General features: G+C 34.5%; 70 protein-coding genes, 1 tRNA gene and 3 pseudogenes (1 of these 74 only partly in view). 63 read left to right on the top strand and 11 right to left on the bottom strand.

What is annotated here, in order from left to right; all coding sequences use genetic code 11:
* Positions 1-248: 248 nt before the first annotated feature.
* The gene (locus ACTYA4_RS18095) at positions 249-1019 is read right to left on the bottom strand and encodes a DUF1189 domain-containing protein (protein ID WP_443480157.1); all 771 of its coding nucleotides are present in this window, start codon (positions 1017-1019) and stop codon (positions 249-251) included.
* Between the two features lie 413 nt (positions 1020-1432).
* On the opposite strand from ACTYA4_RS18095, the gene ACTYA4_RS18100 reads away from it, so the two are divergent.
* On the top strand, positions 1433-1915 hold the full coding sequence (locus ACTYA4_RS18100) for a DUF456 domain-containing protein (RefSeq protein ID WP_443480156.1): 483 nt from the start codon (positions 1433-1435) through the stop codon (positions 1913-1915).
* 204 nt (positions 1916-2119) lie between these two features.
* Here the strand turns inward: ACTYA4_RS18100 and ACTYA4_RS18105 are convergent, their stop codons facing one another.
* Positions 2120-2815: a Crp/Fnr family transcriptional regulator gene (locus ACTYA4_RS18105; protein ID WP_443480155.1), complete on the bottom strand. Its 696-nt coding sequence runs from the start codon at positions 2813-2815 to the stop codon at positions 2120-2122.
* A gap of 649 nt (positions 2816-3464) precedes the next feature.
* Here ACTYA4_RS18105 and ACTYA4_RS18110 point away from each other — a divergent pair.
* The 9 genes from ACTYA4_RS18110 (at position 3465) to phoU (ending at position 14762) form a co-directional block, all read left to right on the top strand.
* Positions 3465-4073: a superoxide dismutase gene (locus tag ACTYA4_RS18110; protein ID WP_443480154.1), complete on the top strand. Its 609-nt coding sequence runs from the start codon at positions 3465-3467 to the stop codon at positions 4071-4073.
* A 155-nt stretch (positions 4074-4228) separates the two neighbouring features.
* The gene (locus tag ACTYA4_RS18115) at positions 4229-5449 is read left to right on the top strand and encodes an MFS transporter (RefSeq protein ID WP_443480153.1); all 1221 of its coding nucleotides are present in this window, start codon (positions 4229-4231) and stop codon (positions 5447-5449) included.
* Positions 5450-5647: 198 nt separating this feature from the next.
* On the top strand, positions 5648-7747 hold the full coding sequence (locus tag ACTYA4_RS18120; RefSeq protein ID WP_443480152.1) for a peptidoglycan D,D-transpeptidase FtsI family protein: 2100 nt from the start codon (positions 5648-5650) through the stop codon (positions 7745-7747).
* 236 nt (positions 7748-7983) lie between these two features.
* Positions 7984-10098, top strand: coding sequence for a peptidoglycan D,D-transpeptidase FtsI family protein (locus tag ACTYA4_RS18125; RefSeq protein ID WP_445505779.1), 2115 nt, complete (start codon positions 7984-7986; stop codon positions 10096-10098).
* Between the two features lie 278 nt (positions 10099-10376).
* Positions 10377-11327, top strand: a complete 951-nt coding sequence (locus tag ACTYA4_RS18130) for a PstS family phosphate ABC transporter substrate-binding protein (RefSeq protein WP_443480150.1) — start codon at positions 10377-10379, stop codon at positions 11325-11327.
* Positions 11328-11398: 71 nt separating this feature from the next.
* Positions 11399-12349: a phosphate ABC transporter permease subunit PstC gene (pstC, locus tag ACTYA4_RS18135; RefSeq protein WP_443480149.1), complete on the top strand. Its 951-nt coding sequence runs from the start codon at positions 11399-11401 to the stop codon at positions 12347-12349.
* On the top strand, positions 12349-13227 hold the full coding sequence (gene pstA, locus ACTYA4_RS18140) for a phosphate ABC transporter permease PstA (protein WP_443480148.1): 879 nt from the start codon (positions 12349-12351) through the stop codon (positions 13225-13227). The genes pstC and pstA overlap by 1 nt, the downstream gene beginning before the upstream one ends.
* 27 nt (positions 13228-13254) lie before the next feature.
* Positions 13255-14073 (top strand): phosphate ABC transporter ATP-binding protein PstB, encoded by an 819-nt coding sequence (pstB, locus tag ACTYA4_RS18145; RefSeq protein ID WP_443480147.1) that lies wholly within the window; start codon positions 13255-13257, stop codon positions 14071-14073.
* A gap of 35 nt (positions 14074-14108) precedes the next feature.
* A complete protein-coding gene (gene phoU / locus ACTYA4_RS18150; protein WP_445505780.1) occupies positions 14109-14762 on the top strand; it encodes a phosphate signaling complex protein PhoU in 654 nt (217 codons plus the stop codon).
* A 194-nt stretch (positions 14763-14956) separates the two neighbouring features.
* Here the strand turns inward: phoU and ACTYA4_RS18155 are convergent, their stop codons facing one another.
* Together ACTYA4_RS18155 and ACTYA4_RS18160 are read right to left on the bottom strand one after the other, a co-directional pair.
* Positions 14957-15427, bottom strand: a complete 471-nt coding sequence (locus tag ACTYA4_RS18155; RefSeq protein ID WP_443480145.1) for an endolytic transglycosylase MltG — start codon at positions 15425-15427, stop codon at positions 14957-14959.
* The gene (locus ACTYA4_RS18160; RefSeq protein ID WP_443480144.1) at positions 15424-15813 is read right to left on the bottom strand and encodes a hypothetical protein; all 390 of its coding nucleotides are present in this window, start codon (positions 15811-15813) and stop codon (positions 15424-15426) included. Before ACTYA4_RS18160 ends, ACTYA4_RS18155 begins: the two co-directional genes overlap by 4 nt.
* A 482-nt stretch (positions 15814-16295) precedes the next feature.
* Here ACTYA4_RS18160 and ACTYA4_RS18165 point away from each other — a divergent pair, with 482 nt between their 5' ends.
* The 8 genes from ACTYA4_RS18165 (at position 16296) to yqgO (ending at position 23085) form a co-directional block, all read left to right on the top strand.
* Entirely contained in the window at positions 16296-16985 is a 690-nt protein-coding gene (locus ACTYA4_RS18165) for a DUF4912 domain-containing protein (protein ID WP_443480143.1), read from the top strand.
* The gene (locus tag ACTYA4_RS18170; protein WP_443480142.1) at positions 16982-19435 is read left to right on the top strand and encodes a glycosyltransferase family 4 protein; all 2454 of its coding nucleotides are present in this window, start codon (positions 16982-16984) and stop codon (positions 19433-19435) included. The genes ACTYA4_RS18165 and ACTYA4_RS18170 overlap by 4 nt, the downstream gene beginning before the upstream one ends.
* Positions 19436-19510: 75 nt before the next feature.
* Positions 19511-20140, top strand: coding sequence for a hypothetical protein (locus tag ACTYA4_RS18175; protein WP_443480141.1), 630 nt, complete (start codon positions 19511-19513; stop codon positions 20138-20140).
* A 237-nt stretch (positions 20141-20377) separates the two neighbouring features.
* Positions 20378-20527: a 50S ribosomal protein L33 gene (gene rpmG / locus ACTYA4_RS18180; RefSeq protein ID WP_101175018.1), complete on the top strand. Its 150-nt coding sequence runs from the start codon at positions 20378-20380 to the stop codon at positions 20525-20527.
* A gap of 379 nt (positions 20528-20906) precedes the next feature.
* Complete coding sequence (locus ACTYA4_RS18185) at positions 20907-21389, top strand: RRXRR domain-containing protein (protein WP_443480140.1); 483 nt, start codon at positions 20907-20909, stop codon at positions 21387-21389.
* Positions 21371-22141 (top strand): HNH endonuclease, encoded by a 771-nt coding sequence (locus ACTYA4_RS18190; RefSeq protein ID WP_443480139.1) that lies wholly within the window; start codon positions 21371-21373, stop codon positions 22139-22141. Before ACTYA4_RS18185 ends, ACTYA4_RS18190 begins: the two co-directional genes overlap by 19 nt.
* 85 nt (positions 22142-22226) lie before the next feature.
* Positions 22227-22793, top strand: a complete 567-nt coding sequence (locus ACTYA4_RS18195) for a 5-formyltetrahydrofolate cyclo-ligase (RefSeq protein WP_443480138.1) — start codon at positions 22227-22229, stop codon at positions 22791-22793.
* 100 nt (positions 22794-22893) lie between these two features.
* Positions 22894-23085, top strand: coding sequence for a protein YqgO (gene yqgO, locus ACTYA4_RS18200; protein WP_443480137.1), 192 nt, complete (start codon positions 22894-22896; stop codon positions 23083-23085).
* Positions 23086-23553: 468 nt separating this feature from the next.
* Here the strand turns inward: yqgO and ACTYA4_RS18205 are convergent, their stop codons facing one another.
* The gene (locus ACTYA4_RS18205) at positions 23554-24426 is read right to left on the bottom strand and encodes a hypothetical protein (RefSeq protein WP_443480136.1); all 873 of its coding nucleotides are present in this window, start codon (positions 24424-24426) and stop codon (positions 23554-23556) included.
* A gap of 223 nt (positions 24427-24649) precedes the next feature.
* Here ACTYA4_RS18205 and ACTYA4_RS18210 point away from each other — a divergent pair, with 223 nt between their 5' ends.
* The 6 genes from ACTYA4_RS18210 to ACTYA4_RS18235 all read left to right on the top strand — a co-directional run bounded on the left by ACTYA4_RS18210 (position 24650) and on the right by ACTYA4_RS18235 (position 30075).
* Entirely contained in the window at positions 24650-24856 is a 207-nt protein-coding gene (locus ACTYA4_RS18210) for a YqgQ family protein (protein ID WP_443480135.1), read from the top strand.
* 14 nt (positions 24857-24870) lie between these two features.
* Positions 24871-25839: an ROK family glucokinase gene (locus ACTYA4_RS18215; protein ID WP_443480134.1), complete on the top strand. Its 969-nt coding sequence runs from the start codon at positions 24871-24873 to the stop codon at positions 25837-25839.
* A gap of 379 nt (positions 25840-26218) precedes the next feature.
* Complete coding sequence (locus tag ACTYA4_RS18220; protein WP_443480173.1) at positions 26219-27406, top strand: M14 family metallopeptidase; 1188 nt, start codon at positions 26219-26221, stop codon at positions 27404-27406.
* A gap of 343 nt (positions 27407-27749) precedes the next feature.
* Positions 27750-28877 carry a YqgU-like beta propeller domain-containing protein gene (locus ACTYA4_RS18225; protein WP_443480133.1) on the top strand — a complete coding sequence of 376 codons (1128 nt, stop codon included), beginning with the start codon at positions 27750-27752 and terminating at the stop codon, positions 28875-28877.
* 208 nt (positions 28878-29085) lie between these two features.
* Positions 29086-29412, top strand: a complete 327-nt coding sequence (locus ACTYA4_RS18230) for an MTH1187 family thiamine-binding protein (RefSeq protein WP_443480132.1) — start codon at positions 29086-29088, stop codon at positions 29410-29412.
* A 27-nt stretch (positions 29413-29439) separates the two neighbouring features.
* Positions 29440-30075 (top strand): MBL fold metallo-hydrolase, encoded by a 636-nt coding sequence (locus ACTYA4_RS18235; RefSeq protein WP_443480131.1) that lies wholly within the window; start codon positions 29440-29442, stop codon positions 30073-30075.
* A 103-nt stretch (positions 30076-30178) separates the two neighbouring features.
* Here ACTYA4_RS18235 and ACTYA4_RS18240 read toward each other — a convergent pair whose 3' ends face one another.
* Positions 30179-30874, bottom strand: a complete 696-nt coding sequence (locus tag ACTYA4_RS18240; protein WP_443480130.1) for a helix-turn-helix transcriptional regulator — start codon at positions 30872-30874, stop codon at positions 30179-30181.
* Positions 30875-31328: 454 nt separating this feature from the next.
* Positions 31329-31400, bottom strand: a tRNA-Gln gene (locus ACTYA4_RS18245).
* 227 nt (positions 31401-31627) lie between these two features.
* On the opposite strand from ACTYA4_RS18245, the pseudogene comGA reads away from it, so the two are divergent.
* Positions 31628-32332: pseudogene (gene comGA / locus ACTYA4_RS18250) on the top strand (competence type IV pilus ATPase ComGA); the annotation flags it as partial.
* 22 nt (positions 32333-32354) lie between these two features.
* Here the strand turns inward: comGA and ACTYA4_RS18255 are convergent.
* Entirely contained in the window at positions 32355-33809 is a 1455-nt protein-coding gene (locus ACTYA4_RS18255; RefSeq protein WP_445505781.1) for a recombinase family protein, read from the bottom strand.
* Between the two features lie 14 nt (positions 33810-33823).
* Positions 33824-34480, bottom strand: a complete 657-nt coding sequence (locus ACTYA4_RS18260; RefSeq protein WP_445505782.1) for a LexA family protein — start codon at positions 34478-34480, stop codon at positions 33824-33826.
* A 197-nt stretch (positions 34481-34677) separates the two neighbouring features.
* On the opposite strand from ACTYA4_RS18260, the gene ACTYA4_RS18265 reads away from it, so the two are divergent.
* From ACTYA4_RS18265 to ACTYA4_RS18360, 20 genes and pseudogenes are all read left to right on the top strand, one after another.
* Positions 34678-34911 (top strand): helix-turn-helix transcriptional regulator, encoded by a 234-nt coding sequence (locus ACTYA4_RS18265; RefSeq protein WP_445505783.1) that lies wholly within the window; start codon positions 34678-34680, stop codon positions 34909-34911.
* A 178-nt stretch (positions 34912-35089) separates the two neighbouring features.
* Complete coding sequence (locus tag ACTYA4_RS18270) at positions 35090-35212, top strand: hypothetical protein (protein WP_445505784.1); 123 nt, start codon at positions 35090-35092, stop codon at positions 35210-35212.
* Positions 35209-35349: a hypothetical protein gene (locus ACTYA4_RS18275; RefSeq protein ID WP_445505785.1), complete on the top strand. Its 141-nt coding sequence runs from the start codon at positions 35209-35211 to the stop codon at positions 35347-35349. The genes ACTYA4_RS18270 and ACTYA4_RS18275 overlap by 4 nt, the downstream gene beginning before the upstream one ends.
* The gene (locus tag ACTYA4_RS18280; protein ID WP_445505786.1) at positions 35350-35526 is read left to right on the top strand and encodes a hypothetical protein; all 177 of its coding nucleotides are present in this window, start codon (positions 35350-35352) and stop codon (positions 35524-35526) included.
* The gene (locus tag ACTYA4_RS18285) at positions 35523-35708 is read left to right on the top strand and encodes a DUF6877 family protein (protein ID WP_445505787.1); all 186 of its coding nucleotides are present in this window, start codon (positions 35523-35525) and stop codon (positions 35706-35708) included. The genes ACTYA4_RS18280 and ACTYA4_RS18285 overlap by 4 nt, the downstream gene beginning before the upstream one ends.
* Positions 35698-35928, top strand: coding sequence for an ASCH/PUA domain-containing protein (locus ACTYA4_RS18290; protein ID WP_445505788.1), 231 nt, complete (start codon positions 35698-35700; stop codon positions 35926-35928). Before ACTYA4_RS18285 ends, ACTYA4_RS18290 begins: the two co-directional genes overlap by 11 nt.
* A 79-nt stretch (positions 35929-36007) precedes the next feature.
* Entirely contained in the window at positions 36008-36211 is a 204-nt protein-coding gene (locus tag ACTYA4_RS18295) for a hypothetical protein (protein WP_445505789.1), read from the top strand.
* Between the two features lie 75 nt (positions 36212-36286).
* Complete coding sequence (locus ACTYA4_RS18300; protein ID WP_445505790.1) at positions 36287-36469, top strand: hypothetical protein; 183 nt, start codon at positions 36287-36289, stop codon at positions 36467-36469.
* Positions 36466-36687, top strand: a complete 222-nt coding sequence (locus ACTYA4_RS18305) for a hypothetical protein (protein WP_445505791.1) — start codon at positions 36466-36468, stop codon at positions 36685-36687. Before ACTYA4_RS18300 ends, ACTYA4_RS18305 begins: the two co-directional genes overlap by 4 nt.
* On the top strand, positions 36678-36869 hold the full coding sequence (locus tag ACTYA4_RS18310) for a hypothetical protein (protein ID WP_445505792.1): 192 nt from the start codon (positions 36678-36680) through the stop codon (positions 36867-36869). The genes ACTYA4_RS18305 and ACTYA4_RS18310 overlap by 10 nt, the downstream gene beginning before the upstream one ends.
* Positions 36866-37230 (top strand): annotated as a pseudogene (locus tag ACTYA4_RS18315) (zinc-finger-containing protein). The gene ACTYA4_RS18310 and the pseudogene ACTYA4_RS18315 overlap by 4 nt, the downstream one beginning before the upstream one ends.
* Before the next feature lie 14 nt (positions 37231-37244).
* A complete protein-coding gene (locus ACTYA4_RS18320; protein ID WP_445505793.1) occupies positions 37245-38180 on the top strand; it encodes an AAA family ATPase in 936 nt (311 codons plus the stop codon).
* A 12-nt stretch (positions 38181-38192) separates the two neighbouring features.
* Positions 38193-38630 (top strand): DUF669 domain-containing protein, encoded by a 438-nt coding sequence (locus ACTYA4_RS18325; protein WP_445505794.1) that lies wholly within the window; start codon positions 38193-38195, stop codon positions 38628-38630.
* Positions 38631-38690: 60 nt separating this feature from the next.
* A complete protein-coding gene (locus ACTYA4_RS18330; RefSeq protein WP_445505795.1) occupies positions 38691-41120 on the top strand; it encodes a phage/plasmid primase, P4 family in 2430 nt (809 codons plus the stop codon).
* Between the two features lie 277 nt (positions 41121-41397).
* Complete coding sequence (locus ACTYA4_RS18335; RefSeq protein WP_445505796.1) at positions 41398-41829, top strand: hypothetical protein; 432 nt, start codon at positions 41398-41400, stop codon at positions 41827-41829.
* Positions 41829-42368, top strand: coding sequence for an ERCC4 domain-containing protein (locus ACTYA4_RS18340; RefSeq protein ID WP_445505797.1), 540 nt, complete (start codon positions 41829-41831; stop codon positions 42366-42368). The genes ACTYA4_RS18335 and ACTYA4_RS18340 overlap by 1 nt, the downstream gene beginning before the upstream one ends.
* On the top strand, positions 42365-42523 hold the full coding sequence (fbpA, locus tag ACTYA4_RS18345) for a Fur-regulated basic protein FbpA (RefSeq protein ID WP_445505798.1): 159 nt from the start codon (positions 42365-42367) through the stop codon (positions 42521-42523). The genes ACTYA4_RS18340 and fbpA overlap by 4 nt, the downstream gene beginning before the upstream one ends.
* Positions 42516-42767 carry a hypothetical protein gene (locus ACTYA4_RS18350; protein WP_445505799.1) on the top strand — a complete coding sequence of 84 codons (252 nt, stop codon included), beginning with the start codon at positions 42516-42518 and terminating at the stop codon, positions 42765-42767. Before fbpA ends, ACTYA4_RS18350 begins: the two co-directional genes overlap by 8 nt.
* Positions 42768-42784: 17 nt before the next feature.
* Entirely contained in the window at positions 42785-43231 is a 447-nt protein-coding gene (locus ACTYA4_RS18355; RefSeq protein ID WP_445505800.1) for an LCP family glycopolymer transferase, read from the top strand.
* Between the two features lie 124 nt (positions 43232-43355).
* Positions 43356-43649, top strand: coding sequence for a MazG nucleotide pyrophosphohydrolase domain-containing protein (locus ACTYA4_RS18360; protein WP_445505801.1), 294 nt, complete (start codon positions 43356-43358; stop codon positions 43647-43649).
* 29 nt (positions 43650-43678) lie between these two features.
* On the opposite strand, the gene ACTYA4_RS18365 is transcribed toward ACTYA4_RS18360, so the two are convergent.
* Positions 43679-44008 (bottom strand): GlpM family protein, encoded by a 330-nt coding sequence (locus tag ACTYA4_RS18365; RefSeq protein ID WP_445505802.1) that lies wholly within the window; start codon positions 44006-44008, stop codon positions 43679-43681.
* 144 nt (positions 44009-44152) lie between these two features.
* On the opposite strand from ACTYA4_RS18365, the gene ACTYA4_RS18370 reads away from it, so the two are divergent.
* From ACTYA4_RS18370 to ACTYA4_RS18390, 5 genes are all read left to right on the top strand, one after another.
* Complete coding sequence (locus ACTYA4_RS18370; RefSeq protein ID WP_445505803.1) at positions 44153-44311, top strand: hypothetical protein; 159 nt, start codon at positions 44153-44155, stop codon at positions 44309-44311.
* A gap of 18 nt (positions 44312-44329) precedes the next feature.
* The gene (locus tag ACTYA4_RS18375) at positions 44330-44572 is read left to right on the top strand and encodes a hypothetical protein (RefSeq protein ID WP_445505804.1); all 243 of its coding nucleotides are present in this window, start codon (positions 44330-44332) and stop codon (positions 44570-44572) included.
* Positions 44573-44622: 50 nt separating this feature from the next.
* A complete protein-coding gene (locus ACTYA4_RS18380; protein WP_445505805.1) occupies positions 44623-45093 on the top strand; it encodes an ArpU family phage packaging/lysis transcriptional regulator in 471 nt (156 codons plus the stop codon).
* Between the two features lie 35 nt (positions 45094-45128).
* Positions 45129-45791, top strand: a complete 663-nt coding sequence (locus tag ACTYA4_RS18385) for a hypothetical protein (protein ID WP_445505806.1) — start codon at positions 45129-45131, stop codon at positions 45789-45791.
* Positions 45792-46006: 215 nt separating this feature from the next.
* Entirely contained in the window at positions 46007-46183 is a 177-nt protein-coding gene (locus tag ACTYA4_RS18390; RefSeq protein ID WP_445505807.1) for a hypothetical protein, read from the top strand.
* A 357-nt stretch (positions 46184-46540) separates the two neighbouring features.
* Here ACTYA4_RS18390 and ACTYA4_RS18395 read toward each other — a convergent pair.
* Positions 46541-46724, bottom strand: a pseudogene (locus ACTYA4_RS18395) (DUF8096 family protein).
* Between the two features lie 176 nt (positions 46725-46900).
* Here ACTYA4_RS18395 and ACTYA4_RS18400 point away from each other — a divergent pair.
* The 13 genes from ACTYA4_RS18400 to ACTYA4_RS18460 form a co-directional block, all read left to right on the top strand.
* Positions 46901-47263: a type II toxin-antitoxin system PemK/MazF family toxin gene (locus tag ACTYA4_RS18400; protein ID WP_445505828.1), complete on the top strand. Its 363-nt coding sequence runs from the start codon at positions 46901-46903 to the stop codon at positions 47261-47263.
* A 57-nt stretch (positions 47264-47320) separates the two neighbouring features.
* Complete coding sequence (locus ACTYA4_RS18405; protein ID WP_445505808.1) at positions 47321-47653, top strand: hypothetical protein; 333 nt, start codon at positions 47321-47323, stop codon at positions 47651-47653.
* Entirely contained in the window at positions 47631-48008 is a 378-nt protein-coding gene (locus ACTYA4_RS18410; RefSeq protein WP_445505809.1) for an HNH endonuclease, read from the top strand. Before ACTYA4_RS18405 ends, ACTYA4_RS18410 begins: the two co-directional genes overlap by 23 nt.
* A gap of 185 nt (positions 48009-48193) precedes the next feature.
* A complete protein-coding gene (locus ACTYA4_RS18415; protein WP_445505810.1) occupies positions 48194-48682 on the top strand; it encodes a phage terminase small subunit P27 family in 489 nt (162 codons plus the stop codon).
* Complete coding sequence (locus tag ACTYA4_RS18420) at positions 48679-50388, top strand: terminase large subunit (protein ID WP_445505811.1); 1710 nt, start codon at positions 48679-48681, stop codon at positions 50386-50388. The genes ACTYA4_RS18415 and ACTYA4_RS18420 overlap by 4 nt, the downstream gene beginning before the upstream one ends.
* A complete protein-coding gene (locus tag ACTYA4_RS18425) occupies positions 50342-50563 on the top strand; it encodes a hypothetical protein (protein ID WP_445505812.1) in 222 nt (73 codons plus the stop codon). Before ACTYA4_RS18420 ends, ACTYA4_RS18425 begins: the two co-directional genes overlap by 47 nt.
* A 15-nt stretch (positions 50564-50578) precedes the next feature.
* Positions 50579-51826 (top strand): phage portal protein, encoded by a 1248-nt coding sequence (locus ACTYA4_RS18430; RefSeq protein WP_445505813.1) that lies wholly within the window; start codon positions 50579-50581, stop codon positions 51824-51826.
* Positions 51780-52400, top strand: a complete 621-nt coding sequence (locus tag ACTYA4_RS18435; protein WP_445505814.1) for an HK97 family phage prohead protease — start codon at positions 51780-51782, stop codon at positions 52398-52400. The genes ACTYA4_RS18430 and ACTYA4_RS18435 overlap by 47 nt, the downstream gene beginning before the upstream one ends.
* A 60-nt stretch (positions 52401-52460) precedes the next feature.
* Positions 52461-53705, top strand: a complete 1245-nt coding sequence (locus ACTYA4_RS18440; RefSeq protein ID WP_445505815.1) for a phage major capsid protein — start codon at positions 52461-52463, stop codon at positions 53703-53705.
* An 18-nt stretch (positions 53706-53723) separates the two neighbouring features.
* Positions 53724-54041 carry a head-tail connector protein gene (locus tag ACTYA4_RS18445; protein WP_445505816.1) on the top strand — a complete coding sequence of 106 codons (318 nt, stop codon included), beginning with the start codon at positions 53724-53726 and terminating at the stop codon, positions 54039-54041.
* Entirely contained in the window at positions 54013-54342 is a 330-nt protein-coding gene (locus ACTYA4_RS18450; RefSeq protein WP_445505817.1) for a phage head closure protein, read from the top strand. The genes ACTYA4_RS18445 and ACTYA4_RS18450 overlap by 29 nt, the downstream gene beginning before the upstream one ends.
* Complete coding sequence (locus ACTYA4_RS18455) at positions 54339-54767, top strand: HK97-gp10 family putative phage morphogenesis protein (RefSeq protein ID WP_445505818.1); 429 nt, start codon at positions 54339-54341, stop codon at positions 54765-54767. Before ACTYA4_RS18450 ends, ACTYA4_RS18455 begins: the two co-directional genes overlap by 4 nt.
* Positions 54764-55137 carry the 5' portion of a hypothetical protein gene (locus ACTYA4_RS18460; protein ID WP_445505819.1) on the top strand. Its footprint extends 16 nt past the window's final position, so only the first 374 of its 390 coding nucleotides appear in the window; the start codon lies at positions 54764-54766; the stop codon falls past the right edge of the window. Before ACTYA4_RS18455 ends, ACTYA4_RS18460 begins: the two co-directional genes overlap by 4 nt.

Here is a 55137-nt window from a genome sequence, read left to right on the forward strand (position 1 = left end):
GGGCTGCGAGTTTAAAAGCAACAATCTATACGAAAACAGCCTTTTGGAAAGACTCTGTTAAATTCCATTGTTGATTTTCAAAAGGTCAGGGAATTCACTCCCTTTCCGCGGACGAACAGGCAAGCCTCCTCGCTCGTACCTCACTGCCAGCCCGTTTTTCCGCAGAAGTCTCGCAGATTCCCTTCCTGTAAACAACATTATCGTTTAACAGAGCCTTTGGAAAAGTAAAAACTCATGCAAGTTTCTTATTAGGCAGCATTAGGTTTATTATCTAACGGAATTTCTTTTATTGATAAAAATACGATAAACAGACCTACAAACCAGTTTAGTAACGCTCCATTAGGTACAATTGTTTGCAAACTATCCATTACAAGGAAAAACATTATAGGCAATGTGATGCTATAAGCTGTAATTTTCCAAACTTGTGCATATGATAAGGAACGTCCTAAAATTCTCGAAAATAATCTTCCAAAAATCGCTAGGATTAATGTTTCAACCACTTTAGAAATTGCCATAACTAGAAAATAAATAATAGCGAACACACTAAGCATGATAGGAAGCGCTGATTTTAACGATTTCAGAGAAGAAAGAATTTCTTCATTTGTTATATTGACATTCCCGAAGTTTCTATACTCAACAGCTTGTGCTTGCCCAGCTGTTGATATAATAAATTCTTTTTTTAGTAGTGCGACAGTATTACCTGAAGAACTAATATTATTGGCATTATATGTACCCGTTGAGTCAACAATAATCGTTAAATCGTCTTTATATATGATTGTTGGCTCATTATTAGTTGATTGAAGCTCGTTATTTTTTATAGAAAAAGAAAGAGCTTCTTCTTCCAACAAGGAATTTATCCCTTCATTCATTCCTTTACTTAAATGGTATAAGGTTGGGATGGATGCCAGCAGGGAGAGAAGGATAAGATAAAGTATCGTTTTACCATTTCCCTGATAGCGAAAGCCAGCTATGTCTCGTGGAGAATAGATGCTTCTAAAAAACTGCTTAAAAATATTCATTTTGACACACCCTTTTACATATTCACTACTATTCTATCCTCGTATTAGATTAGATACAAGTTTCATGTACAAAAGTCAGTGAGGCGGAATAATGATATACTCGTTTAGTAGAAAAATAATTGTTTGCTGAAAGGGGAGATTTTATATTAGTGTTTTCTAAAAGTTTGTTGCTTTTTAATAAGTTGAAAAACCTTTTAGAATTACTGAGCAGTAGACTCCTGCGGGATTAGCGAGACAGGCGAGAAGAAAGCAGGAGTGAAACGACGAAGCGGCTCGGCGCTCGCCCCGCGGAAAGCGAAGTGTATTCAGGCTGCGGGTTAAATAATAACAATCTATACGAAAAGAGCCTTATAATAAAATAACATGGTGTTTTATTAGCAATAATAAAAATTATTGAAAAAAGGAGATAGAATGTGGACTATATTTATTGGACGATTATAACGGTGCTTTTTCTGATAGCTTATGTTGGATTAGTATATCCAATTGTTCCGAGTATGCTTTTTCTACTTGCAGGTTTTTTTAGTTATGGTTTTCTATTGTCTTTTAAACCTTTTTCTATTCTCTTTTGGGTCATTCAGACAATGTTTGTCCTATTATTGTTTGCAGCTGATTATTTAGCTAATTTAATAGGAGTAAAAAAATATGGGGGTACAAAAGCGGGGGTTTGGGGAAGTACAATAGGACTGCTTGTTGGACCATTTGTTATTCCTGTAATGGGCATATTAATTGGCCCGTTTTTAGGTGCGGTGATTGCAGAATTGGCAGTGAATAAAACAAACTGGAAAACAGCAATAAAAGTTGGAATAGGATCATTAATTGGTTTTCTTAGCAGTGTGATTACAAAAGCAGTTATCCAAACGATTATGATTATTTATTTTTTATTTACTGTACTTTAAAGTGCGTATTCAAAAAAGTAGCATATTAGAAGCAAGAATGTCGAGGCGGAGTTGCTTTGAGCAACACAACGTTAGATGCGTGAGTAGCGGAAAAGCAATTCAACAAAGAGATTAGAGGCTTTAATTTGGTGACTTTTTGAACATCTACTTAACTATGTTCAAGAGCACTGCCACTACCCATTGAAGGTAGCGCTCTTGAAGATTTCAATTTAATCCACATACATCTGAAGGGCAATGTTGACAATCAACTGCCTGCTTTAAATAAGCGATATTTTTTATAGTAAACTTTTGATTAGAATAAGAGATAACATCAGCTTCACGCAATTCTTTTAAAATCCTTTGCATTACTTCTCTTGTACCGAAAGTTAAATTAGCAAGTTCTTGATGAGTAAGGGGAAAATCAATTAAAATTCCTTCTTCTGTTTTTTTTCCAAAAGAATGACATAAACGTATTAAGATACTGTACAGGCCGCCTTTTTTGCCGTGCATAATTAGATCTTGACATTTCATATTTGCTTTTAAATAACCTGTGCTTAACCAAGTCGTTAAAGCTGTTAGCAAAATAGGGTCTTTTAATACCGATTCTTCAAATTCATCACGTTTAATGGTTAATAGTTCACAATCTGTTATCGTTCTAGAAAAAAAATGATATTTTGGAGAATGTTTAAATAATTGATATTCTAAAAGAGCTTCTTCATCATGCAGTATTTTTAAAATAAATTCCTTTCCTTTTTCATGGACTCTTCCTAATGCTAATGTACCGTTTAGTAAAATATAAATGTTGCGAACAGGATCTTTTTCTTGAAAAAGCAGTTTACCCTTTTTTACATGGATTATTTTATTTATATCAAAAAAATTTTGAAGTATTAAACTGTATAATGACAATTGTATTTCAGACATACACTTAGCACTCCTCTTAACGTTCTTCCCTTTTGATTAAAAGATATTGTAAAAAATTTGTCAATCATTATTTGGGTGATATTCCCAATTTATAAAACGCATAGTCGTTCGATTATGTGTTCAACCATTGATATAGTAAGGTGGAAGCAATTAATGACAATTTTACGAACTTGTATAAAAACGGCAACACTTTCTATTTATTTACATGAAAATCTTTAATAAAATAATTTTTTGTGAGGTTCATCACAATGCGGATTGGCAATAAAAAATAGAATGATTGAAATTAAAGAAAATAGGGCATTTTATATACTAAAAAAGCATAACATTTTTAATTTAGATAAGTGTCTAGCTCCAACGCCTATCGCCTATCGTACTTCAGGTCTTCTCCCTACGATAAGTCAACATCGAATCGCTAACGCTCTTCGTGTTTCCTTTATCTCAGTCGAAGCCCCTTCAGTCCGTACGCCGATGTGCAAGGCGCTTCCGCTTTTCTTATTAAAAACAGAGCAAATTATTTGAAAGAAAAAATAATATTTGCTATTGTTTAATCAGAGGACTTCTTATATTAATAATGTAGATATAGTGTAATCCATTATTAGGAGAGAAGGAATTAAAAAAATATTACGCAGTACATAGGAGGAATATTAAAATGTCTTTTACATTACCACAATTACCTTACGCATATGATGCACTAGAACCACATATCGATAAAGAAACAATGAATATTCACCATACAAAACATCACAACACATATGTGACAAATTTAAACAATGCTTTAGAAGGAAATACTGAACTTCTTTCTAAAACAGTGGAAGAAATCGTTGCAAATTTAGATGCAGTGCCGGAAGCTGCTCGTGCAGCAGTTCGAAACAATGGTGGTGGACACGCTAACCATACATTATTCTGGGAAGTTATTTCTCCAGAAGGCGGCGGCGAACCAACTGGTGATTTAGCAAGTGCAATCGACAGCAAATTTGGAAGCTTTGCAAGCTTTAAAGAAGAATTTTCAAAAGCAGCTACAACTCGTTTCGGTTCAGGTTGGGCTTGGCTAGTTGTAAATAATGGAGAATTAGAAGTAACAAGTACACCGAACCAAGATTCTCCACTAACGGAAGGCAAAACACCTATCCTTGGATTAGACGTTTGGGAGCATGCTTACTACTTAAATTATCAAAACCGTCGTCCAGATTATATTAATGCTTTCTTTAATGTGATCAACTGGGCAGAAGTTGCTAAACGTTACACAGCAGCGAAATAATAATGAACAAAATAAAAAACACGAGGAACCCTGAGCTTCCTCGTGTTTTTTATTTTGTTGCTGAACTGCGGGTTCTCCATTTTTTTCTTTGCCTTTTCTGATGAATAACAAACAAGTTTTTGTTAGAAACTACCCTAGAACAAAGGGGAGTTTTTATGATGAAAACAAATAAATTACTTGGCAATGTAGAATTAACAAAAGATTTAAATTTATTATTGCTTATCGGTGGATTATATTCGTTAAGCATTGCTCTTTCGAATACTTTCGTAAATGTTTTTTTATGGAAGCAGTCAGGAGAATTTAAAGATTTAGGGCTGTACAATATGGCAATCATCATTATGCAGTTAGTAACTTTTATTTTGGCAGGAAGATGGGCGAAAAAAGTAGACAGAGTGATTGTTTTACGTATAGGGGTTATTTTTTTAGCATTATTTTATTTGTCTGTGCTCCTTATTGGTGATAATGCTTCCTCTTTTTTATTATTATTAGGAAGCTTGCTTGGCATTGGCTATGGATTTTATTGGCTGGCATTTAATGTGCTGACATTTGAAGTAACAGAGCCGGAAACGAGAGATTTTTTTAATGGTTTTTTAGGAATTTTAACATCTGTTGGTGGTATGATTGGTCCGATTTTAGCAGGATATATCATTTCTACTCTTTCCCAATCATCTGGATACATGGTAGTATTCGGTATTTCTTTAGGGCTGTTTTCACTTGCGGTCGTTTTAAGCTTTTTTTTAAAAAGAAGACCAGCGAGCGGACAATTTTTATTTAAACGAATAGTAGAAGAAAGGCAAAACAATCCTAATTGGCGCTTTATTACAAATGCACATTTCTTTCAAGGCATAAGAGAAGGCACTTTTGCTTTTGTAATAACCGTTTTTGTGTTTATTGCAACAGGAAGTGAAATGGCATTAGGGAAATTCGGTTTAATTAATTCGGCTATTTCTTTTTTAGCTTATTATATTGTTTCGAGAACAATCAAAAATGATAAACGAAACAAAGCGATTTTAACAGGAGGAATTTTACTATTTCTATCCATGTTTATTATCATCTTTGATTTTTCCTATACGAAATTATTGATATATGCAGGGGTAATCGCCGTTGCCTATCCATTGATCCTCGTTCCTTATACTAGCTTAACATTTGATGTAATTGGAAGAGGATGGAATGCTGGAGAAATGAGAATTGAATATATCGTTGTTAGGGAGTTGTTTCTGAATTTTGGCCGTTTTATTTCTGTTCTTATTTTTCTTGTAGGGGTGCTTTTTTTTCCAACAGAACAGATTGTTCCATTTATTTTATTTATATTAGGAACTGGCCACTCTATTATTTATTTTTATACTAGAAAAATCCGATTTGACCCAGTTCGTTAAGGTAAGCGGTGCGATTAAGTTGAAAGACTAAGTCGCATCGCTTTTTTATCTGAAATGAGTTCGGAGCTTCGCCACCTTTAATGAAAAAAACGAGTGATAGTTTTCTGTAAAGAATTCTTAATAAATGTAATAATTTTTCTAGCAATAACCAAAAATATCCTTTAAAATAAACAGAGTGAGGAAAGAGTGGTGTATTTTATGGGGGAAAAGAATAAAAAGAAAAAAAGTCAATTTCCACTTCGGTTAAATTTGTTGTTTTTTGCCGTTTTTCTTCTGTTTTCTGCATTAATTATGCGTTTAGGCTTCGTACAAATTGTATATGGAGACGAATATAAGCGCGAGTTGGAAAAGAAGGAAGATATTATTATTAGTACACAAGTTCCACGCGGTCAAATGTATGACAGAAACGGAAATAATATTGTCGGCAATCAAGGGAAAAATGCAATCACGTATACGAATTGGGGAGTTAAGGCGGATAAAATGAGGGAAACCGCCGAAAAGTTGGCAAACCTGATCGAATTGGATAAAAAAGACGATTTGAAAAAAATAACCGAAACAGATAAAAAAGATTACTGGATATTAACACATGAAAAAGAAGCAAAAAAGAAAATTTCCACAAAAGAAGATGGAGCATTAAATAAGAAATTTGCAGATGATTCGAAAAAATATCAAAAAGCATATAATGAATTGCAGCGCTCAAGAATTACAAATAAAGAGATAAACAGCTTTTCAAAATTTGAACTGGAGACATTAGCAATTTACCGTGCGTTTAATAGCGGATATTATTATACCCCGCAAATTGTGAAAAATACGGATGTTTCAGATGAAGAGTTTGCTAGAGTAAGTGAACATTTATCCGAATTGCCTGGAGTAGATACTGTAAAAGATTGGGATCGTACGTATTCTTATGATAACACGTTAAAAACGGTGCTTGGTAAAGTCAGTACATCACAGCGGGGCGTTCCTGCTGAACAAAAAGATCAATACTTGTCAAAAGGATACAGCATGAACGATCGAGTTGGTCTTAGTTATTTAGAAAATCAATACGAAGATATCTTAAAAGGCCAAAAAAAGAAAGTGAAATATATTAAAGATAAAACTGGAGAAATCGTTGGTTCGAAAACAATATCGAATGGGGATCCAGGTAAAGACCTTGTTTTAACGCTTGATATGAAGCTGCAGCAGGAAGTCGACAAGATTATTGAAGAAGAATTAAGAGCAACGAAACGAAGTTATGCTGGAACCTATTTGTTAGATCGAGCCTTTGTTGTCTTAATGAAGCCAAAAACGGGAGAAGTTTTAACCATGTCTGGCAAAATGCTTGGCAAAGACGAGAATGGGAATACAGAGATGCAGGATTTTGCGTTAGGCAATATTACGACATCTTATAATGTTGGCTCTGCTGTTAAAGGAGCGATGGTGTTAACTGGGTATAAAGAAGGGGTTATTCGTCCTTATACACCTATTAAGGATGAGGTTATACAAATACCAGATTCTCGGCCCTTTAAATCTTACAAATATATGGGTGTAATTAATGATTTGACGGCTTTACAGCTATCTTCTAACGTTTATATGGCTAAAACAGCCATTATGATTGGTAAAGGACATTATGTGTATAATAATCCTTTGGATATTGATCCTCAAGCATTTCCAAAAATACGTAATTCCTTTAGTGAATTTGGTTTAGGAGTAAAAACAGGAATTGATTTGCCAAATGAAATGGCAGGATTTAGAGGACCAGAAGAAACACCTTACCAATTGATGGCTTTATCTATTGGGCAATATGATACGTATACGAATATGCAATTAGCCCAATATATTTCCACGATTGCCAATGGCGGCTATCGTATCCAGCCCCATATGGTAAAGGAAATAAGAGATTCTTCTAAAGGGGAAGATGACCTTGGTTCTATGGTGCAGGAAATACAGCCGAAAGTGTTAAATAAACTAGATTTACAGCCTAGCTGGCTACCCCATGTACAAAGGGGCTTGCGTATGGTGATGCAGCCAGGGGGAACCGGGAAAATATTTGCTGGCGCTTCCTATCAGCCTGCTGGGAAAACGGGAACAGCACAAGCGTTTTATGATGGGCCATTGCGCAGCAACTATGGTAAAATTCCACCTCAAGTAATGAACGTAAGCCTTGTATCTTACGCACCGTACGACAACCCGGAAGTAGCAATGGCGGTACTCGTACCTTGGGTGTATACAACTGCCAATGGTCCATCGCCTAATCTGACAATTGGAAAAAGAGTAATGGATAAGTATTTTGAAATGAAAAAAGAAACAACAAAATAATGGTGGTAATGCTGCCTTCCTATAAAATGGAGGGGAGCATTTTTTTATCTGTTTATCCAAAAGTAAAAGTTCCCTCTCTTAAAATAAAGAATCGTCTTCGTAAGGCAGCACATACTACAACTATATGGAAGGAAGAAGTTTTCTATGGGTTAATATTCCAAAAGGTTATTAATAGAATTATGGTATCTTTTCGATTACAATAGACGAAGAATGCATAAAAGAAAGTGTGGTTTGACTTGGGAAATAAGAAAAAAAAGAAAACGCTGCCTTTTCGCCTTAATATTATTTTCTTTGGAGTATTTTTATTGTTTTCGGCATTAATACTCCGGTTAGGATTTGTGCAAATTGTATATGGAGACGATTATAAGAGGGAGCTGGAAAAAACAGAAGATATAACCGTAAATACATCTGTGCCTCGAGGGAAAATTTATGATACTACTGGAAAAACAATTGTAGACAACACACCAAAAAATGCGATTACGTATACGAATACAGGTGTCAAACAAGCAGAAATAATCAAAACAGCCAAACAATTGGCAAAGTATATTAATAAAGATACAAAGAAAGTAACAGAGCGGGATAAACAAGATTATTGGATCATGCTGCATCCAGAGGTAGCAGCGGAAAAAGTAACTGCTGCAGAAAAAAAGAAGCTGCAAGAAAAATATCCGGATGAAGAGGAATATAATAAACAAGTTTATAAATTGCAATTAGAACGAATTACAGGAAAAGAACTTCGAACATTAACAAAAGATGATCTAGAAGTCATCGCTATTTACCGTGAATTTACAAGCGGCTACAAGTTAACACCACAAATTGTTAAAAATAAGGATGTAACTGATAAGGAGCTGGCAATTGTCAGTGAAAACTTAGAAATGCTGCCTGGAGTTGATACAACAACAGATTGGGATCGAATGTATGCGTTTAACGATACATTAAAATCGGTGTTAGGAAATGTAAGTTCTTCCGAAAGAGGTTTGCCGGCAGAAAAACTGGCCTATTATGAAGCTAGAGGATACAGTCGAAATGACCGTGTTGGAACTAGCTATATTGAAATGGAATATGAGAATGTATTAAAAGGTCAAAAAGAAAAGGTTCGCAATCAAACAGATAAAAGCGGCAATGTTACAAGTACGGAAGTCATCGCGGAAGGAAAAAGAGGAAACGACCTTGTTCTTTCTACTGATATGGAATTACAGCTGGAAGTAGAAAAAATAATAGCAGAAGAATTACAAAGGGCAAAACAATCAGCAGGAACAAAGCTATTAGATCGTGCTTATGTTGTGTTAATGGACCCCTATACTGGTGAAGTTTTATCCATGGCGGGAAAAAGATTAGTAAAAAATGAAGAGACCGGAAAAACAGAAATGCAAGATGATGCCCTTGGCAATATTACAACAACATATAATGTAGGTTCTGTTGTAAAGGGTGCTACAGTATTAGCCGGATATAAAACAGGTGCTATTTCACCTGGCACTGTTTTAAGTGATACAGGCATAAAAATAGCAGGGACCCCACTGAAAAAATCATGGACCTATATGGGGAATATTAATGATTTAACAGCATTGCAAAGATCGTCAAACGTTTATATGTTTAGAACCGCCATAAAAATCGGCGGCGGAAATTATGAATATAATCAACCATTAAGTGTTAGTCCGAGTGCTTTTACAACGATGAGAAATTATTATGCACAGTTTGGTTTAGGCGTTCGGACAGGGATTGATTTGCCAAATGAACAAACTGGCTTTAAAGGCTCCAATACAACATTGCCAGGGTTTTTACTCGATTTATCAATAGGACAATATGATACGTATTCCACTATGCAGCTTGCTCAATATGTTTCTACGATTGCTAATGGCGGCAGCCGAATGGAACCGCATATTGTTAAAGAAATAAGGGAGCCAGTTTCTGATGAAAACGAGCTTGGGCCGATTGTTGAAACGATTAAACCGAAAGTATTAAATACGGTTGATGCTAAGCCAGAATGGATCAAAAGGGTACAGCAAGGGTTTAAAATGGTAGCTCAAACACAAAAAGGGACAGCGTATACTTATTTAGGTGGAAAATCGTATTCGCCTTCAGCAAAAACAGGAACTGCACAAGCTTTTTATGATGGTCCGTTGCGAAGTGATTATAAGGAACCTCCAGAAGTATATAATTTAAGCTTAATTAGTTATGCTCCTTCAGAAAATCCGGAAGTAGCAATGGCTGTTATGGTTCCATGGGCTTATCAAGGAAGCGTCGATAATGGCGCAAATAAAAAGATTGGCGAAAGAGTATTGGATGCGTATTTTGATTTAAAAAAGGAACGTCTGCAAGATAGTGATGGAAAAGGAAAAAAAGAAGAATAAGCAATTAAAAAGAGGTAAAACTATTAGTCAAGAATAGTTTTACCTCTTTTTTAATAGGAAGTAGTCCAAAATAACTACGTATATAAGGTTATGGAGTTGACTAAATCGCGTAGTAATGCCTAAAGAAGAGTAAAAAGCAAGTGTTTTAACAGCTTTTAAGAAGTCTACTAACTCTAGCGAATTTACAAAACCTTTACAATTCGTTAAAACATAATTAATACAAAAGTCTTATAGTAGAATTTGTAAACAAAACAACCATCCTTAGGGGGAATAAAGAAATGAAAAGCTTTAAACGATTAGGTTTTACAGCATTATTAGGAGCAGTGCTTACACTAACTGCATGTGGAGCAGGCGACAACGCAAATAATGCTGACAACGGAGACGCAAAGCAACTTGAAGGTCAAATTAAAATAGACGGCTCTTCTACTGTTTATCCTATCATGGAAGCTATTGTTGAAGAATATGGAAGTGAGCAGCCGAATGTAAAAGTATCTGTAGCTTCTTCCGGTACAGGTGGCGGTTTTAAAGCGTTTATCGCTGGAGAAACAGATTTTAGTAATGCATCACGTCCAATTAAAGATGAAGAAAAAGCTGAATTAGAAAAAAAAGGTGTTGACTATACAGAAGTAAGATTAGCTTATGACGGATTATCCGTTGTTGTAAATAAAGATAATACATGGGTAGATCACTTGACTCTTGATGAATTAAAGAAAATTTGGATAGAAGATGGAAAAACAAAAAAATGGTCAGATATTCGTAAAGGATGGCCAGCAGAAGAAATCAAACTTTATTCTCCTGGAACAGATTCTGGAACATTTGATTATTTTGATGAAGTGATTTTAGAAGGTAAACCAGTTGCTCAAAAAGCTACTTTATCAGAAGACGATAACGTATTAGTACAAGGTGTTACAGGTGATAAAAACTCTATCGGCTACTTTGGCTATGCTTATTATGCTGAAAATAAAGACAAATTAAAAGTAGTTCCGATTGATGGTGGAAACGGCCCAGTAGAACCTACTAATGAAACAGTAGAAAGCGGAGAGTATGCACCGTTATCAAGACCATTATTCACGTATATCAAAAATGACTCATTGAAAAAAGAAGAAGTAAAAGACTTTGCGAACTTCATCATCGATAATGCAGCTCAAATGTCTGAAGATGTTGGCTACGTTAAGCTTCCTGAAGAAGAATATACAAAAGATGCAGATTTAATTAAAGCTGTTAAGTAAAAAAAGTTTGATGGAAAGCTTTGCACTTAAGCTTTCCATCTTCGCATGTGGATAAAGGGGGATTTTTCATAATGAGTGTACAAAACTCAACAAAGCAATCATTCTCTGTACAACAGATGATAGAGGAGAACAAGAAAAAAGCAAGTGTAAATCAAGTGCTGGAAAAATTGATGCCAAAAGTTTTATTAGTTACAGCAATACTATCTGTTTTAACTACGCTAGGAATTTTATTTACATTACTAGCTGAAACCTTTACTTTTTTCGAGCGAGTTTCTTTCGTGGAATTTCTTACAGCGAAAAAATGGTATCCGTTCTCAGATCCAGGCTTTTTTGGGATTATGCCTTTAATCTCAGGAACACTAAAGGTAACAGGCATCGCTGCTATTGTTGCGGTTCCCCTTGGATTAGCCTCTGCCATTTTTTTAAGTGAATACGCATCCGATAAAACAAGACGTATTATTAAGCCTATACTAGAAGTTCTTGCAGGAATTCCAACAATTGTTTATGGTTTTTTTGCCTTAACATTTGTAACGCCTGTTTTAAGAGATATCATGCCTTCCCTTGAAATGTTTAATGCCTTAAGCCCAGGGATTGTAATCGGAATTATGATTACACCAATGATTGCCTCTCTTTCAGAAGATGCAATGAGCTCCGTTCCTAACTCCATGCGTGAAGGTGCACTTGGATTAGGCTCTACAAAACTTGAAGTATCATTAAAAGTAGTATTGCCTGCAGCAGTTTCTGGAATTGTTGCATCTATCGTTTTAGCGTTATCGAGAGCGATTGGGGAAACAATGATCGTTGCTGTAGCTGGAGGGAGCACCCCGAACTTAAGTTTAAACGTTACAGAATCTATACAAACGATGACTGCGTATATTGTCCAAGTAAGCCAAGGTGATGCAGGTTACGGCACCACGATTTATTATAGTATTTATGCAGTTGGATTCACCTTATTTTTATTTACATTAGTGATGAATTTACTTGCGCAGTTTATCTCTCGTCGTTTTAGGGAGGAATATTGATGAAACTAGTTGATCATGCAAAAGTTACTGAAAAAATGAAACCAAGGCTGATAAAAAATGTGATATTACGTGCACTGTTCTTTTGTGCAACAATGTTTGGCTTGGTTATATTAGGGCTCCTTTTTTATCGGGTATTGACTCAAGGAATTGGCTATTTGGATTTACAGTTTTTACAAAGTTTACCGTCACGTAAACCTGAACAAGCTGGTGTATATACAGCGCTGCTTGGAACTGTTTGGCTAATGGCGGTTGTTGCTCCTGTTTCTTTATTAATTGGAGTAGGAACAGCTATTTATTTAGAAGAATATGCAAGTAAAAATAAGTTTACTGCTTTTATTAAATTAAATATTGCTAATCTAGCTGGAGTACCTTCCATTGTATTTGGTTTATTAGGCTTAACTTTATTTGTTCGTGCATTATCTTTAGGAACGAGTGTATTAGCAGCAGGATTAACGATGAGTTTATTAGTGCTCCCAATTATTATTGTTGCTTCACAAGAAGCGATCAGAGCGGTGCCAAATGAATTAAAAGAAGCTTCTTTAGGAATGGGTGCAACGAAATGGCAGACGATCGTACGAGTGGTAATGCCTACAGCAATCCCTGGTATTTTAACAGGAGGGATTTTAGCTCTTTCTCGGGCGATTGGAGAGACAGCACCACTTGTTGTATTAGGATTGCCGCTATTTTTAGCGTTTTTGCCAAAAACGGTTTTTGATATGTTTACTGTTCTTCCAATGCAAATATACAACTGGACAGGAAGACCGCAAGAAGAATTTCAAAATTTAGCAGCAGCAGGAATTATCGTTTTATTAGGTTTATTAATAATAATGAATTCAATCGCTGTTCTAATTCGCAATAAATTTCAGAAACGTTATTAATCTTAAATAGGATAAGGGGGATTTAATATGAATAGTACATTAGCGAAAAAACCTGTGACAAAAAAAGAAGTGTCAACAAACACAGCAGAGAAAAGCATTGTATATAAAACGAATCAATTAAATTTATGGTATGGAGAAAAACATGCATTAAAAAATATCGATTTAGATATTATGGAAAATGAAGTAACATCTATTATTGGTCCTTCTGGATGTGGAAAGTCTACTTATATTAAAACATTAAATCGAATGATTGAGCTTGTTCCAAGTGTAAAAACTTCTGGAGAAATAAATTATCGCGGCCGTAATATTTTTGATAAAGACTATGGAGTAGAAGAGCTTCGTACAAAAGTAGGAATGGTATTCCAAAAACCAAATCCATTTCCAAAGTCTATTTTTGAAAATGTTGCTTACGGGCCGAAAATTCATGGTATACGAGATAAAAAAATATTAAATGAAATCGTGGAAAAAAGTTTAAGAGGCGCAGCAATCTGGGATGAAGTGAAAGATCGTTTGCATCAAAATGCATTTGGATTATCTGGAGGCCAGCAGCAGCGTATTTGTATTGCAAGATGTTTAGCAATTGAACCTGATGTTATTTTAATGGATGAGCCAACTTCTGCGTTAGATCCAATTTCCACATTAAAAGTAGAAGAACTAGTCCAAGAAATTAAAGAAAGTTACAGCATCATTATCGTGACACATAATATGCAGCAAGCAGCGCGTATTTCCGATAAAACAGCATTTTTCTTAAATGGAGAAGTAGTAGAATTTGATCAAACAGATAAAATTTTCTCTAATCCAACAGATCAACGTACTGAAGACTATATTACAGGACGTTTTGGATAAAAGTATAATGTTTACAATAAAAGGAGAGAAAATGTATGCCGGTTAGAGAAAAGTTTGAGCTAGAGTTAAGAGAGCAGCAAATGAAGTTAACTGAAATCGGTGAGTTTTCCATAAATGCACTGCAGAAATCATTAGAAGCGTTAAAAACAAAAAATATTGATTTGGCACTTGAGATCATTGATAATGATTCAAAAGCAGATATGATGTATGAAGAAATTAATGATTTTGCAATATTGCTTATTGCGAAACAGCAGCCTGTTGCGATTGATTTAAGAAGAATTATTGTCGGAATAAAGATTGCAACAGATATAGAAAGAATAGCTGATTTTGCAGTAAATATTGCAAAAGCAACCATTAGAATCGGCAGCCAGGAGTTAGTGAAACCAGTTGCCCATGTAGAAAAAATGGTGGGAATTACATGTAATATGCTAGAGCTTGCACTGAAAGCCTTTAATGAAGAAGATACGAAACTAGCCATAAAGATTGCAGAAATAGATGATGAAGTAGACCATTTATATGGGGTTGCAATCAATGAACTGATGGACATAAGCAGACAAAAACCTGAGTTTGTCCAACAAGTTTCTCATCTTACTTTCGTTTGTCGTTATTTAGAACGGGCAGCAGATCATACAACGAATATTGCCGAAAGTGTGTTTTATTTAGTAAAAGGTAGGCATTTTGATTGGTAAATAAGAAAAGCGAGAAAGACGAGACCCCGCAGGAGCATATGCGACGAGGAGGCTCGGCACTCGTCCCCGGAAAGTGAAGTGTATTCAGCTGCGGGTTAAATAACAATAATCTATACGAAAAGAGCCAAAATAAAAAACTCTCTTGTTAAGTAGTTGGTTAAGTATCCAACCTAACAAGAGAGTTTTTTATATGCTTATTTTGTAATGGCTTCTGCTATTTTTTTGTAGTTCATGTTATTTGTTAAGGTGAATGTACCAATTTGCACCTTCGTATGATAATTATTTTTTATTAAATAGTGTTCAAAGTCTTTTTCATTATCAATGATTTTTTTGTTAGCAAGCTGTTCGGCAATTTGTGTAATGGTCATTCCTTTTACAATATAAAGGTCATACGAAACAGAATCAGATGTTTTTTTAACTGGACTCTTATTTGGTTGTTTGTCTTTTTCGTTAGACTCTTTTGCTTGTTTTATTTGTGTTTGCAGTTGTTCATATTCTGTTTCCGTTAAGATCGTATATCCTTTTTCTTTTAAAAGGTTTTCTGCTTCATTTGTAGTTGGCTTTGCTGCTGTCTGCTTTTTTTCGCTGTAGCTGTAATAAGAGCCAATCAGACTGACAGAAAAGAAAACGCCGAATGCGAAAGCACGCAGACTTGACTTATTCATACATTCATTCCCCTTTTTTGGCCTTCCTTAATAATCTCTTGCACTTCACTAACGGATAAAGATGATTGCGTGGCAATATGATGAATAGGTACATCTTGAGACGCTAATGACCAAACTTGATTTTTAATAATGGCGTGAATATTTGTGATGTTTGGATTCTCTATTTTGCTGCTGTGTACTGGTGATGTATGTAAATCTACTTCATCTATCAATAATTCTTCTTCTAATAATTTTAATTTTTTTTTCACTTTATAAAGTTCTTGATATTGCTGAATGGAGAGTTGATCTAAATCATCCTGCAAGGTCTTGTAGGGGTCTTTTGCAAAAAAAGATAATAGAAAAAGGACAATGGAAAAACTTAATAAACAGATCATTAAAATAAACATATAGTCACCTCTAAGAAATACTAAGCTGTTATGTATAGCCTCACTATTTATTTTACCATTTAAGAGAAACCATGCATATGATTGTTAATAGAAACACTACATATTGTAATTAAAAGGTGCGTTTTTCTTCCAAGTTAAGTAGTTTCAGAGTTAATTGTTTTCTATTAGTGCGTAATTTGAAAAACGTATATTACGAAAATTGCCGTAGAAACAAAAAAATGTCGTTTAACACGCATATTTTTCGTTCTCTTGTGTCGAATGAAAGCCTTTTAAAAGAGGAAAAACATGGAGAAAAAAATTTTTTCGTTCCAAAAGACTAATGAACAATATCGATAGCATGTTACGACAAAATATGTTCATTGTGACATCTGCTATTCAGTGATAACATAAAAGTATAAATAAAAACATAACAAATAAGATTCTAGAACAACAAAGTGAAAGGTTATTAACTAAAACTATACAGGAAAGGGGTGCTACTTTCATTGCTGGATGAAATCATCAAGTTAAGAAAAAAAGGACTTTCTTTTCGTAAAATTGCCAATGAACTAGAATCGACAGTCGGGAAAATTCAATATCAGTGGAATAAATACATGAAAAACAATCCTGAAGAGCAAAAGACCTTCAAACAAAATAAGGAGGAACAAAATGAACTATATATTTCTCCAATGGTAAGGACAAGCATTAATACGATGATGCGGAACAACGGAATGGAAGCGTGGTCAATATCAGCAACTAGTGTTTTTGTTTTCTGGAAAATCCCACAAGGAAAATGGGATATCCTTACTTCTTATTATGAAATAAACAGTAGCAATCGAACGGTTGTTTTAAAAATTAACGATATAACTAGTATTATTTACAATGGAAGCAACGCCCATTCCTCAAAACAAATAACATTAACGAATGGGGCAGATTATTTTGTCGTATCTGATTTAGCTCCTAATCGTAGTTATTGCTTTGAAATAGGTGTATTCGATCACTATCAAACCTTTTTGCCAGTTTTACAATCAAATCCTATTCAATTGCCAAGAACATCAAAAGCACATGTTGGAAATTTAGCTAAAGAAATGGAGAAATGGGTAGAAGGAAAAGTAATAATGCCAAATTGGATTGAACACGTTAGTACCTATAGTTATTATAAAATGGAAGAACGAAAGGATGTTGAAAAGAAATGAATTATTGTTATTTTCAAACGGTTGTATATGCTGATATTCCTTTCATTCAATTTTTTTCGATAAGTAAAGAAGACAGAAACAAAACATATGTAGCTTCCATTCAGTTTATTCGTTTTTTACAAGCTTTAGAACAACAAAACGGAAATTATCCGGTACAGTTGGCAATGCCCCCAACGTATTATGAAATTTTAGAGCTAACTAGCTTTCAAGAAGAGATGACTGAATTTTTAGAAAATAATCAACAGGAATATAAAGAAGAATACGAATATTGGCTAAAGTATCATAAACAATTAAACGAAACGATAAAAAAGCTAATGAAGAATAATAAATTGGACTTGCTTGCATGTCCCGCAACGTTTAGTACATTGCCAAATATCTCTACACAATCAGGATTTACTCTACAAATAGAAGCAGGATTAGCTATTTTGCAAAATCTGTTTGCATATCAGGCAAAAGGCTTTTGGTTTCCGCAAGGTCGTTATGCTCCAGGACTAGATTTATATTTAAATAAAGCTGGTATAAAGTTTAGTTTTATTCGTAATGAAACGATTTATTATAGTGATCCTGCCCCTTTAGAAGAAGGAACGGCAGTCGTATCCCCACATGATATCATATTTTTTCCAATTCAAGAGAATTTGTATGATTTATTAAATAATGACAACAAGCAAAAAGTAATGGTAGAAAAAGAAATGGTAGCATTAACAAATAAATACAATCATTATCGGCAGCAATCGGTCATCTCGCTAGTTATGGAATTAACAGCATATCATTTCCGAAAAAAAGAATTGGATAAACAGTTAACATACTTAATGGACGAAGGATTTGTTGTCCACATTTCTCCTAGTATGTATATAAAACAATTTAGTCAAGATCTCGATAAAGTGCATTTAAGTGCAAGTTTTTTACAAGAGATAAATGATATTGATATTGAAAGGTATGGAAAATATTATGCAGCAAGCTCTTTTATAGAAAAAGAACTGGAGCAATGGAAAAGGTTACAGCTGCCATCTAAAGCAATTAGAATAATAAAAGCGCTTGAAAAAGAATGGCTTTTTCTTACAGGACTACTATCTCCTGTTCTTGAAAAAAATAGGAATAAAATCGAAAATCATATAGAAGCAGCAGTGAAAATTTCTGAAAGTTTTCATAATCAATATGATGAAAACATGTTAATATCTAGAGAAGAACAATTCCCTGTATTAAATCATTCATTTAAAATAATGTCACAACGTGAAGTTAAGGTTGAACAAAACGGCAAAAAAAAGGTGTTATTATTATCTTGGGAGTATCCGCCAAATGTTGTTGGCGGTCTTGGAACACATGTTGCAGGATTATGTGAAAGTTTAATAAAAAAAGATTATGAAGTTCACCTAATAACAACTCAGGATATAAAGGCAGAACCGTATGACTGTAAAGAACGAGAAGGCTTATTCGTATATCGAGTTAAACCAATTTACAGTCTGGAAGCAAATTTTATTCATTGGATTGGTGGATTAAACATCAGTATGTGGAATAAAGGAATGGAGCTTGCAGCCTTTTATCCGTTTGATATAATACATGCCCATGATTGGCTTGTAGGAGCAGCAGCTATTTCGCTGCAAAAGGAGTTAAATATCCCGTTAGTTTCCACGATACATGCCACAGAGCATGGTAGAAACGGTGGCATTTATACAGAGATGCAAAGGTTTATTCATAATAAAGAAAAACATCTCATTGCATCCTCTCATTTAATTATTGTTTGCAGTGAATTTATGAAAGAAGAAGTAATGAATATTTTTCAAACAGAACGAGACAAAATAACGATAATTCCAAATGGGGTAAATGCACAAGCAATAAAAGATATTTCTATATCAACTATCCATGAGTTTTCCATTAATAAGCAAAAAAGAATTGTTTTTGCTATTGGCAGGCTTGTAAAAGAAAAGGGATTTGGGACATTATTAGAAGCAGCAAAAAGATTTAGACAAAAAAATTCGAATGTGTTTTTTGTCCTTGCCGGAGTAGGTCCTATGTACGATGAATATAAAAAATATATTGAAAAAAATAATTTGCAATCTACTGTATTGTTAACAGGATATTTACAAGAAGAGAAGAAAAGAGCCTTTTATCAATTAGCTGAAATTGCCGTTATTCCAAGTCATTATGAACCATTTGGCATTGTTGCATTAGAATCCCTTGTCTTTGCAAAACCAACCATCGTTTCCAATACGGGGGGATTAAAAGGGATAGTCGACCATAAAAAAACAGGGATTCTCATAGATCCTGGTAATGTTAATGATCTTATAGAAGCCATTCAGTTTTTGTTAGAGAATAAAAGAGAAGCAAAAGAGATCGGAAACAATGGAAGAAAGCTAGTAGAACAATTATTTAGTTGGAATCGCGTTGGAGATGAAACGAAAAGAGTATTCGACGAGCTGTTGATTCAAAATAAGATGAAAGAAAATGTTTAGAAACGAGTAGTATAGTCTTTAATGGAGGCAAGTTCTTTGTTGAAATAAAAATAACTAAAAAAAAGGTGAATAAGGATGAAAACAGAAGCTTATTTGCAATCAGATTACCAAAGTATGGAAAAAAAGTCTATTAGCGGGAGATTGGTTGGTACGATTGGCATTTGGCTAGATGGAAAAACATATTGGATTCAAAATGGATATGAAAAATTAATTCCTGAACAAGCTATCTCAGTCCATATCAAGCATGTTCCAAAACATTCAAAAATTCAATATAACGAAATTTTTGTAAGAAATCATTCAGTCTTGTCAAAACAGATGAAAGTTTTAATGTTAAATTATTATTCGAAACCTCTTGATGAGCAGTTAACCTTTGTTTCGCCAACAGATAATGTTATTTTTCATACTGTAAATAATCATTTATTTTTAGTGAACGGAGAAACCAGTAATGGCAGCAGAATAGAACAAAAAACGGTGCAGCCACTTTGGAATGTTCATACAGAGTTGATATGGAGCAATAATGCCAATGGAATCTTAAAGTATCAACCGATGGGAAAGGGAGCTTCTGTTAGTATATTCTCATTAAATTTGGAAATGAAACCACAATCAATAGCTAGTTGCAAAGCATGGACCATTCATGGAGCAGAAAAAAAAGAGCTGATGGATTTGAATCAATTACTAATAAAAAATCATACTAGCATTTCCTAACAAAAAGTGTTATCATATAAAAGTCGTATGCACGAACTAGATATAGTGTAGACCAAGTAATTTTAGCAGAAACTTTAGGCTGATCGAAAACGTTTGTCTTTCGAGGCGTGAAGCCTTGTGAGGAGCGGAGTTACCGTGGTTGGGTAATGAGCATCCGAGTAAGGAGAACAACGAAGAAAGCGAGCGTTTGTCGACAGCCTGGCGAACTAGTATAGCAATAGTTTGGAGGGAAATAACATGCGTGTAAACATTACGTTAGCTTGCACAGAATGTGGAGATCGTAACTACATTTCTAAAAAAAATAAACGAAATAATCCAGATCGTCTTGAGCTAAAAAAATATTGTTCAAGAGAAAAACGTACAACAACTCATCGCGAAACAAAATAAGCAGAGGGGATATCCCTTCTGTTTTTTTTGTGCACTATAGAGGCTCTTAATATTCATAGCTAGCTATTAGGGAGCTATCAACAGCTATTATTAAACCATAACAAATCGTAACATTTGGTTTGTCATGGAGGGTTGATTGCTTTCCAGCTTAAGTGAGTGAAGTCTCTCGAAAGAAAGATAGCACGTTGAACTACGTTGAAGGGGTTCGGTAAAAACACACCTGACGGTATGTATCCGATGAGATGTTCTTTCAGTCTCCTGATCTGTGAGTGTTGAGGAAGAAAGCTAACCTAGGTTATGGAAGCGAAACACCAAAAACACATGTCCGCCCTTTGACTTTAGCAAGAAGGAAAATACCCTATTTGGATGTTGGTCAGAGATGACTTCTTATTGCTTTGTATTGGATGTAAATGATCGCGCCCTGAGCCCTACAAAGGAAAAGAAAGGCTGGTATTTAATTCGAAAAAATCGAGCGAAACTAGTCAATAAGTTTCCAATGGTGATTCAATTATTAAAAGAGATTCCGCCTGAAAAAATAGACAAAACTCCGATTGTACTAGGCATTGATGATGGAGCTAAGTATACGGGAATTGCTTTGGTTCAAGATTACGCATCTAAAAACAAGCCCGTGTTCAAAGGGACAATCGAGCATAGACAAGATGTCAAAGACAAAATAGATGTAAGGCGAGGTCATAGAAAATACAGAAGATCGCATAAAAAATATCGAAAAAAACGATTCGATAATCGCTGTGCATCGAAAAGAAAAGGAAGAATTCCCCCTAGTATTAAACAAAAGAAAGAAGCCATACTTCGTGTCATCAAAAAATTAACGCAATGGTGCGAATGGATCACATTCATTTAGAGGATGTGCAAATCGATATCCGTGCATTAAGCGAAGGGAAAAAACTATACCGATGGCACTATCAAAAATCAAACCGTTTAGATGAACATTTACGGATCGCTGCCCTCATGCGTGATCAGTATACATGTCAAAGCTGTGGGAAAAACGATTGCAGGTTAGAGGTTCATCATATTACACCGAGACGTTTAAAAGGCGCGGATTCGATTTTAAATCTCATTACTTTGTGCAGCTCCTGCCATAACCAGATTAACGGGGAAGAAATGAACCATGCCGAACGATTTTATGCCCTCATTGATGGAAAAAAGATTGATTATAAAGCGGCTATGCATGTAATGCAAGGGAAAAAGCATTTGCGGACAGAACTAAAAAAAGTGGCTCTTTTAACACTCACAACCGGAGGAGACACAGCGAATAGACGGATTGATTGGAATATTGAAAAGAGTCACAGCAATGACGCCATTGTGACAACAAATTTAGAGGTCAATCCACATAAGTGTGAAATAAAGGACTGGGTTATAAAACCAATGCTTAGAAAGAGCAAAGCTAAAACAAAAGAAGTAGAAGGTTTTAAGCATCGAGATTATGTTTGTTATACCAAAAGAAATGGCGAAAAATATGTTGGTTTTATAACCGCTTTATACCCAGAAAGAAAACAGTTTAATATGACAACAATAGATGGGCAGATTCTGAAAAGATATGGGATAAAACCTTTAAAATTAATTTGGAGATTCAGCAAAATTTATTGGTATTAAAAAAACGACAAAAGGGAGGTGAATCCTGGTCAATTTAATATGTTTTGGTATGAATTGTTATACTTTAATATGACCAGGAATACTTGTGGAAGAGAAGAAAACGGCCTTACGAGAACAGCTAAAAGCGGAATTACAAACTATAAATAAAAATTTTCATGAACAGTTGTCACAGCAAATTGCAGAAAATTTATATAAAGATAGTAGTTTTATACAAGCAAATAGTATTGGCATCACGATTTCAAATTATCCGGAGGTCAATACATATTCCATTATTCGAACTTGCTGGCAACTAGGAAAAACGGTAAGTGTACCAAAATGTTTACCGAAAACGAAAGAAATGATTTTTCGGAAAATCGAGACATTTGAGCAATTAGAAAAAGTGTACAGCAACTTGTATGAACCGGTTGAACACATAACAGAAGCAACAGATCATCATGAGATGGATTTGCTGATTGTGCCTGGTCTTGCATATACAAAAAGCGGCTATCGAATCGGTTTTGGCGGTGGATATTATGATCGCTATTTGCAAAAATACAGCGGCATAACTGTTTCATTAGCTTTTCAAAAGCAAATAGTGGAAAAGCTTCCTATAGAACCACATGATCAGCCTGTTTCAAAAATTATCACAGAGAATAAGGTCTATAGTAAGTAAAAAGAGGAGAAGCCGTGCAGTTTCCTAGGAATTACGAAAGAAAAAATAATGGATAAAAAACATGTCATTTTCTCAAACTACTTGGTGGGAGGGATAAAAAATGTCAAGACTTTTTTCCATTATATTAATTGGATTAGGTGGATATGTTTTGATTAAAAAACGATATCGCATCATGAATATGGTCCTTAAAAACAGCTTGATAAGACAATATTTAATTAAGTTTGTCATGAATTTGCCTGGGATTCGAGATAAAATGATGAGCACCGTTTTTTCAAGACCAACAAGTTATTGAAAAACCTTGTTCAGGCTGTCGAAAAACGCCTGTCTTTTTTGCGAAGGTTGATTGTTGCTTTAAACTCGCAGCCTGAATACACTTCGCTTTCCGTGGGCGAGCGTCGAGCCTCCTCGTCGCATTCGCTCCTGTGGGGTCTCGTCTTTCTCGCATTCCCACAGGAGTCTTCGTGTATTCAGTCTGCTGAGTACTTCTTCTCCCATTTTTCAAGTGAAAAACAACAAACTTTGAGAAAACAGCTTTTTCACAATATCTACTTCTGATGAGGTTTATTTAAAAATGGTAATATAAGCCAGGCTTCGTAAATAAAAAGACAAGCTTGTCGTTCAGTCTGAAAGTAGGTTGAATTTGTACTTTAATCTTCATGATAACTAAATCTGAAGAGTTGAAAAAATAACTTCAATAAACTTTTTCAATCAACGATATTTTAAGATGCCCCTAATAAATATCGTTAAGGATGACAATGATTTACTGATTAGTTATTCTTTGTCGTAAAATAACAGATTCTCCATCTTTTGTTGTGAATTCGACAAGGAGATGATCTTTATTAATTAATATAGAAGGAATGGTGCTGCCTATCGGATCAACGATTGTCCCATCTTTTTTCCTAATTCCCAGGAAATAATTTTTGTATAATCCTTCCGTTAATTGTCCAATTATTTGAGCAGTTTTTTCTTTTGTAAATCCTTTAAATGGGAGATTATCATACTTGCTTAGATCAGTTAATAGTAAACGAATTGGATATTGATTCAACAATAATCGATTTTCTTTTACACCTTTATTAAAATAGTAGGTTATATAATGATTTGTTTCGGAATCCAATGTTTTTTTCCATTCTTTTTCTTCTCTTGATTGAGGAGTTTTGAAAGCTTTTGCTTTATTGTCAAATCGAGAATTAATTACATATAAAAAATCATCTGTTATTTTTTGCGAACTGAAAATCCGATCACTATCATCATGAATTTCTGCATAATGAAAGGAGATGGTTTTAAATAGTCTGCTTTCTTTTTCTACAACGCTCTTTCGTTCGGTTAATAGCATCGTATGTTGTTTCCATTCCCCCATCGTACTGACGAGCTTGCCATTTGCATACAATAAACTCATATGTTGTCTTAAATAAGCCCTTTTATTTAAATTAGATGTCGTTTCCCATAAAATACTATAATTATCGTTTTTTTGCTTTTCTAAAGTGATAGATGTTTCTGCAATAGGAAAAGACACTGTTGGGTCGATTGGAAAGTAAGTAATACTTTCTTTTGCAATTTGTTTTTGTTGAAAAATATAAAATATAGAAATAATAATAAGAAGACAAAAACTTAATAACATAAAATCTCGTTTCATTTTCATCACCACGATTGTTTTAATAAAGGACAAACAAAACTTTACATAGTATATGGCGGAAAAGCTTTATTCATGTCCAAAAAATATTTTTTTAATGGTCTTGCCAAGGCGTTTGCGCTTTTCTTATAATACCCTTGAGGAAAACAGGAAATTATCATATACTTGAATGAAAGCGATTTAATATCCGTGTTCATAAAATAATAGAATAAAATAGAGGGTAATAATGAAAAGTATTTATGATGTCCAACAATATTTAAAAAGCTATGGAACGATTATTTATACTGGTGATCGAATCGGTGACTTGGAATTAATGAAATCAGAATTGGAAGAAATATATCAATCTCAATTAATTGAAAAAAAAGACTTAGAGTCAGCGATATTTATCATAAATCAAAAAATTCAGCATTTAAAAGAAGAAAGAGAGAAGTAAGGGGAGAATAAATCATGACGGAAAACTGGGTAGTTGGTGTAGATTTAGGTGGTACTACTGTCAAAATCGCTTTTTTAACTTTGAACGGTGAAATTATTGAAAATTGGGAAATTCCGACTGATAATTCCGATGAAGGAAAAAATATTACAAAAGATATTGCAAAATCGGTTGAAGAACATTTGCAAAAATGGAATCATTCTAAATCAAATGTGTTAGGTGTTGGGATGGGGGCGCCTGGTCCTTTTGATTATAAAACAGGCGTTATTTATAATACCGTAAATTTAGGATGGCCAGATAATTTTCCGTTAAAGGAAAAGTTGGAAACAGAACTTGGTTTACCTGTTTCTATTGATAATGATGCGAATTGTGCTGCGTTAGGTGAAATGTGGAAAGGTGCTGGAGCTGGCTGCAAAGATTTAGTTTGTGTTACTTTAGGTACTGGTGTTGGCGGTGGTGTAATTATTAATGGCAATATTGTTCAAGGTACTAAAGGTGCAGCTGGAGAAATCGGCCATTTAACGTCTGAAATAGAAAACGGTGCTCCTTGTAATTGTGGTAAAACGGGCTGTTTAGAAACGATAGCATCTGCCACTGGGATTGTAAGATTAGCAAACGAAAAGCTTGCCGAGAAAACGATCAATAGTGAGCTTCGAGATGTATTAGCTCAAAATGGTAAGCTAACAGCAAAAGATGTGTTTGCTGCAACGAAAAATGGGGATAAAGTGGCAGACGAAGTCATTACATATGTTGCACTTCATTTAGGTTTAGTTTTAGCTAATATCGCTAATACACTTAATCCGGAAAAGATTGTATTAGGTGGAGGAGTTTCAAAGGCAGGAGACGTTTTGTTAACGCCTGTAAAAGAAAATTTCCAAAAGTTTTCTTTTAAAAGTGTTGTCGAATCGACGACTATTGATGTGGCAACACTTGGAAATGCAGCAGGTGTAATTGGTGCTGCCTGGTTGGCAAAAGGACAAAAATAATCATAAACTGTATATATATGATGTTTAGAAATGAGGATGCTTTGTAATCCTATGCTGTGCACTGAGAAACCTGCAGCTAAGATTGCAAGAAGCATCCTCTTTATAATAAATAAAAGAGCATAAGAAGTGACTGGGAATATTGGTATAAGTTTTCTGATTTATTCGAATATTAGGAAGTGTAAAATTTTTAACTTAGATAAGTGTCTAGCTCCGGCGCCTAGCCCCTGTGAAAGATAACCTCTTGTCTCTAAAAGTAAAGAGCACTTTTTGAGCCAAGAGAACATTTTTCTTCGGGGCTGAGCAAGTCGCCTGCGCTTTTCTTATGTATTTTTTCATTTCAGAAATCATAAATATGAAGGAATGGAAGGAGTGATTCATGTTGGAGATTAAAACGAGACTCGGAGACACTTTTTGGTATTATAGCCAACTTTTTATGATTCCATTAAACTTAATAATTGACAGCAATCCTTCAATAAATCCGAATACTATTATAACCGGTCAAACCGTTCATATTCCAGGTTTTCAAACACAAACGCTTCAAATAAAAAAAGGGGATACATTATGGAAAATTGCCGGTGCCAGAAATATATCGATTGATAGTATTTTATTATTAAACCAGCAAATAAATCCGAATCGATTAAAAATCGGGGATCCTATCGAAGTGCCCGAAAGAATCTTAAAAAAAATAGTGAATGGAAAAAAACGATATGATTATCAAGCATTGCAGGAAGATATAAAATCATTACAATCGAATTATCCTTTTATCACAATAAATACAATAGGAGAAAGTGTATTAGGGAATGCCATACAAGAAATCCGTTTAGGCAGGGGGAGCAAAAAGGTTCATATGAATGCTTCTTTCCATGCAAATGAGTGGATAACAACTTCAATAGTAATGTCTTATGTGAATGATTATTTATTATCCTTAACAAATGCAACAATGATAAAAGGAGTACAAACACTGCCTCTTTATCAAGCTGTTGACCTTTCTATTGTTCCAATGGTAAATCCTGATGGTGTAGATCTTGTCATAAACGGACCGCAAGACAGGGACCAAGAAAATGTAGTAGCAATAAATGGTGGCAGTAATGATTTTACGGGATGGAAAGCAAATATTCGTGGAGTCGATTTAAATAATCAATTTCCTGCAAAATGGGAAGTGGAAAAAGAACGGAAAAAACCGAAATCGCCTGCACCTAGAGATTATCCGGGAGATGCTCCATTAACAGAACCGGAAGCTAAAATAATGGCAAAGCTTGCTGAAAAAGAAAACTTTCAAACGATGCTTGCCTTTCACACGCAAGGGAAAGAATTTTATTGGGGTTATGAAGGGATGGAGCCGAAAGAATCACAAGCGATTGCAACTGAATTCGAGCGTGTCAGCGGTTATGAAGCAATTCAAAATATTGACAGCTTTGCAGGGTATAAAGATTGGTTTATTCAGGATGTGAAAAAATCAGGATTCACCATTGAGTTAGGAAAGGGGATTAATCCCTTGCCCTTATCACAATTTGATGAAATTTACCGAGATGCAATCGGTATCTTTTTAGCAGCTTTATATATGTGATCAAGAATTTTTCGTTTGGAAAAAAAGTAAAAAAAGATTGGCTGTTTTCGTATAGATTGTTGTTTTTAAACTTGCAGCCTGAATACACTTCGCTTTCCGTGGGCGAGCGTCGAGCCTCCTCGTCGCATACGCTCCTGTGGGGTCTCGTCTTTCTCGCATTCCCACAGGAGTCTACGTGTATTCAGTCTGCTGAGTACTTATTCTCCCATTTTTTCACGTAAATAACAACAAAATTTGAGAAAAGAACCAAAAGATTTTATGAAAGCCGTAAATTTTCGGCTTTTTTGTGTTACTATTCATTATAGTGTGCATAGCAAAAGGCTATATAAAAGGGTGTGAAAAAATGTTTTACCTTTTAAAGAAAAAATCGGATGTTTTTCTTCTGCTTTTTCTTATTTTCACACTTGTACTATCTGGATGTTCTCCTAAACAGAAAGTAACAACGAGTCAAGAAGAGGAAAAAGACATACCGAAAAAAGAACAGAAAGAAAAGCCGCTTCTTCCGCCTGCAAAGATAATAAAAGGTGAGTTTGTTCAAGTTGCAGGATGGCTAAGTGATAAGAACATCGCCTATATTGCAAAGGTAGAAAATGGCTATCAACTATATGCCTATGAGCTTTTTACTGGAGAATATTCAAAGCTGTTTCAAACAAAGTCAGAAATGGTGAACGTTAAAATTAGCCCGAATTTAGAGAGGATATTAATTTATACAGCTACATCCGATGATGCTGGAGAAATAACGATCATTGATAATAGCGGGAAGCAGCTTTATACAACATCTCTTGCAAGTTACGATGCTGATTTTGTTTGGAATCCATATAATGAGATGGAACTATTTGTTTCGACTTTTACAGATGACTGGAAAAGTGATGTATATTTGTTATCGCTTTCACAAAAACAACTAATCCCATTGCAGGGCATGAATCCATTTTCTCAATGGCTTCAAAAAGAGGAGCTTGCCTATTTAGACTGGGAAAAGGATGATACTTCCTTTCATGCTCCGATTAAAACAAAAAATTTACAAACTAAAAATGAAACCGTTTATAACTTAGATGATGTTTATTCTATGCATGTATTTGAAAGATTGGTGTTAACGATTTCGACAGATCCACAAAATATTGAAAATGCTGTTTATACTTTTTATCAGCATGACTTTCACAAAACTAGCAGCTTTACGATTCCACATTTATCAAAGTTTGCCGATTGGCTTGTTCCGTTTTTTGATTTAAAGGATGATGCTTTTTATACGTTTATCCCGAAAAAAAGCGGCCATGCGGAGTCCTATAATGAAGGGTTTGATTTTATTTCGATTGATTCGAAAACGGGATTGCGAAAAAAAATAGTACAGCAGCCTATAGACAACCAGCCAATACAGCTATCTCCAAATAATGACTGGTGTTTGTATGGGCACTATCAAGAAAAGATGATAAATGTAAAAACAGGAGAGATTATTTCTTTGTCAAATAATTGATGTTTTATAAAATGGTTAATTAGAAGATGAAGCCCAATGAACACCAGAGATATCATAAAATAGGACCCTTTCTTTTTTTTATTGTATAAAATTTATATTGATAAGTATAAATGTCTAGATCCAGGTGTCTTGGGCCTTTCTTATTAGTTGAGAATCTTTTGTAAATATGACAAGATAAAGAAAACAGGTTTTTAAGGAGAGGTTAAATATGGCAATTGTTGATGTAACCATTATTCCAATTGGAACTGAAACTCCAAGTGTAAGTAAATATGTTGCTGATATTCATCAAGTCTTGCAAGGTTATGAAGAAAAGGGAGAAATTCGCTATCAGCTTACTCCAATGAATACAATTATTGAAGGAGAGTTATCTAAGCTGTTTGAAGTCATTCAGGCGATGCATGAGGTTCCTTTTTCAAAAGGTTTAGTGCGAGTAGCAACGAATATTCGAATTGATGACCGCCGAGATATCAAAAGAAAAATGGAAGATAAAGTGGATCGTGTGATGAGTCATTTGTCTGCCAATAACGAAAAATAAAGGAAATTCATCAGGAGGTGGAGATAGATGGAATATAAACAAATTCCTCTTGGCCCTTTGCAAACAAATTGTTATTTAGTATGGAACGAAAACAAAAATTGTTTAGTAATTGATCCAGGGGATAATGGAGAAAAACTTATTTCTATTATCTCGAAACTAGATTTAACACCAGTAGCAATACTATTAACACATGCACATTTTGATCATATTGGTGCAGTAGAGTCTGTCAGAACGGAGTACAGCATACCTGTATACCTACATAATAAGGAAGAAGAATGGTTGGTCAATCCGAAGTTAAATGGCAGTGCTGCATTTAGATTGCCGAATCCTGTTGTTGCAAAACCAGCTGATTATTTTCTAGATGAAAATCCCGCGATGGCAGTTGGGGAGTTTACATTTGCTGTTCTAGAAACACCAGGTCATTCCCTGGGGGGCGTTACGTTTTATTTTGAAAAAGTAGGTCTGGCATTTGTAGGAGATGCGTTATTTTACGAAAGTGTTGGACGTACTGATTTGACAGGTGGGAATGCACGTACACTTCTTGCTAGCATTCATGATAAACTGCTGACATTACCAGAAGAAACGATTATTTTATCAGGACATGGCAGAAGTACAACCATCGCTCATGAAATGGATCATAATCCATATTTAAATGGTTTTTAAATGGAAAAAAGTCTAGAATAAGAAAATCTAGACTTTTTTTGTTTTTGGGCTTTCCACTTTATGTGATTGTTTTCACAAATATACATCGATTTCTAGCAATATATTAAACTGTTACTTTATAAGCGCACTGATGGCAGCCTGCAATAATATTTTGCTTTTCAATCAATTGTACATCTTGGAACAGTGCTTCAAACATTCCGACAAAAAATTGTTGATGCATATTGCATACTTTTTCTTTATGCTCCATAGCGATTTCTTTATAAGGGCAGTTGAAAATTTCAAAATATAGAGACGTTTGATCTTCATTCCATTCTAGAACAGGCATTTGACCGGTCATTAAACTAGCATTTTGTAATAAACGGAGCTTATCATCTTTTGAAAGAGTATCAGAGTTATTTGTAAAACGAACAATTTCTTGTTCCATCATTTCTCTGCCAAATTGCTTGCCACACTTATATAGAGCTTGTTTTCCTTCTAATCCAAGTGTATTCATCGATTTTAATAAAATTTTACTTAATAATTGGTAATCCCTAAATGGAAAACTAAATTGAATGACTTCATTTGAGAGGCGGTATAATCTGCTTGGACGTCCGCCTTTACCTGTCTTTTTTGTTTCAGAGTAAAGCATTCGGACATCTTCTAGTTTGGATAAATGTAATCTTGCAACATTAGGATGTATTGTAAATTCATCGGCAATTTCCTGAACAGTAACATCTTGATGACGGTTCGTAATATACTGATAAATATAAAAACGAGTTGGATCAGATAATACATTGGTGATTTTTAACGTATTTTCCATCGCTTTTCCCCTCCGTATTTAATTTTCTTTATTATAATATAGCAATCTACCATAAACACTGTAAAAACAATAAGTTTATAAAATGTTCACATCTTGCCCATAAGTTTGTTCAAAAAATATACATATTCAGTATTTTTAGGGTAAACAAGTTAATAAAAGGATAAAAAGAAAAGGCTGTTTACCTATAGACTGTTGCTTATAAACTCGCAGCCCGAATACACTTCGCTTTCCGTGGGCGAGCGCCGAGCCTCCTCGTCGCATACGCTCCTGTGGGGTCTCGTCTTTCTCGCATTCCCACAGGAGTCTACGTGTATTCAGTCTGCTGAGTACTTCTTCTCCTATTTTTTTTACGTAAAAAACAACAAACTTTGAGAAAACAGCCAAAGAAAAAGAAGCATGCTCCGTTCATTGACGGGCCTGCTTCTTTTTAATGAAGAAAAAAAGTTGGTTTGGACTGGGCTAGCTGGATTCGAACCAACGAGTGACGGAGTCAAAGTCCGTTGCCTTACCGCTTGGCTATAGCCCAATAAATTAATTGCCACAAAATATAGTATGGAATGAAAAGGTGGTTTTTATACATCTCTTTTTGAAAATCTTATGAAGAAAGCTTCCTTATTCTCCATCCTAGAAAATAATTTGCTTTTTTTCTGCAATTATTGAAAAAAAATAAAAAAATTTAAATATTTTAGAAGGAATAGCGAAAGAAATATCGAAATAGTTGTTAAACAAATGAAAGGTGGTGCTTAATGCAGCATGATGTCGATTGAGGCATTTGCAAACCGTATTATTCGGGAAGCTGTTGAAGAGGAAGCAACAGATATTCATATTATCCCGAAACAGAAAGAATCACATCTTCAATTCCGCATTTCCAACAAACTACAGTCAAAACATATTCTTTCCTCAAAAGATTGTGACAAACTAATTTCCCATTTTAAATTTTCAGCATTTATGGATATTGGAGAACGAAGGCGACCTCAGAATGGTTCTTATTCGACTACTATTAAAGGGGAGCAAATAGGACTCCGGCTTTCCACTCTGCCGTCTATTCCACATGAAAGTTTAGTCATCCGCATCTTGCAAGATAAAAACGAAATCCCCATTTATCACATTAGTTTATTTCCAGATACTTCACGAAAATTAATTGCATTATTAAAGCATGCACACGGGCTTGTCATTTTTACAGGACCGACCGGATCAGGTAAAACAACTACATTATATTCTTTGCTTAACGAAAACGCCCATTTATATCATCGTAATGTTATTAGTTTAGAAGACCCAATTGAAAAAACACAAGAAAATGTTCTGCAAATACAAGTGAATGAAAAAGCAGGCATTACGTATTCAACAGGTTTAAAAGCGATCTTACGCCATGATCCAGATATTATTATGGTTGGAGAAATAAGAGATGCAGAAACGGCGCATATAGCTATACGTGCAGCTTTAACTGGACATCTAGTTAGTATAATAGACACATAATAAATTATAGGAAATCAATATTAGTTATTTCAACTGATTCAGGAACCATCTTTTTAAAAGCTTTATTTACAGATAATTCTTTGACAACTAAAAGTACGAATTTTTTCTTTTCATAAACATCTAATTTATTCCAGTTTTTTTGAAGATCAAGTAAAGCTTCTGCTAACATTTCTCGTTTTGAATCAATCTGTTCGTTTTGGTTTAATTTATCTAATTCTCTTAATAATGTTTTTTCTTTCGTATCTTCTTCTTCAGTTCTTTTTCGTAAATCATTATCTGACAACATATTATTAACCCAAGCATATTGCCATTTGGAACGTCTACTTTCTAATGCTTTTAATTCGTTGTTAATTACTTTGATTCTTTTTGTGACATCTGGTTTAGATTCTGCATTGTTTACAATGTCATTACCTAGCTCATAACTCATATTCCATTCTTTAATTTTGTTTAAAAATTGTATTTCTAAATAATTTTGAGCTATATGTGGAAGGTCACATGTACCAAATTTTTGATTGTGACAATAATAACTATACGAAATATATTTCTTCCCATTTCTTTTTGAAGTAGCTTGTCTCCCCGCCATTGCCCCACCACAACGAGAACACCTTAAGACACTTGTAAAAATGTAAGGACTTGTTGCTTTGCGAGGATGAAGAGTTGAACGATTGTTTAGTATACTTTGTACTTCATAGAATTTTTCTTTTTCTATTAAAGGTAGAACAGCATTTTCAATTTCAAAGTATTGTTCTTTGTTCACACGATAATTATATCTCATAGTCCCGATGTATATTTTATTCGTTAATATATAACGAACTGGACCATCTTGCCAATTTGCTCCTGCCTTTGTTAAGTAACCTTTTTGATTCAACATCTTGGCGATTTTTCCAACGCCATATTTACCAGTTAAGTATAGATTAAATATTTCTTTCACAACTGCTGCTTCTAGTTCGTTAATCTTTAAAAAATCACCATCTATGTCAAATCCATATGGCGCTACGTTAATAACCCATTTACCTTCTTTGGCTTTCTGGGTCATTCCCATCCTAACTCGTTCACCAGTATTTTCTCTTTCCCATTGGGCTAGAGCAGCGACAAGAGTTATAAACAATCTTCCCATTGCTGTAGTTGTATCATAAACCTCAGTAGCAGATTTGAATTTAACATTATGCTTTTCAAAAATATCCAACATTGTGTATAAATCTAGAACTGATCTTGTTAAACGGTCAAGTCGGTAAACTAACACGCATTCATATTCGTTTTTTTCTAAATCATTTAGCATCTTTTTTAAATCGGTTCTGTTCATATCTTTAGCGCTTTGACCGTCATCAATGTACGTTTTTACAATAGTCCAACCTTGAGATATAGCATACGCTTCTAATCTGCTTAATTGTGCTTTTATAGAGTATCCTTCTTGCGCTTGTTCTTCTGTGGATACTCTTATGTAAATCACACATTTCATAAACCAATTCCCTCCTAAAATTTAATGTTTAATGGTGCCATATACCAGACTAATTTACCTTTTATTGAAACTGGATTGTATTCTATTTCTTTATCACTAAAAAATTGCGTCTGGTGCATTGGATTATAACTTTCTGGTTCTAATGTAATTCCATCTTGAAATTTAAAAACTCTTTTCAATGTTGCGTCATATCCGTTTACAGCAACAGCAGCAATTTCCCCATTTTTAACTTCTAATGTTGGATCAATCAAAGCCAATGCATTTTCAGGAACAACTTTATTCATACTGTCTCCATTAACTCTGAGTAGAAAAGCGTCAGGGAATGTTTCAGCTACCTCAACTGGAACGTTAACCCATTCTTCCACAGCTATCATTTCTATTGGAAGTCCAGCAGCAATGGAACCAAGTAAAGGAATTCTTATAGAGTCTTTACCATATTTAAGTGCTGTTTCTTTAATCTCTGTAACTTTTTCATTTTTATTTTCAATTATGTCACTTTTTAAAATACCGAAGTGATCAGCAATTTTTTGAATTGCTCCCATTCGTGGATCTTTTAATCCTTTTTCCCAAGTAGATACTGCTTTATCAGAAACACCAGCTATTTCACCAAGTTCTTTTTGGGATAGATTATGAATTTCTCTTAATTTTTTAATATTTCTCCCTATACTCATTTTTGTTACCTCCGCACTATTTTATATAGATAATATTATACTAAAAGTAGAGAAATATCAATATAAAGCAGAAAATATTCTACTTTTAGTTACGTATTCTTATCTTAAAGTAGAATGTTTTATTTTGAAGGTTGTTGACATTCTACTTTAAGTAGAGTATCATTTGCATGTAGACGAAATAAAGCGAGGTGAATAAGATGATTTTCAGCTTAAAACAAGCGAGATTAATAAAGGGATTAACTCAAAAAGAAGTAGCTGAAAAGCTTGGTGTTAATAGGGATACCTACAGAAGATTAGAAAGATTCCCTGATGAAACCACAATCGGTCAGGCTAAAAAGATAAGTGAAATTTTAGATATGAGGTATGATTTTATTTTTTTTAATAACGACTCTACTTTTAGTAGATATGAAAATAGAGATTCTACTTCTTAAAGTAGAGTTGTCTCTGCTGTTAACCGAACCAATGACAGTTATGTAGGTAATGATAGATGAAATGACGGTAGCAACGTAAATAAGTGTGGAAGGAGAAACAAATGAACCTAATAATAATCCAAGAAAACAATCAACTATTAGTTGAAAGCAACACTTATCGAAAAAGAGGCTATTCATCATGAATCAGCCATCTGAGGAAGCTTTAAGAAACTTATTAAAGTTTTTATTAGAAACTTCCGTTCCTAGAATTATTAAAGAACAGGAAGAAGCTGAAAAAAAAGAAAAGGAAGTGACAAAATGACTAACTATCAAAAAGCAGAAATGCTCTTACAGTTCGCAGGGGAAATGTTAATCAAAAATCGTTTGCAAATTGCAGCGTGGGCAACAAAGCAAAGTCATAAATATTATCTGATGCAAATGGAAGGGGATGTGAAGTAAATGAAATTAAAAGTTTTCCTTTCTTCGGGGAAGCCTGTAACTAAATTATCAGCAAGACAACAAGAAAGATTTATCGAAGGTTTATCCGAACAAACGGATGAAAATGTAAAACTAGGTATGGAAATGGCATTAACTTTACTGGGGTATGAAGTTGTGGAAGATGGTGAAGAAGAATGAAGTCGCCACTTGAAGAAATCGGATCAATAGCTTACCAATTACCACTACCAGTGCTAAAAGATATTAACCAACGAATAGGAGATTGGTTAGGAAGTGGTGGAAAAGAAACTGATCCATACATTGAGCAGCAGTTAAGGTTTGCTAGAAGGTTTGTGAATGGTGGTGAGAATAGTGAAACATGAATTAAAAATCGACCCCATGTTTTTCGGTTCAGTAGCAGCAGGTCTTAAAACGTTTGAAATTAGATTTAATGATCGTAATTACAAGGTTGGTGACACGCTATTGCTAAAAGAATATGACCATGTGATTGACCAATACACAGGTCGTGAGATTGAAAAGAGAGTAACTTATATAACAAATTATGGTCAGCAAGATGGTTATGTTGTTATGTCAATTGTTTAACCGACAACAGTCGGATTCCTTTTACCATCATTGCGAAATTTGATGATGAAAAGTAGGAATATTTGAAGGAGGTGAAATTATGATAGGTAAAGTTCATGTCTGGTATATGACTCCAGAAGAGTTAGCAGAGTATGTAAAAAAACATCCAATTGTTCCAACTGAAAAGCCGTCCGGTGCAGCATATTCTAATATCCACGAAATGAAACGTCAAATTGCTGCGGAAAATGGGGCACGTAGTACAAAAGAATTTTGGAAACAGAAAAAGACCCACTTAGCAGAGTAGGGCCATAGCAAATAAACAATTTTGATAGCTACAGTGTAAACAATTATTTACAAAAAATCAACAGGGGAGGATAAAATGCCATTCTTTGAATCTAAAGATAGAACTGTATATAGCCCTGTGAATCCAGTATTAGAACTACTTTATGAGTTCTTAGAAAAACATCAAAAAAATTTAAGTGGTAGCAATTTCTTTGATGAATTACTTGATAACTATGAATATATGGACCAAATGCTAAAAGAGAGAAATGAGGAAGTATGAGGTCTAATATTCAGTATTTAATCTTTAGTTATCTCAATAAATGCTTTGATGAATATGGAATCCTTCCACATGAGGATGATGTGTATGAACGTTTTAAAGTTCATTTCGATAATGGAGTACCTTTTGAAGTTGCAGAAGAAGAAGTACAAGCCTTTGTTCGTATTCATAATCTAAGTGGAATTGAAGTTCGATGGGAAGGTGATCTTATTTGGAAATAATCATAGATGAACTGGTGAGAAGCCAACGGTATCATCAACGGCAATTGGACGAAAACATTCAACAAATTAGAAATAAAGAAGAATCAATTGCAGTTCTTAAAAATGCTAATGAAACACATATAAAAGTTTTAAATGAGCTTGGTCAATTTATAGACAAGCTGAAAAGTGAGGATAAAACATGATCGTATGTCCTTACTGTGGAAGGGAAGCTAGGTTAATCACCAGTAAAGATTTTTACGGAAGAGATTATGGCACAAATGTTTATGCTTGCCATCCATGCGCTGCCTATGTAGGAACCCATAAAAATTCAATAGCACCGTTAGGAACTTTAGCTAAAAAAGGACTTAGAGAAATGCGGAAAAGAACGCATGCAGCATTTGATCATTGTGGAAATCCAAGCAAATGAGCCGTCCACAAGCTTACAAGTGGATGCAGGAAGTTATGAATTTACCATCTGAAAAAGCCCATATCGGTATGTTTGATGAAAAGCAATGTCTCGAATTGTTAAAACATCTTAGAGAAATATCAGAAGTGCATTTTTGAAAGGAGTGTGAAAAGTGGTAGCCTATAACGAATTTGAAGTCACAGAAGCAGAACGTGAAAAGGAAAAAGCTGTCATAGGATTTATTGGCTGCAGTGGTTCAGGTAAAACAGCAAGTGCTCTAATTACTGCTTATGGAATGATGAAAGAAGCCAATCCAGAAGCAAGTGAAGAAGAGATATGGAGAAAAATTGGAGTAGTTGATACCGAACATAGACGGTCAAAGCTATATGCTAATTTACAAATCGGAGATATTCGTATCGGTAAGTTCCGTCATATTGACTTTGCTCCACCGTACACAACTGAAAGATATAACACTGCTGTTCTAACAATGAAAAATGCAGGGGCAGAAGTAATCATAATTGATTCCATTTCACACAATTGGATGGGTGAAGGTGGAATCGTTGAAACACATGGTCAAATGTCAGGTAACTCATTTCAAAACTGGGGAAAACTTGCTCCTGAAACTACTAAGTTAGTAAAAACTTTGACTCAGAATGATGTTCATATTCTGGTTACATTCCGAACTAAAACCGAGTATGTAGTTGAAGCGAATAGTGAAGGAAAAATGGCACCAAGAAAAGTTGGTACTAAGCCAGTACAAAAAGAAGAAATGGAATATGAGTTTATGTTGAATTTCGTTATCGATATAGATCATGTTGCTGAAACTTCTAAAGATAATACTCAAATGTTTGAAGGTAAGCCACAGAAAATTACTGTTGATGTTGGCCGAAAGCTGTATCAATGGTTAGAGCTCGGTATTGATGTAAAAGCCGAGGAAGAAAATAAAAGGGTTAGTTTGATTGAACAAGTTAAAGTTATTGCAAATAGCAATCCAGAAGCACAAAAGAAAGTTGAAGAATTTGTTTTTAAAGCAAATATGAAACTTGATGATTTTACTATCAAGCTTGCACAAGTTGCTTTAGATAGATTAGCAGACTTTAAAAAATAGGAGGAATAATTAATGTTTACAGTTGATTACGATAAAGCAGGACAAGAATTTGAACCAATTAAACCAGGTGAGTACGAAGTAATTGTCGTAAATTTTGAATTAAAGAAAGCACAATCTGGAAACAATCAAGTAGTTGTTGACTATGAAATTCGTTCAGATGTAGATCAACCATGCCAAGGGCAAAAAATTCTTTATGACAACTTCACAGTAACAGAGAAAGCTCAATGGAGATTCCAAGCAGCATCTAAAGCAGCACAGTTTCCTAATGGTGTTTCATTCAATTCTTACAAAGAATGGGCGGATACTTTTTTAAATAAGCATCTTCGCTTAGTAGTTGGAGAGCGTGAATTTAACGGTAAAAAATATCCTCAAGTTAATGGATTTAAAATATCCGAAGCATCAGCACCAGCCGGAGAAATAAACATTTCAGATGATGATGTGCCATTTTAATAACCGTAGATTCATTGATTAGAAGGGAGTTAATTCTCCCTTTCCGAAGGGAGTCACCAAATGTACAACTTTAATAAAATACCTGATGAACTAAAAAACACTCCCCATTGGATTCTATGGAAGTCAGAGACAAGGGGAGGGAAAAAAACTAAGGTTCCTTATCAAATAAATGGAGAAATGGCCAGGTCGAATGACAAGCGTTCCTGGTCAACATTCCACACCATCATAAAGTTTTTCAATCAAGGAAATTATGATGGCATAGGTTTTATGTTTTCAAAGGATGATCCATTCATAGGCATAGATATTGACCATTGTATTGTGGATGGCAGCCTATCTGATCTAGCACAAGATGTCATAAACATTGTGGACAGCTATTCGGAATTTTCCCCTAGTGGTGATGGTATTCATATCATTGCAAAAGGAAAAATCCCTTTACCTGGTCCCGGCACTGGACGTAAGAATCCTGAACTTGGATTAGAAGTTTATCGGCATGGTAGGTACTTCACTTTCACAGGGGACAGCCTAGATGTAAGTAATGTTATTCAGGACAGCACAGATGAATTTAAAACCCTTTTTGATAGGTATCTTACGGAAAAGCCGAAGCCTGTTAAAACTGAAAGGACATCCTTTAATGAGCGTACAGATTTTAGCGATTTATCAAACTCCCAGCTGTGGGAAAAAATGTTCAATAGTAAAAATGGTAAAAGTATTCAGGATTTGTTCCTGGGTAATCTGATTAACGGAGACCATTCTTCCACTGATATGGCTTTATGTAACCACTTAGCATTCTGGACTGATAAAGACAGTGCCAAAATGGATTCCATGTTTAGAGAGTCAAGTCTTTACCGTGAAAAATGGGACAATCAACATTCATCGGACGGCAGGACATATGGGCAAATAACCATTGATACGGCAATCCTGTCTACACCTTCCACAATCGCTGACTATGAGCCACCACAAGAAAAGCCATACGAGATATACATTTCAGATGAACAGTCGCACATCGAAGATACCGAGGAAATTATAGATGAAATACCATCATTTCACTTAACAGAGTTAGGGAATGCAGAAAGAATCGTCTATTACCATGGAAAAGATATTCGGTACTGCAACGAATTGGAATGGCTTATATGGACAGGGAAGCGATGGATGGAGGACAGCAAACGGAAGATAGAAGCAATTACTGCTCAAACCCTTCGGGGCCTTTATGGTGAAGCGAAAAAAGAAGAAGACAAGTATAGAGCCAAGCTGTTAAATGATTGGGCAAAGAAATGTGAAAAGAGAGCCATTCGAATAAACAGCATTTTAGATGCGCGGCCAATGGTTTCAGTTAGGAAGAAAGATTTTGATTCACATAAATTTCTTTTCAATTGTGATAACGGAGTTATTGACCTGAAAACAGGGGGGCTGCAGCAGCATGACAGGGATTTATTACTTACTAAAATATCACCAATACCATATGAAAAAGAAGCTGACTGCCCTAATTGGCTTGGATTCTTAGAAAGTATCTTTTTAACTTCCGAAGGTGAGCCAGACCAGGAATTAATTGATTATCTTCAAAAAGCAATCGGTTATTCCTTAACTGGTGTGACTAAGGAGCAAATCATGTTTTTCCTTTTCGGAAATGGTCGTAATGGTAAATCAACTTTTATCAATGTGATTCAAGACCTTTTAGGCGATTATGGCAGGCAGACAAATAGTGATACTTTCCTTAAGAAGAAAAATGATAGTGGAATTAATAATGATGTGGCCAGATTGGATGGAGCTCGTTTTGTTTCAGCTGTGGAGAGTGAAGAAGGGCAACAATTATCAGAAGCCCTAGTTAAACAAATCACTGGTGGAGAGAAAATGTCGGCCCGATTTCTTCGACAAGAATATTTTGAGTTTACACCGGAATTTAAGGTTTTCTTCACCACTAACTATAAGCCAATTGTAAAAGGTGGAGATAACGGTATTTGGAGAAGGATAAAATTAATTCCTTTTACGGTTACCATTCCAGAAGAAAAAGTGGATGCTGATTTACCTGAAAAGTTGAAAAAAGAAATGCCAGGCATTTTAAATTGGGTGGTTCAGGGGTGCTTGAAGTGGCAGGCTGAAGGCTTGAAGGATCCAAAAGCAGTTAAAGAAGCGACAGATAATTACCGTGAAGATATGGATATTCTTGGTCCTTATCTTGAAGAAAACTGTACGATTCATCCTTCGGAAAAAATTGAAGCGAAGTCTTTGTATGAAAACTATACAAAATGGTGCTATCAAAATAATGAAATGGAATTAAAAAATCGTGCTTTTTATCGTCAATTGGAAATCAGAGGTTATAAAAAAGAAAAAGGTTCTAAAAATAAGACTTTTTTCCATGGATTGACCTTAAATCAATTAGCAGGAGCAAATTTATTCCAAAATCATGATGATGGGGTTACTGAAGGGGTTACTGAAATTTCATCAAAAAGTAACCCAAACAATGTTACTCCTATTAACAGAAAAAAGCTTTAAACCCTTGGTATATATGAGTTTCTTAGAGTTTTAAAGTTTTTAATTTTAATTGATGGGTTACTGAGGTTACTGAATTTCCTATATTCATTCCCATGAAAATTAATAATAAAAAAATAAATAATATATATATAGACTTTAATACAAATATAAGTAACCTCGATAACCCCAGTAACCCAAAATAAGGGGTAAACGTTGATATGACAATGTTTTGGGTGGGTTACTGAATAAAAAGTTTAATAACCCTTTAGTAACCCTTTTAGTAAATATGAGGTGTTATATGCATCCGAAACAAATAATTGCTGATTTTAAGTCAATGGGAGCTGCCCTTGTACTGGATGGAGACAACTTGTATATAGAACATCCTGAGAATATCTATCCAGAGATAGAGGAATTAGCAAAACTCTATAAAGCTAGGATTATTGCTTACTTGAAAAATGATTATTCGGACCATGAACATAACATTTTTCAAACTGTGGACAAGATTATTAATTTCTATGTTGGTATTGACCAAGATATGAATAAAAAAATAAATGATTGGCTGAATCATGATGAAGTGGCATGCACGATGATTATGCAATTGTGTGTGAAGCTATCGAAAAATGGCTGGAAAGATCCGAAGGAGCCAACATGTAATTACGAAGATTATAATACGTTTCAATTTTCTACGAAAATTTATGAACGTGCCATGTCGTACTTTAGGAGGAAGTAATGGCAGCTATACATTATCGCTATTCAGATGCGGAATTAAAAAAGATTCTTGATACTTTAGAAATCGTTGTGGATACAAGGGAACAAAAGAATACACATGTGCTTGATTATTTTCGTAAGAAAAATGTCCCTTTTAAAATTCGCACCATGAAAACAGGTGATTATTCAGCAATGATTCCAAAGAATGAAGAATTTGGAATAACAAGAGATATTTATTTAACAGCAGTATTAGAAAGAAAAAATGGTGTAGACGAATTGGTCGAGTCGATTAAAGATCGGACGAGATTTGAAAATGAATTAATTCGTGCTTCAAGAAATCCATTCGTCTTGATTGTGGAAGACCTGGAAGGATATTCGAAAATATTAAAAGGACTTTATCGAAGCAAATATAAACCTGAGTCATTGCTTGGGAGCTTGAAAACATTTGAAGTCCGTTATAATTTTTCAACTGTTTTTCTTTCTCCGGCACAAACAGGAAATTATATTTATCACCACTTTTTCTATATGACTCGTGAACTATTAAAAGGTGGGAAGGTATGAATTTGGAGAAAAAAAAGGACGAGCTAAAGGCAGAGCTTATCGAATTGTTTTATTTTAAAACACCAGATGGCAGGCAACTTTATGAGTTAAGTTATGAAGAATTAGAATCCATTTTAAAGAAAGTGAAAAAAGATGAAGGAGTATCTTGTGATTAGAACTCAATTAAGAGCGCTTATAGACAATGGGCCAAAAGATGAAGCTGAAAAATTCTTAAAGCGCGTTTATGAATTTATTGGTAAACAAGAAAAAATTATTAAAGAGCAGCAAAGGCAAACACGTTTTAAACATGTATTAGATATTGGAACTGAAAACTTAGAGCTGCATGCAAGAATCAAAGAATTAGAGCTTGATAGAAATACTTTAAAACAGGCTTATGATGCTTTAACGAAAGCAATATAGGAAGGGGATAATCACTCATGATTAAATTAAACGTTTTGTTCAAGAAAATGCAAAAAGACGATAAAAAGGAGGTTCTGATGTTCCATGTTTTAAGTGATGAATTACCACATGCTAATGAATTGTTGAAAATGCCTGGGACCATTGCTCTTCTAACTGTGGACGAAATTGAAGTTGATGAAATCGGAGCTGAATTTGTATCCATTCAACGTGATAACAAAAAAACAGTTCTTAAATTTAATGTAAATCGTGATGCAGCAGGTAAAATAAATAAATTTTATTCTCATGCTGGTTCTAATGTAACTCTTAATTTAAAATCTTCACAAATGACAATTGATGAATTTTACGAAAGTGGACATGAAGGCATTGAATATACAGTAGACGGTGATGGTTCAGTAAATGTAGATCCTGACCAAGTTTCAATGGATGACATCGAAGATGAAAAGAAATTAAAAGTGGTCAAATAATGGCACGCAAACCAAAATGGACTCTCCTTTTCCGATTGGAGGAGGGGAGAGCCGTTTATCTGTATGAACCGTTGCGATGGTATGAGTTATGTAAAAAGTTGAAGAAAGGATGGAGAGTTATTAAATGAACATCAATCAATTGTGTAAGGAAGCATATGAAACAGCAGTAAGTAAAGGCTGGCATGATGAAGAAAGAGAAACAGGTACGCTTCTTGCTTTAATCCATAGTGAAGTATCTGAAGCTTTAGAAGCTGACCGTAAAGGTGATAGTGAAAATTTCGCTGAAGAATTAGCAGATGTATGTATCCGTATTTTTGACTTATGTGGTGCAAAAAATATAGATTTAGAAACTGCTATTTTATCAAAAATGGAGAAGAATAAAGGTCGCAGTTATAAACATGGTGGGAAGAAGTATTAAACAGTATAGACAACAACTGTGTAACAGAATTATAAAAAATACTTGCATATTAACATGTAAGAAATATATATAGCAAGTGAAATTAATACAGCAAATATTGGTCTCATCCAATTTGTAAGTATAAAAACAGACAACAATAAAATGACGGCTCCTAGAGCACCGAATATCGCATTAACTTGTGTAATTCGAAATTCTTTAATATCCATATATTTCAATTGTAATCTCATATTTATCAGAGTCATGATAGGTAATAATGTGATAATTCCAGATAAAAAGAAATGTTTGGACTTACTAAAATAGGAAGCAAGTGTAATGATTGTTCCACCAAGAATAAATTTAAAAATATAGTCCCAAATCAAATAAAATCACTCCATTTTAAATTAATAATTCTATTTTTATATTCAATTATAAAGAATTCTCAAATTAAGTAATAGGACTATATTTGGCTTTTATGTGAATAAATATTTATTGCACAGTTCGACAAAACAGGGAAGGATGAATATATGACCGAATACAAAAAACTTCAAATTATAAAGCATGCCTTGCAGCATTATATAAAACGACCTAATGCAGATGAAAAGGATATTCTCGTTGAAAAACGTATTTTAGAAAAGGTTACCCATCAAGTAGAGTTTTTGAAAGAAAAGTATGGGATTAAGTGATATGGAAGGGTGAAGGGAATGACGATTGATAGTAAAAAAATTGAAGATATAAAATATCGAACTATGTTTGATAATCAAGGAGTTTATCCAGGTGCACATTTATCGAAATTAGATTTTGATTATCTTATCATGGCTACAGAAAAAGGGAAATGTTATGAAAAAGTTTTAAAAGAATTAGTTGCGGATGAAAAAAATTGGTTTAGCAATCCTTGGTGGATAGATAAAGCTAAAGAAGCATTGGAAGGTATTGATGAAAAATAAAAAACTGAGATTTCTCCCAGTTCTAATTTAATCAGCAAATTAATTATAACATGGGGGGAGTCGTCTTGAAACAATTGTCCTTTGTGCTTCCTGAGATAGATAGAGAGCAAACAAAAAAAGCAGTAGAAGCAGCATTTGAAAAGTATCGATTTTACTTACTGACTATTCCTGAAGAAAGACTTCCACAAATTACACCAAAGTATTCAATGGAGCTGCCTACTTTTACTAATCAATTCCATTCATCAACAGAAGATCTTGCTATCAAGACTGTGGACTTTGAAAGGGAATGTGATAAATATATTGAGTGGATCAGGAAGGCTGTAAATCGATTAGCTTATAAAGAGAGAGAAATCATTATTAAACGATACTTGCTGGAAGGTGAAGTATTTGATTATGAAATTTATAACGAAATTGGCTATAGTGAAAGAAGGTATTATCGACTAAAAGCGAGAATATTTTACAAGCTTGCTTTTTTGTTGAAGATTGAAGTTTATAATAATGAAGGGCATCTGTCTAATTAGATGGGTGTTTTTTTATATAAAAGTGAGGGATATAAATGGACTGGAAATCTGTAGTGATATCAATGTTTACTTCATCTATTGTAACATTAATCATTAACTCAATGATAAGAGGAGGGATAAGTCATTTTTATAATAAAAAACTTGAGAATTTTAAATCAGAACTTTCCTTATTAACAGAAGAAAAGAAATTGGATTTCCAAAGAAAAATACATGATTTTAGTCTTTATTCTACAAAAAGACATGAAATATATCCGATTCTCTATAAAAAAATAAGTGATTCATTTAACGATATTTCTTTATTAAATAAATGGGAACAATTAAGCGTAAATCTTAGGCAGAGACAAGAAAATAGTAATTTAGAAAATCAACTTCCAAATACAATAGAAAAAATAAAGGAAACTCTTCAAAAAACAGAAGAATGTTTGGATTATTTTATCGATAATGATTTGTATATATCTAAAGAATTATCACATTCACTTTCCGATCTAATTGGAAGGTTAGCAGGAGTATCAAATTATATGCATATAAAAAAATTACTTGAGAATAATAACAACATTGAGTTGAGCAGAGATATTATAGGTACACGCTATGATCAAAATGATCTAGATGTAAATTCCGAAATAGAAAAACTTAATGATGAAATATATAAGGTTAAAGAACAAATGAAACTAGAACTTGGGGTAGGGGATTATAAATAAATGTCAGATAAACGGCAGTAATTTGGCAGAATGACGGCAGAGCATTAGGATTTAACCATGTTATTATGATATTAAGTTAATAATTCAAAGAGAGAGCGTTCCTAGACTTCTAGGAGCGTTTTTCTATTATCTAAGGTATTGTGTGTCTATTATTCTGTAAAACTCGAATTTAGTCGGTTTTTGTAAGTCTGAAAATCAATTAAGAAGGTGATGATATGAAAATAGCCAATCATCTTAATGCAGACCAGCTGAGACAACTTGAAAAGATGGGGAAGAAGAAGAATAAACGGAAGAAGCAGCCGAAAGAAGAGAAAGTAAACTGGGTAAACATCATGGGCCTGGATAGGGATAGATATACTCGTGGTCGTGGTGGAGCTGTTAGAAGAAAATAAATTGTGTATATATAATTTATTTTGTTTTAAATAAGGTTCTAGTTGCATACAGTATAGAGAAAAGAAAAAAGGACCGTGCGCCAACACGATACCTTCTTTCATCTTCAATAGTATTACCAAATATCAATGTCTTACAATAATAATGATGAATGTGATATTAATATTCGGTGATGCTAGTCTCTTGATAATCCTTAGAATAAAAAACATTATTTTTTTTATTTGAAATCACTTCTTTCAAAGTATTTGGTACGGCCAATACCATTCTATGAAAGAAATTTAGTGACTAGACCACAACAATGATTTTTGTGGTTTTTTCTTTGTGGACAAGCAGTATCTATTTAATTTTAATTTATTTTGTTAAATACTTTTCTTCATACCACATTTACGGCAATTCACGAGTATAAATGTAATTCTTTACTGAACTCTTGAATTGGGCATTGCTGCAGTTATCGCAGCGTCCACTTACGATATCAGGATATTCATCGTAGTTATAAACAATGGTTGTGTCATAGCCATTATATTTTTCTTTTTCTTCACTCAATGTTGTTCACCTTCGTTAATTAATTTATTTTGTTTTAACAGATTAATTATACACCGAAGAAAAGTGATGCATTGAGTAATGCATAATTTGTCGGTAATTGTTGAACGATAGTATTTGTTCGTTTATTTTCCTTATCAGATAATTAGAATAAAGGAGATGATTTTGTGGATAATGCTATAAAAAGAGGAAATATTCATATGGCAGATTTATCACCTGCAATGGGTTCTGAACAACGTGGAATTCGACCTGTATTAGTTATACAAAATGATACTGGCAATAAATTTTCACCTACTGTTATTATTGCAGCTTTAACAAAAGTTCATAAAAAGAATTTACCTACTCATGTTTTAGTAGATAAGGAAACATATGGTTTAGATGAAGATTCAGTTATAACATTAGAGCAAATCAGAACTATTGATAAAGGGAGATTATTTGACAAAGTTTCGTCTCTTGATAAAGAAAAAATGGATGAAGTTGACCAAAAATTATTAATAAGTTTAGGAATAGAATTAAGTAATTTGATTGGGAAAATAAGTTGATTTTAAGCATCCGTACATTGGGTGCTTTTTATTTTGGAGAAAGAAGGAGGATGAATAATGAATAAATGCTTCTGTAACCAATGCGGAAAAACATTTGTAATAAAGACACAAACAACTAAGCATCCGAAACAAATCATTGAAACATTCTTCCATTGCTCACACTGCAATCATAAATACTTAGTCACTGTTACCAATGCAGAAGTGAGGATAAGAATTCAACATTTTGCTACCGAGTGGGCAAAGATGAGCAAGTTAAAGAACGGTAAGGAATGGAAGAAATCTGTATGGATGAAAAAGTATAACAAGCTACAAAAATATAAATCCTTTACTGATGAAATGATAGAGCGATTGAAGAAGGGATTAGAGAATGGAAGTCTACAGAAGATGTAATAAGATTGGCTGCCGAGAAAGAATACCATTCACTGAATCTTATTGTGATAAGCACAAGCAGCATGTGAACAAAACATATAACCGTAATCGTTATAGAAGCAACTTCGATTATGTGAAGTTCTACAACAGCAAGGAATGGAAGGCAGTAAGGAAGTTGGCAATCGGACGTGACAAAGGACTATGCCAGGAATGCAAACGGAATGGCTATATTAAACCGTTTTATGCTGTCGATCATATCAAGCGTGTGGATGACTATCCAGAACTGAAACTAGATTTGAATAACCTACAATGTCTTTGCTTCAAATGTCATAACATCAAGACTCGAAAAGAAGAACAGTTAAGGAAACGTAAATAGCCATCAGACTCATTTAAAGGGCGAATACAGGCTTGTAATCATCATTCGACAATTATATCAATCTATCAAAAAGACCCCCTTATAAAAGACGGGGTACCCTTTAAAGCCCATGAACAACGCAGTGCCCTTTTCTTCACGATAAATTCCCAAAATGAAAATTTTTTCTCCAAGGAGGTGAGGCTAAAATGGTGGGAAGAAAGAAGAAATTAGTCGATAATATCACTGGCCATCGTACAAAAGAGGAAAAATTGGAGCGTGAAAAAGAGCAGAAATTGCTAAAAGGTTTCGAGCCATTGGAAAACAGTCCACCTTCTTGGTTGGACGAGCAGGGGAAAGAAGAATTTGAAAGAATTGTGCCTTTGTTGCAGCAGTTACCAATTGCGGAGTTAGATAAAACAATGATCGCTCTTTATTGCAATGCTTATTCCAAGTACATCACAGCAACAGCAGATGTGGACGAACACGGCATCACCATCATCGAGTCAACATCTACAGGCGACAAGAAAAAGAAGAACCCAGCGCTTGTTATAATGTCTGATATGGGTAAGGAAATCCGTTCTATTGCAAATACATTGGGTATGACAATAGATGGTCGTATGAGGCTAATGGTGCCGCCTAAACAGATAATTAAGGATGATCCATACAACAGATTTGATATGGATGATGACGAATGATAAATGCTTTAGCACATGATTGGTCAATCCAATATTGCAATAAGGTTTTAAAGGGTGAATTAATAGCTTCTAACAAGGTAAAACAAGCTTGTAAAAGGCATTTGAGAGACCTAGAACGTATAGGAAATGAAGATTTTCCTTATATATACAGCATTAAACGTGCAAATAAAGTTATAGATTATATGGAAACATTGCCGGATATTAAAACTGGTGTTCCTAATAATCTAGCACTCTTCCAGAAATTTATTATTAGCCAACTTTACGGATGGCGGCATAAGGATAAACCAGTTAGGCGGTTTAATAAAGCATATATATCCATGGCTCGTAAGAACGGCAAGACGATTAAGGTCGCTGGTATTGGTTCATACGAGTTTTTATTTGGGAAAAATCCTGCATATAGTCGGCAGATATACTGTACTGCAAATAGTAAAGAGCAGGCTAAAATAGCTTTTACAATGGTTGTGAAACAACTAAATAAAGTAATGATGCAATCAGATTATATAAGAAAAAGGGTTCGTAAAGTTCGTGAGGAATTAACGGATGAACAATCTTACTCTGTGCTGCGGCCGTTGTCTAAAGATACGGGCAGCATAGATGGATTTGAGCCTTTAATTGGAATTCTTGATGAATATCACGAGTCCAAAACAACAGAAATGATGGAAGTATTAGAGTCTGGTCAAATGTTATTGGAAAATGCTTTAACGCTGATTATCTCCACAGCGGGATTTAATTTGAATGCTCCTATGTATACTGTGGAATACCCATATGTTGAAAAGGTTCTTTATGGTCCAGAAGACTTTGATGATAACTATTTTGCATTTGTTGCAGAACAGGATGATGAAAAAGAAGTCTACGATGAAGAATTGTGGATTAAATCCAATCCATTATTGGAAGTAGAAGAGTTAAAACCTATACTTCTTCGCAATTTACGTAAAAAGTTAAAAGAAGCTATTGAAAAAGACAATATTAATCCAACTTTAGTAAAAAACTTCAATATGTGGAGGGCATCCAGCGAAAGTAGTTATATTAAAGAACATGATTGGAAGCCAACTGAGAAAGATGTTGATATTACTGGAAAAGACGTATACATCGGAGTCGATTTATCTCGTACAGATGACCTGTCTGCAACATCATTTATTTCCCCTGTAGGCAATGATGAATTCCACAGTGATTCCCATTCGTTTGTGGCCACAAAAGGTGGATTAGAAGCAAAAATAAAACGGGATAGAATTGATTATCGCAAAATGGAAGAGTTAGGATATTGTACAATTACTGATTTGCAAACAGGTGTCATCAATTTTAATCAGATTATAGATTATCTTGTGAAGTATGTTGAAGAAAACCAATTAACTGTAAAAGCATTATGTTATGATCCTTACAACTCTCAAATGTTTTTAGCAGAATTAGAAAGAAGAAAAATAAACTGGCCTTTATTTGAGGTCCGTCAAGGTGTGAAAACATTGAATGACCCGACAAAAGATTATCGTAAACAGATTTATGACCGTAAAATGACGCATGCGAAGAATCCTTTATTAGATATTGCTGTTCGTAATGCGGTTACAAAAGAAGATAATGACACGATTATGATTAATAAAAAGTTGAATCGTGAAAAAATTGACCCAATTGTGGCCATGGTCAATGCTCATACGGAGGCTATGTATGCATATAAAGAAAATGGTTCAGATCCATTCTTATTCTTTGTTTAAGGTATTAAAAGGATCTTTAAATTTAATAGCATTATTCTTTCCGGCAATTTTATTAATTGGTGGTTTTTTTATTTTAAGCAGTGCTTTTTATTTGATAAGTACCTTTGCTGGTCTAATAGCAACAGGTATTTCATTAATTATTTTAGCTTGTTTAATCCAATATGGCAGGGAGTGAAGGGGGTGAAAAAACTTGAAATTCTTTCGAGGAAGGAAAGAAAAACGTGAAGTTAGTGTGGAGGATGCCTGGTATCCGTTATTTGATTTAATTAATCAAAAAGGTGGCAGTTATTCGGGGATATGGGCATTAAAAAACAGTGATATTTTTACAGCTGTTAAATCAATCGCTGGTGATGTTGCATCGTCACCAATCAACGTCAAGAAAAACAACGTAATCCAGTACGCTGATCAGATAGCCTACTTGTTCAATCGTAGTCCGAATCAGTATTATTCAGGATTCCATCTAAAGTTTATTATTATTGCAAACATGCTAGTAAACAAGGAATCCTTTGTACAAGTTGTGAGAGATAAAAAAGGGGTTCCCTTGCAACTATTTCACCTTAAAAATAGTCAAACCACCATTGTTCAAAATGGCGCTGAATTAACCTATCAAACTTATAACGAATATACACAACAGTATTTAAAATTGCCTTATAAAGACGTTCTACACTTTAAAATGATGAGTTTAGACGGCATAAACGGAATAAGTCCACTGTGGTCATTAGTTATTGAACTTGGTATGCAGGACGGCGGTAAAAACTTTGTTAAAAACTTTTTTGACAAGGGAGCTGCACTTGGTGGAGTGCTTAAATTAACTGGGGCCCAATTAGACGAGAAGCAACGAAAAGAATATGCGAATACTTTTAGTAATCAATATGCAGGAGCGGTCAATTCAGGTAAGGTTGCTGTCATGGATATGACAATGGATTTTAAGCAATTAGAAATTAATACCGATATTCTGAACTTCTTAAATGCCAACACCTTTACAACAAAACAGGTAGCAAAAACATTTGGCCTGCCGTTATCTCGTATGGGTATAGAGACTACGAATACGTCCACAGATGATGATAACTTGTGGTACTTACAAAACACTTTAACACCCTATTTTTCTGCTTTGAAAAGCGAAATGGAGTTTAAATTAGCTCCACTTGGAACGGATATTGAATTTAATACGGATAATATCCGAGATATTGATCCAGATAAGAAGATTGAGCGTATCATAAAGCAAATACAGAATAGTATTATTTCACCAAATGAAGGAAGGAAAAAATTTGGTGAACCACCTGTTGATAATCCTGCTGCAGATGAGTTGCTTGCATCACTTAATTACACAACATTATCCACACTTAGTGAATTGCAGTTAGCTAAAGCAAAACCGAAGGGAGGTGGTGATAATGGACAAGGCAAAGAAGGAGATGCGCCAAATACAGACGAAGATTGAGTTAAGAAATGCAGAAGGTGAAGATGGCCAGCAGGTTATTGAAGGCTATGCTTTGAAATTCAACCGTCAAAGCGATGTATTAGGCTATTATGTGAAGTTTAGAGAAAAAATTGATCCTAGAGCACTGGATAATACCGATATGTCAAATGTCGTTGCCTTATTTAATCATAATGAAAATCAAGTATTAGCAAGGAATACGGTTTCAAGTGGCAAAGGAAGTTTATCTCTCACTGTGGATAATATCGGACTACGATTCCAATTCATTCCTACAGACACATCATATGCACGTGATTTACTGGAAAATGTTCGTTCTGGTGTTATTAATCAGTGTAGTTTTGCTTTTTCTTTGACAGATGATGATGATGCAGACGAAATTGAGTATGTCGAAGAAACAAATATGTATAGTCGAACCATAAAAAGAATAGGTGCTTTATATGATGTATCAGTAGTTACCACCCCAGCATATCCAGATACAGAGGCTGTTGTCGGCTCTCGTAATCTAGATAATATCGTGACTCGTAAAAAGGAATTAATGCAAATTGAATTAGATTTAATGACAATGGAGCAACTTTAGAAGTTGGTCTTTTTTTATTGCAAAATAACGTCATATGGACGAAAAAAGGGAGAAAAAATCATGAATTTAAAAGAACGTATTGCTAAATTAAAGAAAGATATCGAAGAAAAAAGATCAGCATATAACAAGCATATTGCTGATGCAAAATTAAAAGTAGAAGCTGATGATTTGCAAGGGGCAAAAGATTTTAGATCTAAAGCGGAAGCTGTAAAAACTGAAATGGATGAAATGCGTTCCACATTGCAAGAATATGAGGAATTAGCAAAAATGGATCCTATTGCTGCGCCAAAAGGTCAACAACGTAATCTTCCAAACCCAGTTAATTTCTCTTTAGGAACAAAAGGTCAAGAGAAAGACGAAGAAGAGTTGCAACAACGTTATAAACCAGCCTTTTTAAACAATCTTCGCGGGAAACGTCTTACAGCAGAAGAAATTGGTTTGTTGGAATCTAAAGAAGCACGTGCAATGAGTGGTTTAAATGATGAAGATGGTGGATTGGTTATTCCACAAGATATTTCAACTGCAATTAATCAATTAAAAGCAACGTTAAATCCTTTAGAGCAATTTGTGAGAAAAGAGAATGTTACAACTCGTTCAGGTTCCCGTGTGTTGGAAAAAAGAGCTGATATGGTACCGTTCCAAAATGTTGCTGAAATGGGGAATATCCCAGATACAGATAATCCAAAATTTACTCCACTTTCTTATGCGATTAAAGATTATGCAGGTAAATTGCCATTGTCCAATACATTGCTTCAAGATTCTGATCAAAATTTACAAGGCTATGTAGTTAATTGGTTTGCTAAGAAATCAATTGTAACTCGAAATAGCTTAATTCTATCTAAATTACAAGGTGGCACACCTGTGACATTTGATAGCACTGATGATATTAAGACAACTTTAAACGTTACTCTTGATCCTGCAATTGCTTTAAATGCAAAAATTATTACAAACCAAAATGGTTATAACTATCTGGATCAGTTGAAAGATGCGGAAGGTAAATATTTATTACAGCCTATTCCAACAAATCCTACACAAAAGATGTTGTTTGGATATCCTGTAGTGGTTGTTTCAAATAAAACACTTCCTAATATTTCAGCAACTGTTTTCCCTATTTTTATCGGGGATTTCCAAGAAGGTATTGTACTTTGGGATCGTCAGCAACAGTCTATTGCAACAAACCCATATTCAGATAGCGCTTGGAACACAAATACAATTTCTTTACGTGCGATTGAACGTGAAGATGTTACTTTATGGGATGATCAAGCATTTGTATATGGACAAATTGATGTTACTCCTGCTGGCTAATAAAAGGGGTGATTCTCTATGGATTTAGCAGAAGTAAAAAATGCTCTTCGTGTGGACAGTTCCTTTGATGACAGTTTGATTCAGAGATACATGGCCACTGCGGAAATTAAAATACAAAGTGCTGTTTGCAAAGATGCGGATAGCACTTTTTTTAATGGAGAAAAAATTAAGCCGTTATATGAAACATGCTGCATTATGCTTGTTGGCCATTGGTATCAAAATAGATTCATAGGTTCTCATAAAGAAACGTTTGAAATTCCGTTTGGGGTAACATCATTCATCCACGATTTGAGGGGAGCGTATTATCTTGCTAATAACAAATCCATCTCAACTTGATCAAAGGATTACTTTTAATCAAAAGCAAACCATAAAGGTTAATGGTGTAGCACAACAAAGGGATGTACCAGTTGCAACAATATGGGCGGCTGTTTGGAAACAAAAACTATCCGATAGGATGGCCAGTATTGGAACAGAAACTAAAATTGTTACCACATTTGTTTTTCGTGAAAAACAAGATTTTGCTATTAAAAATGATATGACAATCTTGTGGAAGGAAAGGTCTTATCAAATCAAAGATATTAGTCCTGACACTGTTAATAAAGAGTGGAAAACAATCATTTGTGAGGTGATAACATGAGTGTGGATATTGACATGAGTGGATTAGATAGGCAATTAAGGGAATTAGCTTATAAAACTCAAAGTGGTGGAAAAAAGGCCACTAAAGTAGGGGCTGCGATAGTAGCTGCGGCTTTAAAAGTAAATGCCCCATACGAAAATAGGTCTGACCGTAAATGGAAACAGCAAAGACAATTTGATCTACAATCTGGCGTAGAACGTGAATTTAAGCATTTACGTGATGATGTTGTTATTTCACCACCAAATGAATTGGGGAACATTGAAATAAAATTTGGAAAAGATACTGCTTGGCGGTCACATTTTGTTAATGATGGAACCATTTATCAAGCTCCGCAACATTTTGCAGAGAAAACAACGGTAGAGACACATGAAGCTGTTAAGGCTGCTATGGAGCGAGTAATACTAGGAGAGGTTAACGGAACATGAGTCTTTTGTTAGATGCTTATAACTTAATATCAGCAGAAGATAATCCCATGGGTTTTAATGAGGATTATGTTTTTATGCACTTTATTCCTGAAAGAATGCCCGATGAAGAACAAACTCCACGTGAAAATGTAGCTACACTTGTACGAATTAATCATATGGGTAATTCACGAGGTGATTATGCAAGTAATCAAAGCAACTCGGTTACAACAGGTGTACAAGTACAAGTTTGGTTTAATTATGATGATCCTTTAGCTGATGAATATGATGAATTACTTCATAAATACATGGAAAAGAACGGTTTCTATGCAATAACTAAAAGTTATATCGATAAAGATCCCGACATTGAAAAGCTGTATCTCACAGCAAAATT

This window comes from Niallia yueguangensis (genome assembly GCF_052663115.1).

What these genes read in the sequence shown, in the direction of transcription:
- ACTYA4_RS18410 (WP_445505809.1), top strand. Translation starts at nt 47,631, where the DNA reads ATGGAAGTCTACAGAAGATGTAATAAGATTGGCTGCCGAGAAAGAATA.
- ACTYA4_RS18265 (WP_445505783.1), top strand. Translation starts at nt 34,678, where the DNA reads ATGATTTTCAGCTTAAAACAAGCGAGATTAATAAAGGGATTAACTCAA.
- ACTYA4_RS18300 (WP_445505790.1), top strand. Translation starts at nt 36,287, where the DNA reads ATGCCATTCTTTGAATCTAAAGATAGAACTGTATATAGCCCTGTGAAT.
- ACTYA4_RS18095 (WP_443480157.1), bottom strand. Translation starts at nt 1,019, where the DNA reads ATGAATATTTTTAAGCAGTTTTTTAGAAGCATCTATTCTCCACGAGAC.
- ACTYA4_RS18285 (WP_445505787.1), top strand. Translation starts at nt 35,523, where the DNA reads ATGAAGTCGCCACTTGAAGAAATCGGATCAATAGCTTACCAATTACCA.
- rpmG (WP_101175018.1), top strand. Translation starts at nt 20,378, where the DNA reads ATGCGTGTAAACATTACGTTAGCTTGCACAGAATGTGGAGATCGTAAC.
- ACTYA4_RS18105 (WP_443480155.1), bottom strand. Translation starts at nt 2,815, where the DNA reads ATGTCTGAAATACAATTGTCATTATACAGTTTAATACTTCAAAATTTT.
- ACTYA4_RS18185 (WP_443480140.1), top strand. Translation starts at nt 20,907, where the DNA reads ATGACTTCTTATTGCTTTGTATTGGATGTAAATGATCGCGCCCTGAGC.
- ACTYA4_RS18445 (WP_445505816.1), top strand. Translation starts at nt 53,724, where the DNA reads ATGGATTTAGCAGAAGTAAAAAATGCTCTTCGTGTGGACAGTTCCTTT.
- ACTYA4_RS18260 (WP_445505782.1), bottom strand. Translation starts at nt 34,480, where the DNA reads ATGAGTATAGGGAGAAATATTAAAAAATTAAGAGAAATTCATAATCTA.
- ACTYA4_RS18415 (WP_445505810.1), top strand. Translation starts at nt 48,194, where the DNA reads ATGGTGGGAAGAAAGAAGAAATTAGTCGATAATATCACTGGCCATCGT.
- ACTYA4_RS18455 (WP_445505818.1), top strand. Translation starts at nt 54,339, where the DNA reads ATGAGTGTGGATATTGACATGAGTGGATTAGATAGGCAATTAAGGGAA.
- ACTYA4_RS18405 (WP_445505808.1), top strand. Translation starts at nt 47,321, where the DNA reads ATGAATAAATGCTTCTGTAACCAATGCGGAAAAACATTTGTAATAAAG.
- ACTYA4_RS18155 (WP_443480145.1), bottom strand. Translation starts at nt 15,427, where the DNA reads ATGAATAAGTCAAGTCTGCGTGCTTTCGCATTCGGCGTTTTCTTTTCT.
- phoU (WP_445505780.1), top strand. Translation starts at nt 14,109, where the DNA reads ATGCCGGTTAGAGAAAAGTTTGAGCTAGAGTTAAGAGAGCAGCAAATG.
- pstC (WP_443480149.1), top strand. Translation starts at nt 11,399, where the DNA reads ATGAGTGTACAAAACTCAACAAAGCAATCATTCTCTGTACAACAGATG.
- ACTYA4_RS18335 (WP_445505796.1), top strand. Translation starts at nt 41,398, where the DNA reads ATGCATCCGAAACAAATAATTGCTGATTTTAAGTCAATGGGAGCTGCC.
- ACTYA4_RS18270 (WP_445505784.1), top strand. Translation starts at nt 35,090, where the DNA reads ATGAATCAGCCATCTGAGGAAGCTTTAAGAAACTTATTAAAGTTTTTA.
- ACTYA4_RS18370 (WP_445505803.1), top strand. Translation starts at nt 44,153, where the DNA reads ATGACCGAATACAAAAAACTTCAAATTATAAAGCATGCCTTGCAGCAT.
- yqgO (WP_443480137.1), top strand. Translation starts at nt 22,894, where the DNA reads ATGTCAAGACTTTTTTCCATTATATTAATTGGATTAGGTGGATATGTT.
- ACTYA4_RS18340 (WP_445505797.1), top strand. Translation starts at nt 41,829, where the DNA reads ATGGCAGCTATACATTATCGCTATTCAGATGCGGAATTAAAAAAGATT.
- ACTYA4_RS18435 (WP_445505814.1), top strand. Translation starts at nt 51,780, where the DNA reads ATGGACAAGGCAAAGAAGGAGATGCGCCAAATACAGACGAAGATTGAG.
- ACTYA4_RS18280 (WP_445505786.1), top strand. Translation starts at nt 35,350, where the DNA reads ATGAAATTAAAAGTTTTCCTTTCTTCGGGGAAGCCTGTAACTAAATTA.
- ACTYA4_RS18325 (WP_445505794.1), top strand. Translation starts at nt 38,193, where the DNA reads ATGTTTACAGTTGATTACGATAAAGCAGGACAAGAATTTGAACCAATT.
- ACTYA4_RS18215 (WP_443480134.1), top strand. Translation starts at nt 24,871, where the DNA reads ATGACGGAAAACTGGGTAGTTGGTGTAGATTTAGGTGGTACTACTGTC.
- ACTYA4_RS18390 (WP_445505807.1), top strand. Translation starts at nt 46,007, where the DNA reads ATGAAAATAGCCAATCATCTTAATGCAGACCAGCTGAGACAACTTGAA.
- ACTYA4_RS18240 (WP_443480130.1), bottom strand. Translation starts at nt 30,874, where the DNA reads ATGGAAAATACGTTAAAAATCACCAATGTATTATCTGATCCAACTCGT.
- ACTYA4_RS18160 (WP_443480144.1), bottom strand. Translation starts at nt 15,813, where the DNA reads ATGTTTATTTTAATGATCTGTTTATTAAGTTTTTCCATTGTCCTTTTT.
- ACTYA4_RS18305 (WP_445505791.1), top strand. Translation starts at nt 36,466, where the DNA reads ATGAGGTCTAATATTCAGTATTTAATCTTTAGTTATCTCAATAAATGC.
- ACTYA4_RS18425 (WP_445505812.1), top strand. Translation starts at nt 50,342, where the DNA reads ATGCATATAAAGAAAATGGTTCAGATCCATTCTTATTCTTTGTTTAAG.
- ACTYA4_RS18225 (WP_443480133.1), top strand. Translation starts at nt 27,750, where the DNA reads ATGTTTTACCTTTTAAAGAAAAAATCGGATGTTTTTCTTCTGCTTTTT.
- ACTYA4_RS18330 (WP_445505795.1), top strand. Translation starts at nt 38,691, where the DNA reads ATGTACAACTTTAATAAAATACCTGATGAACTAAAAAACACTCCCCAT.
- ACTYA4_RS18115 (WP_443480153.1), top strand. Translation starts at nt 4,229, where the DNA reads ATGATGAAAACAAATAAATTACTTGGCAATGTAGAATTAACAAAAGAT.
- ACTYA4_RS18355 (WP_445505800.1), top strand. Translation starts at nt 42,785, where the DNA reads ATGATTAAATTAAACGTTTTGTTCAAGAAAATGCAAAAAGACGATAAA.
- pstB (WP_443480147.1), top strand. Translation starts at nt 13,255, where the DNA reads ATGAATAGTACATTAGCGAAAAAACCTGTGACAAAAAAAGAAGTGTCA.
- ACTYA4_RS18375 (WP_445505804.1), top strand. Translation starts at nt 44,330, where the DNA reads ATGACGATTGATAGTAAAAAAATTGAAGATATAAAATATCGAACTATG.
- ACTYA4_RS18360 (WP_445505801.1), top strand. Translation starts at nt 43,356, where the DNA reads ATGAACATCAATCAATTGTGTAAGGAAGCATATGAAACAGCAGTAAGT.
- ACTYA4_RS18440 (WP_445505815.1), top strand. Translation starts at nt 52,461, where the DNA reads ATGAATTTAAAAGAACGTATTGCTAAATTAAAGAAAGATATCGAAGAA.
- ACTYA4_RS18230 (WP_443480132.1), top strand. Translation starts at nt 29,086, where the DNA reads ATGGCAATTGTTGATGTAACCATTATTCCAATTGGAACTGAAACTCCA.
- ACTYA4_RS18175 (WP_443480141.1), top strand. Translation starts at nt 19,511, where the DNA reads ATGAAAACAGAAGCTTATTTGCAATCAGATTACCAAAGTATGGAAAAA.
- pstA (WP_443480148.1), top strand. Translation starts at nt 12,349, where the DNA reads ATGAAACTAGTTGATCATGCAAAAGTTACTGAAAAAATGAAACCAAGG.
- ACTYA4_RS18420 (WP_445505811.1), top strand. Translation starts at nt 48,679, where the DNA reads ATGATAAATGCTTTAGCACATGATTGGTCAATCCAATATTGCAATAAG.
- ACTYA4_RS18120 (WP_443480152.1), top strand. Translation starts at nt 5,648, where the DNA reads ATGGGGGAAAAGAATAAAAAGAAAAAAAGTCAATTTCCACTTCGGTTA.
- ACTYA4_RS18110 (WP_443480154.1), top strand. Translation starts at nt 3,465, where the DNA reads ATGTCTTTTACATTACCACAATTACCTTACGCATATGATGCACTAGAA.
- ACTYA4_RS18255 (WP_445505781.1), bottom strand. Translation starts at nt 33,809, where the DNA reads ATGAAATGTGTGATTTACATAAGAGTATCCACAGAAGAACAAGCGCAA.
- ACTYA4_RS18130 (WP_443480150.1), top strand. Translation starts at nt 10,377, where the DNA reads ATGAAAAGCTTTAAACGATTAGGTTTTACAGCATTATTAGGAGCAGTG.
- ACTYA4_RS18380 (WP_445505805.1), top strand. Translation starts at nt 44,623, where the DNA reads ATGGGGGGAGTCGTCTTGAAACAATTGTCCTTTGTGCTTCCTGAGATA.
- fbpA (WP_445505798.1), top strand. Translation starts at nt 42,365, where the DNA reads ATGAATTTGGAGAAAAAAAAGGACGAGCTAAAGGCAGAGCTTATCGAA.
- ACTYA4_RS18235 (WP_443480131.1), top strand. Translation starts at nt 29,440, where the DNA reads ATGGAATATAAACAAATTCCTCTTGGCCCTTTGCAAACAAATTGTTAT.
- ACTYA4_RS18275 (WP_445505785.1), top strand. Translation starts at nt 35,209, where the DNA reads ATGACTAACTATCAAAAAGCAGAAATGCTCTTACAGTTCGCAGGGGAA.
- ACTYA4_RS18210 (WP_443480135.1), top strand. Translation starts at nt 24,650, where the DNA reads ATGAAAAGTATTTATGATGTCCAACAATATTTAAAAAGCTATGGAACG.
- ACTYA4_RS18190 (WP_443480139.1), top strand. Translation starts at nt 21,371, where the DNA reads ATGGATCACATTCATTTAGAGGATGTGCAAATCGATATCCGTGCATTA.
- ACTYA4_RS18170 (WP_443480142.1), top strand. Translation starts at nt 16,982, where the DNA reads ATGAATTATTGTTATTTTCAAACGGTTGTATATGCTGATATTCCTTTC.
- ACTYA4_RS18295 (WP_445505789.1), top strand. Translation starts at nt 36,008, where the DNA reads ATGATAGGTAAAGTTCATGTCTGGTATATGACTCCAGAAGAGTTAGCA.
- ACTYA4_RS18385 (WP_445505806.1), top strand. Translation starts at nt 45,129, where the DNA reads ATGGACTGGAAATCTGTAGTGATATCAATGTTTACTTCATCTATTGTA.
- ACTYA4_RS18205 (WP_443480136.1), bottom strand. Translation starts at nt 24,426, where the DNA reads ATGAAACGAGATTTTATGTTATTAAGTTTTTGTCTTCTTATTATTATT.